This is a genomic window from Lysobacter yangpyeongensis, from assembly GCF_042655745.1.
GTDB lineage: Bacteria > Pseudomonadota > Gammaproteobacteria > Xanthomonadales > Xanthomonadaceae > Agrilutibacter > Agrilutibacter yangpyeongensis.
The window spans coordinates 1-56839 of sequence record NZ_JBHSNM010000004.1; the positions used below are offsets into that span (position 1 = coordinate 1).

A 56839-nucleotide genomic window follows, 5' to 3' on the forward strand; every position below is an offset into this window, starting at 1 on the left:
GGCTGAGCGAGAACACCGGCTGCGAGGTCTCGATGTCGGTGCGCTTGATGCGCGAACCGGTGACCTCGATGCGCTCGAGGGTCGTGGCTTCCTTTTCCTGCGGCGCGGGTGCGGCGTCCTGCGCGAATGCGGGCATCGCCGCAGCGGCCAGCGTCGAGGTCAGTGCGAGCCTGAGGGCGTGCGCGAGCGGATGTTGTTGCGGTTGGTGTGTCATTCCAAACTCCAGATCGGGAACCCGCCGGACGGCCGGGTGAGTCAACTTACAAATCGTTAACACCGCTCCCGTAGCGCATCGGACGTTTTCGGTGTGCGCGAACGTGGATTTCGCGCGCGATGGCCTTGCATCCGCGCACGCAAATGGACCGCTCCTGCACCCGCGCGTCCGCTAGGCTCCCCGCGTTCCCCTCGAGGCGATCCATGCGCCGTCTGCCTGTCGTCCTTCTCTGCTGTCTCGCGCTGCCCGCGTGGGCCGCGTCGCCCGCGTGCGCCGTGCACAGCGGCGTGGCGCGCGTGCCGCTGGTCGAGCTCTACACCGCCGAAGGCTGCAGCTCGTGCCCGCCGGCCGATCGCTGGCTGGGCACGCTCGTGGAAGCGCAGCCGGAGGTGGCGGCGCTCGCCTTCCACGTCGACTACTGGAACGACGAAGGCTGGGTCGATCCGTTCTCCGATGCCGCCTACACGCAGCGGCAGAGCTACCGCGTGCGCCTGGCGAAGAAGAAGACGCTGGTCACGCCGCAGGTGATGCTGGGCGCGCAGACGATGCTCGACTGGCGCACGCCGGCGGGCGTGAACCGCGCCCTGCGCAGCGCGCGCGAAGGCGCGGCGGAGGTCGAGCTGTCGCTGTCCGGCAACGTGACCGGCGATCGCGCGCAACTGCAGCTCTCGGCGCGGCCCGCCACCGGCACCACGCGAACGGCCGCCGCCGAAGCGGCGCCGATGCTGTGGCTGGCGCTGTACCAGGCCGGCGTCGACCGGGAGATCACCGCCGGCGAGAACCGCGGCGTGTCGCTGCACCACACCCATGTCGTGCGCAAGCTCGCCGGGCCGTGGAAACTCGACGCGGCCGGCACGCAGGGCGCGGTGCAGATCCCGCTGCAGGGCCTGGATCCGGCCGGGCTGGGGGTCGTGCTGTTCGCCGAAAGCGCGCAGGATGCACGCACGCTGCAGAGCCTGGTGCTGCCGCTGCGCGACTGCCGCTGAGGCCGGTGCCGGCAGTGGCCCGGCCTTCCGCGCCGGAAGTGGACTGCCAATGGCCTCTTCCGCAGGCTCCAATGGCCGCCGGAGGAAGGAAATGGACCTGGTTCTCGACGACAACGGCCCGCTGTATCTGCAATTGGCCCGTGCCCTGAAGGAGGCGATGGCCGCCGGCCGCCTGGCCAACGGCACCCGCCTGCCCTCGAGCCGCGAGCTCGCCTACGACCTCAACCTGTCGCGCACCACGGTGGTCGCGGCCTACGAGCACCTGCGCGCGGAAGGCTTCATCGCCGGCCGCGTCGGCTCGGGCAGCTATGTCACCTCGCCGTGGACGACGCCGGTGCGGTCGCCGCCGGTGCGGCGCGCGGTCGTCGCGCAGTCCGACTACAGCCGGCGCCTGCGCGAGTTCAGCGACATCGGCAACATTCCCGGACGCCGTCCGCCGGGCATGCGTTACGCGTTCCAGTTCGGCGTGCCGATGGTCAACACCGCGCTCACCGCGCAGTGGGTGCGCGAACTCGCCCGCGCCGCGCCGTACGTGCAACCGAACTACCCGCGCATCCAGGGCCTGCCCGCGCTGCGCGAAGCGGTGGCGCGCCACGTCGGACGCACCCGCGGCGTCGCCTGCAGCGCCGACGACGTGCTCATCGTCGGCGGCACGCAGCAGGCGCTGTCGCTGATCGCGCGCGTGCTGCTCGACGTCGGCGACGAGGTCGCGCTGGAGGAACCGCACTACTTCACCGCGCGCACGATCCTGCAGGTGCACGGCGCGCGCCTGGTCGGCGTGCCGGTCGACGCCGACGGCATGCAGGTGGACCGGCTGCCCGATCCCGCGGTGAAGCTCACCTACGTCACGCCCTCGCACCAGTTCCCCACCGGCGCGGTGCTGTCGCACGAACGGCGCCTGGCATTGCTCGAGTACGCGCGCCTGGGCTCGGGCTGGATCGTCGAGGACGATTACGACGGCGAATTCCGCCACGACCGGCAACCGGTGCGCGCCCTGCAGGAACTCGATCGCGACGGCCGCGTGCTCTACGTCGGCAGTTTTTCCAAGACGCTGTTCCCGTCGCTGCGGCTGGGTTACATCGTCATGCCGCCCGGGCTGAAGGACGACCTGATCGCGGCGAAATGGACCGATGATTTCGGCTCTCCGCCACTCGACCAGGCGGCGCTGGCCAACTTCATCACCTCCGGCGCGTACGACCGCCACCTGCGCCAGGTGACGCGCAAGCTCGCCGAGCGGCGCCAGCTGTTGCGATCGTCGCTGCAAGCGCAGTGCGGCGACCGCCTGGAAATCATGGAATCGCATTCGGGCATGCACCTGGTGGCGTGGATCCGCGACATGCCGGTCGAGGAAGGTGAGGCGCTGATCCGCGCGGCGGCCGAACGCAAGCTCGCGCTGTATTCGATCGCGCCGTGCTACCTGCAGCCGCCGCAACGCACCGGCCTGATCATGGGGTTCAGCGCGATGTCGCCGGGGGAGATCCGCGATGCGGTGGCGTTGTTCGCCAAGTGCCTCGCCTTGTTCCCGCGCCGCAAGGCCGGCGAACGCGGGCGGCCGGCGTTGTATCTGGCGCGGAGTTCGGGTTAGCCAAAGCAAAAGCGCCCCTCATCCGTTGGGCACCTTCTCCCCGCTGCGCGGGGAGAAGGAAACATCATCTCCCGCTATCGCGCCCCACCACTTCCCACCGCCCGCAGATACGCATCGAGATTGCGCGCCGGATCCTCCGCGAAGACCTCGCCGGTCGGCGCATGGGCCACGATGCGGTCCGGGCGGAAGCTGCGGAAGTCGCCACGCAGCCGGCACCACGCGCCCAGCGTCCATACGCCGCCCCAGAAGGCGAGCGCGAGCGGCTCGATCTCGCGCGCGCTGATCGCGCCGTTGCCGTCGCGGTACTCCAGGCGCAGCACCTGCATGCATTCGATCGCCGCGTGCAAGGCGTCGATCAGGCCGCTGCTCTCGATGCGGTTGTCGCGCGGCGGCGCGAAGATGCGCGTGCGGCGACTGCGCTCGCGCAGGGCCTCGGGCAACACCGCTTCGATCTTCAGCAAGGCCGCGGTGGCGCCGCGACCCAGGCGTTCGCCACCGAAGGCGCGCACGAAGCGCGTGCCCACCACCAGCGCCTCGAGTTCGTCCTCGCTGAACATCAGCGGCGGGATGTCGGCGCCCTTGCGCAGCAGGTAGCCGACACCGGCTTCGCCCTCGATCGGCACGCCCGAGCGCTGCAGGTCGGCGACATCACGGTAGACCGTGCGCAGCGAGACCTGCAGCGTCTGCGCGAGTTGCTGCGCGGTGATCGCGGAGCGGCGACCGCGCAGGGCGTGGATCAGCAGGAACAGGCGGTCGGCGCGGCGCATGCGGCATGATGGCCCGTCTCCGCGCCGGCGCAAACCGTCAACGCAATTCCGAGCGCGCGGTCGGCAGCAACCGGCGCAGTTCCGGCGCTTGCGCGAGCGTGGCGCGCGACGCGTCGAGCGCCTGCTGCCACGCCGGATCGGCGCGCAAGGCGGCCAGGTGCGCATCGAGCGCGGCGACATCGTCGAAGCGCGCCAGCCACACCAGCACGCGTTCGCCTTCGCGCACCGGCAGGCGCGGAAAGGTGTTCTCGCTCGCGTCGGTGCAGTAGCGCGCGATCAGCTGCGCGCCGTGCGCACGCAGGCGCGGGGCGAAGTCGCGATCGAACTGCGCGGTGAAGCCCGCTTCCGCCGCCGTGCGCAGCGCGCAGATGCCCAGGCAGAACGCGCCCGCGCGTGCCGTCGCGCCGAGCGCCGGCCGCGGCAATGCCGCACGCGTGCCCGCGTCGCCACCGACCGGCCGCAGCAGCAGCACGTTGTCGCTGTCGATCATGGTGGCGTTGGCGGCTTCGCGATGCTGCTGCCAGACCGGACCGAAGTAGAACGCCTGCAGCGCCTCGCGGCGCGCCGCCATCGACGGAAATGCGCGCAACCAGACGAAGCGGTCGGGCGCATCGAGATCGCGGAACGTGCCGATCACGTGCATGCCCACCGCTTCCTGCGGCTCGATGAACTCGCGTTCGAACAGCTCGACCAGCACGTCGCGCTGTCCCGGGTGCAGCGTGTACTGGCGCAACTCGAGCACGTTGTCTTCGTGCAGCAGGCGATCGGCGGCGTCGAGGCGGCGGAACCACATGTGCCAGTTGGTTTCCCAGCTCGCGCCGTCGTCGGCGGAGAACGCCTGCTGCCAGTGCACACCGTTCGCGCTGAGCGGTTCCCAGAGGAAGCGCACGCGCACCGGCCGGCCTTCGTGCGTGTCGTCGCCATGGAACGTACCGACGCCGTCGGCGAAGCGCCCGCTCACCGGCGGCTCGAGCGCGCCGCTGCGGTTGCTGGCCCAGTGGATGCGCCACTGCTGCGCGGCGATGTCGTACAGGCGCAGCGCCAGGCCTTCGTAGCCGCCGTCCCAGCCGGTGTGGAATTCCTCCAGGTTGCCGACGCCGCCCAGCAGTGGCCGGCATTCGTCGCGGGCGGCGAAGATCTCCCAGTCGTTGCTGCCGACCAGGCGCTGGCGCAGGCGCTCGTTGTGCACCTGCCAGCGGCCGTGGATGAAATCGAAATCGTGGCGGCCGTCGCGTGCGGGTTCGGTCATGGCTCAGCGCCTCCGGGTGATGTGCATGATCCAGTTGGTTTCCCAGCTGGCGCCGTCGTCGAGCGAAGCCGCCTGTTCCCATACGAAGCGATCGGTGCCGATGTCGTACCAGCGCGCACGCGACAGGATGCGCCGCCCTGCGTCGCTGTCCTCGCCGATGAAGGTCCCCACGCCGTCGACGAAACGGCCGTGCGCGGGCAGGCCGAGCTGGCCGTCGCGGGCGCTGGCCCAGCGGTCGCTCCACTGTCGCTGCACCGGGTCGAACAGGCGCAGGGTGAGCCCGTTGACCTCGGCGCTGCGGTACTCGTCGATGTTGCCCAGGCCGCCGAGCAGCGGCCGGCAATCGAGCGTCGCCGGAAATTCCACCCACGCGTTCGCGCCAACGTGCCGCTGTTGCAGGCGCCGGTTGTGCACGTCCCAGACCCCGTGGAAGAAGTCGAAGTCGTGGCGGCCGTCGTCGCCGGCGGCGGCCGGGTCCGTCGCGGCCGCGAACGACGGCGCGGGCAGGATCAGCGCCAGGGCGGCGGCGCCGCCGGCGAGGAAGTCGCGGCGGCTGGTCATCGCGCGACCTCCGCGCGGGACGAGGAAAGCGGACAGGCGCGGGCGCGGAGACGGCGGACAGGCGGCATGACGAGGTTCCTGATGTAGGGACGCCCAGCCTGCCCGGGCCCTGCTGCCAACCTGCTGTCAGCAGGGCCCGCTGCGCGGCTGAACCGGCGGCATCCGCCGCAACCCGCCTTCACCGCCCCGCCACCGCCGGCCACGCACGCTGTCCTTCGCCGGCCCCCGACCCCGTACTGACGGGTGGGCCGCATCTCAGCCGTTGCGACGGCCTGCTTCGAGACTGATCCGCATGAACACGACCTCACACGCCGCCGCTTCCGCCGACGAACTGCTGCAGGCGCTCGCCCGCCTGGACGCCGCCATGGCGCTGGTGGTGCGGCGCGCCGGACGCGGCTGCGGACCGGATTGCGAGCGTCACCTCGACAGCGCCTCGCGCGGCCTGCGCGCCCTGCTCGGCCCCGACACCGGGCAGATGGTCAACGACGTGCTGGACGCTGCGCGCCGCGTGCTGACCGCGGCCGATCCGGCGGCGCCGCTGCTGATGCTGACGATGGCGCGGCAGAGCCTGGCGACGGTCGTGCACCGGCACGCCGCGCGCGCGACCCGCAAGGTCGCCTGATTCCTTCCGCCCGCGGGCTCCGTCTCGGCGGCCGGTCCGCCGCGACGCCACGCGCATCGGCGACAATGGCGCCCCTCGCCGCCACCGCCGTCCGCCATGTCCAGTCCCCCGTCCGTTTCCCTGACCCGTTTCCTGATCGAGGAAGAACGGGCCGGCCACATCAACGCCGACCTGCGCCTGTTGATCGAAGTGGTGGCGCGCGCCTGCAAGACCATCTCGATCGCGGTCGGCAAGGGCGCGCTCGGTGGCGTGCTCGGCGATGCCGGCACGCCCGGCGCGGCCAGCATCAATGTCCAGGGCGAGGCGCAGAAAAAGCTCGACGTGCTCAGCAACGAGATCCTGCTCGAGGCCAATGCCTGGGGCGGGCACCTCGCCGGCCTCGCCTCGGAAGAGATGGACCATTCGCAGCCGATCCCCGACGTCTACCCGCGCGGCAACTACCTGCTGCTGTTCGATCCCCTCGACGGCTCGTCCAACATCGACGTCAACATCTCCGTCGGCACGATCTTCTCGGTGCTGCGCTGCCCCGATGGCGTGACGCATCCCACCGACGAACACTTCCTGCAGCCGGGCACCGCGCAGGTCGCCGCCGGTTACTGCACCTACGGCCCGAGCACGATGCTGGTGCTCACCGTCGGCCACGGCACGCATGCGTTCACGCTCGATCGCGAAGTCGGCTCGTTCGTGCTGACCACGCGCGGCATGCGTATTCCGGAAGAGACGAAGGAATTCGCGGTCAACGTGTCCAATCAGCGCTTCTGGGAAGCGCCGATGCAGCAGTACGTCGGCGACATGCTCGCCGGCAAGGAAGGCCCGCGCGGCAAGGACTTCAACATGCGCTGGGTCGCCTCGATGGTCGCCGACGTGCACCGCATCCTCACCCGCGGCGGCATCTTCAGCTATCCGCTCGACAGCAAGTGCCGCGACAAGGGCGGCAAGCTGCGGCTGATGTACGAAGCCAACCCGATGAGCTTCCTGGTCGAACAGGCCGGCGGCGCGGCCACCACCGGTCGCGTGCGCCTGCTCGACGTGGAGCCGACCGGCCTGCACATGCGCGTGCCGGTGTTCCTGGGTTCGAAGCAGGAAGTCGAAACCGCCACGCGCTACCACCGCGAGCACGATGCCGCGCACGGGCAGGTGGCGGCGGCCTGAGGGGCGCTGGCGAGGCCTGAAGCCGCGCGGCGCGCGACGACAGGCTGATCCCGCGTTGGGGTTGCACACCAATGCGGTGTGGAAGCTGTGCGCGGCGCGCTTGCGTGACGGCCCCGGGTGCGGCCTGCGGCCTTACCCGGGCTACGCGCGAATCTGTTTTACTGCGGCATCGTTCCGTCCGCGGTTCCGGATGACTCCCATCGCCGATTTCATCGAGGTCTACGACGACGCGCTGTCGCGCGAGGCGTGCGCGGCGCTGGTCGCGCGTTTCCTCGCCAGCAACGCCGCAGCGCCGGGCCGCGTGGGCGGCGGCGTGCTGCCGGAGCTGAAGGACAGTCTCGACATCTCGATCAGCGGCCAGCCGGAATGGCGCGATGCCGAAGCGCAGCTCAACCAGGCGGTGTTCCGCGGCCTGCTGGCCTACCTGCGTCGCTACCCGCACACGCTGATCGCGCCGCTGATGCTGGAAGTGCCGGGCGAAGGCGGCGCGCGCCACCGCCTCACCGCCGAGCGCCTGCAGGCGATGGACGATGCGGCGCTCGCGCCGGTGGTGCAGACGGTGCTGCGTCCCGGCGCGATCAATCTGCAGCGCTACGCCGGCGGACGCGGCGGCTACCCGTACTGGCATTGCGAGCTGTATCCGCGCGATCCGCGCAACGAGACCCTGCACCGCCACCTGCTGTGGACGATCTACCTCAACGACGGCTTCGGCGAGGGCGAGACCGAATTCCTCTACCAGCAGCGCCGGATCGCGCCGCGCACCGGTTCGTTGCTGATCGCGCCGGCCGCGTTCACCCACACCCATCGCGGCAATCGGCCGCTGGGCGGCGACAAGTTCATCGCGACGAGCTGGATCCTGTTCCAGCGCGCGGAAGCGTTGTTCGGTCCGCCCGCGTAGGGCGGGTCTCGACCCGCCATCGCCCTGAGTGTGTTGCCGGTGGCAGCAAGCGGCGCATGCCCCTTTCTGCCGGCGCGCGGCGGCGCGGTAAGCGGCGTCGTGGCCGGAGATCTGCGCGGCGCCCTACGCCACGCGCGGATGGTTCAGCACCAGCCAGTACAGCCCGACCTGGCGCACCGCGGCCACGAACTGTTCGAAGTCCACCGGTTTCTGGATGTAGCTGTTCACGCCCAGCGCGTAGCTGGCCTCGACATCGAACGGTTCGGCGCTGGTGGTCAGCACCACCACCGGCAGGTCGCGCGTCACCGGCTCGGCGCGGATCGCCTGCAGCACCTCGCGTCCGTCGAGCTTGGGCAGGTTGAGGTCGAGCAGCACGATCGACGGCAGCTCGTGGCGGTCGCGGCCCGCGTACGCGCCGCGCGCGAACAGGTAGTCGAGCGCCTCCGCGCCATCGCGCACGACGGTCATGCGGTTGGCGACGTTGGCTTCCTCGAAGGCGAGCCGGGTCAGCTCGACGTCGTCGGGATTGTCTTCGACCAGCAGGATGTCCTTGTGCGCCATGCGCGTCCCTCACACGTCCGGCAGGGTCACAGTGAAGCGGGCCCCGTCACCGGGTTGTGAAGTCGCGGTGATGTCGCCGCCATGGCGCCGCGCGATGCAGCGCGCGATCGCCAGTCCGAGGCCGTGACCGGCGCCCTGCGCCGCGTCGTGCAGGCGCTGCAGCGGCTCGAACAGCTTGTCCTGGTAGCGCGGATCGAAGCCGATCCCGGCATCGCGCACGCTCAGGCGCAGGCGGCCGTCGGCGCGCGCGCCGCTGACCTCGATGCGGGTTGCGGCGGCGGCCGCGGAAAACTTCCAGGCGTTGTGCAGCAGGTGCGCCAGCAACTGGCGCAACTGGCGCTCGTCACCGCGCACCGACAGTCCCGGCTGCACCTGCAACGTCGCCACGCGGCCGGGATCGGCGGCCTGCAGGTCGGCCAGGACCCATTCGGCCAGCAGGCTCAGGTCGACCTCGCCGACCTGCAGCGGCGCGTGGGTGGCGCGCGACAGTTCGCCCAGGGCATCGAGCAGTGCGCCCATGCGCGTGGCGGCGTCGCGCACGCGTTGCAGGTGCTCGCGTTCGCGCGGCGTCAGGCGTTCGTGCGCGCTGGCGGCGACGTGGCCGGCGAAGCTGTCGATGCTGCGCAACGGCGCGCGCAGGTCGTGCGCGATCGTGTCGGTCAGCAGCTGCAGCTGCCGGCGCGCGGCGTCGAGTTGCGCCTGGGAGTCGGCTTCGGTCATGGGCGACGGGCGCACGTTCCGGCAGTGTCGGAGCGGCGATTATCGCCCGCGACGTGGCGGCGCCGCGCGATGCCGCTGGCGGATATCGCGAAAAAGGCGTGGGTGGCGCAGCTGCGCCGCCATTCAGAACAGTTCGCCCTGCGGCGATGCCGCGCGCGGGGGCGTGAAGCGGCTCGCATCCAGCGGCGGCAGGCGGCCGAAGCCGAGGCGTGCGTGCGCCTTGGCGAAGCGTTGCTGCAGCAGCTGCGCGAACGGCCCCTCGCCGCGCATGCGCCGGCCGAACGCGCTGTCGTAGTCGCGGCCGCCGCGCATCTGCCGGATCAGGCTCATCACGTGCGCGGCGCGGTCGGGATAGTGCAGCTCCAGCCACTCGCGCCAGACCTGCTTGAGTTCGTGCGGCAGGCGCAGCAGCACGTAGCCGGCGGCGCGCGCGCCGTGTGCGTGCGCGGCTTCGAGGATGTGTTCGAGCTCGCGGTCGTTGATCATCGGGATCATCGGCGCGGCCAGCACGCCCACCGGCACGCCGGCGTCGGCCAGCGCGCGCATCGCGCGCAGCCGTGCGTGCGGTGCGGCGGCGCGGGGCTCCATCCGTGCGGCGAGGCGGTTGTCGAGCGTGGTCACCGAGAAATACACGTTCACCAACCTTTCGCGCGCCATCGCCGCGAGCAGGTCGAGGTCGCGCTCGATCAGCGCGCTCTTGGTGACGAAGCTCAGCGGATGGCGGGTTTCGGCCAGCACTTCCAGGCATTGCCGGGTGATGCGGTAGCGGCGCTCGATCGGCTGGTAGGCGTCGGTGTTGATGCCCAGCGCGATCGGCGTGCAGCGGTAGGACGGGCGCGACAGTTCCGCGCGCAGGCGTTCGGCGGCGTTGGTCTTGGCGAACAGGCGCGTCTCGAAGTCGAGTCCCGGCGACAGGTCGAGGTAGGCGTGCGAGGGGCGCGCGAAGCAGTACACGCAGCCCGCGGTAATACGCACCGGAGAATTGTTCATGAGCCAAATGGCCGCTTTTTCCGCGCTTTTTCTTGAGTTGCGGTATTGCTTGTTCATGAACGACGTCGGAATCCGCCCGCCGTGACTCAACAGGTGCCAGGGATCTCCTCCAGCTGTCCGCAGTCCACGACCGCGAAGGGGCAATTGCGGAGCCGGCCGGCTACAGCCGGGCGTCCGCCATGAGATCAGCCACGCTCGTCAGCAAGCCCTGAGCTACACGGTAAACGGTGTGCAGGGTGACATTTCGCTCGCCCCGCTCGATCGCAGAGTAGTAGGCGCGATGCATGCGAATTCGGTCGGCGAAGGAATCCTGGCTGAAGCCTAGGGCAATACGTCGGGCCCGAATGGCCGTCCCAAGTTTCATTTGCAGGGTAGCCGGTTCCATTGGGCCACCCTAAGAAACAGCTACTTTTACAGCTACTCCTTTATATGTAGTCTACATATATGTATCAGCGCCAGACACGTGAATGACGCGCAGCGAACTCCGGAACATGGTGCCAATTCGCCGGCTAGGGGATCGTGCTGTCGAGGTCGTAGCCTTCGGCGACATTCCCGACCCATGGAGAGTGCAGTTCTTCATTGCAATGGCTGGGCGAAAGTTGGCTGAAAAGGACGCCGTGCTCGGCCCATGCGCGCATGCAGACGACTGGCTCCGGTGGGTTAGTGGCCGGCCGCCTAATGAGCCTACTGGTCTTGATGACTAAACGAAGCGCATTGGCACGCCTTTAGGTAAAGAGATATGACCGTGATCGTTGGCTCGGACTCGGATGGATGGAATCGAAAGGGGTATGTCGCCGTGCTCGCTGGCCCAATTGTCGAACGCCGCCCTACGCTCGCTGAATTGGTCGCGGCCTTGAAGCAGGCTGGCGTGCGCTCCTCAGAGGTGCAGCTGGCAGAAGAAACCGGTCACACGCATGCGATGAGCGAAGTCGAACGGATCGAATTCTGGGCCCATTGGAACCAAGAATCGTAGTTCGGATACGCATTGCACCCCCAACTTCAGCCGTTTAGTTCTGGAGAATGGAGACAGACTCAAATTCGGCAGACCGCCAATCGTTACGACTTCGCGGACGCCTATGACTAGGCTGTTTCTCGATTGTGAGTGGGCTGACGAGATCGGCCGCGAGCTGGTGAGCTTGGCACTCGTAAGCCAAGACGGCGAGATCTTTTATGCCGAGCGGAATCCGCTGCCTAGCGCTCCTTCCAGCTTTGTGTGCGCGGTCGTTTATCCGCTGCTAGACAGGGGTCCCGCAGCATTGCCGGACGCGGTTTTTGCCGACAATCTGCGCAATTTTCTGAGTAGCTTTTGCGAGCCGTTGGTTTTGGCTGACGACGCCCTTGACTTCAAGATGCTTACTCACGCCTTGAGCGGATTTGGGCGAATGCGCCTGTCGCCAACACCGCCCTATAGGCAGATGCTAGTGACCTTCGGTGACGTGCTGACGCGCATCGAGGACTATTTCGAGACTCGTCCCGAGGCCAGAATGAAGCGCCACCACGCGCGCGTCGACGCCGAAGCGCTGCGCTGGGCTTTCGAGCAAGCTATGCGCCGAGGATCAAGAGGCTTTTCCGGAGGCATGACGTTCATTTGACGCGTATCGTCAGGCACTGGGGATGGGGCTCCGCACAAAAGCCCCTCGTTCGGGGAGCGCCAGCGCGTTGGACACAGCCGGCAGTGTCCGCCACAGTGGAACCGCCCTGCTCTCACCGCGACCGCAATGCGTTCCGAACCCGATAGTCCAGAGCACCATCAACAGCGCTCAGAGTTCATCAGGAACCTTGTCCAAAAGCCAAGGGCACCGCAGAACACTGACAGCGAAGCGCCAAGCATTCCTACCACTATCGTGCAGTTCTGGCACGACCCGGCGCAGCTCCCTGAAGATGTTCGGGAGTGCATTTTCTCTTGGTCTAGGTGGGAAACCTGCGGCTTTTCCCACCACGTATTCGACACGGCCGCTGCCGGAGAATTTATCAGCCGCTCATTAGACCTAGACCACGCGCGAGCGTTCGCTCGCTGCTACCACCCCGCGATGCAGGCCGATTATTTCCGGCTGTGCTACCTGTTGGTCGAAGGTGGGCTGTATGTGGACGCGGATGATGTATGCATCGCGACCCATATCGCCGACCTGTTTGTTGGGGACCGACTTAAGGTCCAGCCTCTCTGTTACGACATCGGGTCCGACTCGATGGTAAGCCCAACAGAATTTCTGCAGCCGGGCGCGAATGGCAAAGGCTGGATCTTCTACTTCAATAACAATCCGCTGATTGCGAGTCCCGCGCATCCGATCATTAGGCGCGCACTTGAGCGGGCGACCCAGCTTCTTAACAGCGCTGCGGATGGGGAGTTCCCGGAAATCCAATCAACCGCGGGGCCTGGCAACCTCTCAAGGACAATATTCGAGTTGGGAATGGCGTCCGCGATCGAGGATCAAATGCTGGTATTGCGCGACTGGAACTCGATCGCCATCTCGCGATGGCCGCTGAGTTATCGCCACGACGCGAGGAACTGGCGCCTGTCAAACGGGAAGCGTTTCCATGCTGCAGTTCAGGATGTGCAATGAATTTATTCGAACCGTTAGGGGTCGCGCGGCGACTGCTGCATTCGCTTTTTTTACGCGCACGGTCACTTCTACCGGTACAGCAATCGATGGCGTTTGGCCACGCGGTCGTAGGCGGGCGCGACCACATCGCTGACATTCACGTGATCAATCTGGACCGGCAACCTGAGCGCTTGTCGGCGGTGCGTCGTGAGTTGGATCGGATCGTCGATGCCGCGAGCCAACCGCTGTCCTTGCGGCTTATTCGGCATCCAGCCTGTGACGCCCGGGCCTTCCCCCTGGGAACACTGGAAAGCCCGGACATCGCCCCCTACTACACGCTCGCTGATCAATTGTTCGTCGAACCGCAGCCTCATGCGCTTCCGGCAAATTTTGACTTGGGCCGTCCAATCCGGATGAGCGACGCAGAGGTGGCTGTCGCCCAGTCGCATATCGACGTTTGGAGAAAAATCGCTACCTCCGCCGCTCCGTATGCATTAGTTCTTGAAGACGACGTCTGGTTCGAACGGGGGTTTGGGCGGCTCGTCGACACGGCTTGGCGCGAAATGAGTGCGGCCGATCAAGCCGAGCCCTTCTTTGACGTGCTGTACCTGTCGTACAAGGAAGTCAGGCATGGCGCCCCAAAAACCTCCGTCTCGCAGAGCGTCTTTCGTCCCGAGCGTGGGCTCTGGTACCTGTCCGGATACGTGCTGTCCCAACGGGGGGCGGAGCGGCTCCTCGCGCTTTTACCGTGCCGCGGGCCGGTTGATCTATGGATAAACCAGAAATTTCACGAGATGGACGTGCGCGCCGTGCGCCGTTCCGTCATCGCCCAGCGGCTGGACCTGCAGTCGACAAACTCCTACTCAATCTTGCCTGCGCTGAGTCAGATTGGCGTGCTCAATGACGGGACACCCGGCAAGTTTCGTCAGCGCCCCACTGAAACCCCCGTATTCGCGTTCGGAGCGTCGGACTCCCGCCTGTCGTCGCTCGCAATGGCATTGTCGATGCTCGGCTATCGCTGCTGCTGTGATCTGGACGCCCTGCCGCACTCGGAGCTGGACCGGCTGCTCGACGGGCGGCACGGGCGCATATTCGACGCCTACGTCAACGTCGCCTCGCTTGCTCAGCACATTACAAAGCTCAGGCAACGTTACCCGAGTGCAAGGTTCATCGTGTGCGGTTCCGGTCCTCTCTCCGCCGAGATCGCAGCACTTCTAACTGGGGTCGGACAAGGCGTGCTGCACTTGGACGAAGACCGCGCCGGGGACTGGCGAGCCCTCTGTGAGCACCTCCGCCTTGCGCCCCCGAGCGCTGGCTATCCGTCCGTGCCCGGCCGCGGAAACCGCACGCTAAGAAGCCCTTCAAGTGGCAGGCCTGCCTTGGCGACTGGGAAGAGCCTCCGACACGATGTTTCACCGTGGGTGGTACCGGCGCGTCGCGGCTGGGAAGGAATCGAAGTGAACCCTGTTGAGCCACCAGCGCCCTCGGTTAGGTGGACGCGTTTCGAGGACGATCTGCTCGCGATCCAACCTTCGCGCTGGATGCTTCGCGAGGACACGTTCCCCGGAAACCTGGCGCTATTTCGGCCTGCGAACGTCAGCGCGGGCCCGCTCGGTGTTGAGCTGCAGGTTGCGCAGGCGTCGCTCGGCGTCCGGAACATGAGCGCGGCGGCGATCTCCAGTCGGGAGCGCTTCCTGTACGGTCGCTTCGAGGCAACCCTGCAAGCCACGGACGTCCCCGGCTTGGTCACCGGCTTCTTCCTCCACCGAGACTCACCTCGTCAGGAAATTGACGTCGAGATCACCGGCGACCGCCCAGACCGGATTCTGGCGAACGTGTTTTACAACCCGGGTTCTGACGGCGCGAGGTTTGACTACGGTTATCGCGGCACACCCGCTAGTATCGATCTCGGCTTCGACGCCTCAAAGGCGTTCCATACGTATGCGATCGAATGGGAGCCCGATGAAATCCGCTGGCTAGTCGACGGCCGGCTCGTCCATCGACGCGTTCTCTGGGACCCGACGCCGATTCCCCACTTGCCGATGACATTGCACGTGAATACGTGGCCAACCCGTTCCCGCGAGCTGGCAGGCCGGCTAGTGGTCCATGCACTCCCAGCAGCGGCGCGCATCCGGAGAATCGCCGTTGACGCGATCAATGCACACGGGCCCTGCGAGCCAAGCTCGAGCGCGCCTCAGTCCGACTATGACCATTCTGTGGTAACGGCCTGAAGTGCATAGTTCCGCGAGCAACGGCGCGACCGTTCGCCCGCCGTGGCAATTGGAGCTCGGCTTAGACGCCCAGGAAGTGTCGAGCCGCCCCGAAGTTCTGGGCATACTCCATGCCTAAGGCAGTGAACTCTGAAACTAGCTCCGGTCGGAGTCGCCCACCCTCATCGGTGTAGTCCTTTACGTTGGAGGAAAGTAGGACGATGCGGCTTGTCAGGCCCGCCGCCCGCAGACGTGACACAGCTTCCAGATAAGTCTCCAAAACAACGCAATCCTTCATTGACTCTTTGCCTTTTCTCGCAGGGGCAAGAGCTTGGTTGACACGCGACAGCGCACGGTTGGCAACATCTGCCGACTGGGGGGCTGTCTCGCAGGCAGCGACCCATCTGTTTGTGACTGACCTTGCTCGCGAAGAATGGTCAGCCAGATGGCCAGTCAAGGCAGCCCCCGTCGCGCCAAACTCAGCCGCGATTGCATCCACGCGCGCAATACGGGCGCTTAGCTTCTCTAACGCAGCTTTCGTTTCCTTTTCGACTGCATCGATATTTGCTGCCAATTCGAATCGCACCTGGTCGCTAATCAGCGTGACGAGGCTGCTGTGCGTAGTCATGCACTCATACAAATGCAGTGCGGCCTGCGACTCGCGAGGCAGCATAGTGTCGCGAGTTGGATCTCGCATGATGTCGAGGACCGAGCAAGTGTCGATGCACAGAATGGGTCGCCCTTGCGAAGTCAGGCGGGCGATCTCGCCACGCGACAATCCCATTCTTAGCGGGTCCGGTCGTATCGGGCCAACAGATGCATAGCGAACTCGTACTGCCCAACCAAGTCGTGGGCGACATCTTCGGGCCAATGCTCTGCTTCAATCAGCCACCGAGCCAGGTAGGCACCAGCATCATGTTCGTCCTGGTAAGCGTCCAAGATGAAGGCAAGCCAACGCTCTTCGTCGTATGGATGGCTTGCGCCAGTTGATTTGTTGGCACATGACGAAAATATCGACAGACTCTGTGCTGTCTTTTGAGACATCCAGTCAGTCGGAGACACTCGGGGTTTCGTGGTCTCAACCTTTAGATCTAAAGTCTTCGCTACGGGTTCGACCACCAGCTTGAAGAAGCTCTCCAACGCTGCGTTGTACTGCGCATAAGTCAACTGCCCATGTTCACGCGGAACAATGTTTGATACACGGAAGCAGCCCTCGCTGCGCCACAAGATCAGCCCAACCGAAGGAAAGCTCTCCCGCGCGGAGCATTCGAAGGCCGCGAACTCATTCGACCCCACGCCAGCCTCTCGCTCGGGCGCGTGCCGCCATGGCGTCTTTGTCTGTCCGATGAGCGCAGCCCGAATATTCTCGAGCCTCTGCTGCCCCGGCCAAATGGTGAGGTCCTGAAAAACTTCGATTGAGGCGAGGTCAGACATTAGATTCACTTGTTAGATGTCACACCCAATCATGCCATGTCGACGAGTTCGATCATGAGGCTCCCCACCCTCGCGGCACCCAGCCGATCGCATCGTAGCTGGACCCACGGAATGGACGCCCGGCAGGTGCTCCATTTGCACAAAAGGGCTGAACTGATCGCCCGCTCAACTTTTTATGATCAACACGCCTAACCGCTCTATCGAATCATGCGGTCTCTACGATAGGAATCCTGCAAGCTAAGCCAGACCAAGTGATATCTCCTCCGGCTTGAACCAGCCATTTGCTACTAGCTGGCTTCGTACGCGCTCAGGGTTCTCAGCATACGCAACCAAAGCAAGGGATCTCTGGGCGCGGCTGCAAGTAACGTAAAGCAGGCGACGCGTTGAAGCCGTCTGACTGTCGTCTACGCCCCCGCCAAAGAGCTTTTCGTACTTGAACATGAATCCGCGCGCTTCTTGATCATCCATGATGACCATCACTCGTGGGAATTCGAGGCCCTTTACACCCTGATGCGTATCGAAGCGAGCCTTTCCGGCCACGTACTTTGTATAAGCCCGAACCTGTTGGAAGGGTGCAGTCAGGAACGCCGCAATCGCCTTGTCGCGTTCTGACTTCTCTTCTTGTTCATCCTCATCAGTCTCCTCAATGCCGGCTCCAGCCAGCGCGACCTTGAGAAGATCCGGGACTGTGAAGAGTCCGGTTTCAGCTACATTTTCAACTACCTCACGGAACGTGACATCTGGATTCCCATCAAGTAGTCGGATGAGCGCATCAACCGCATCCTGTGCCTTGCCGAGCTGCTCTAATTGGTCTTCTGCTTGCTTCAAGGCGCTCGCCGAGGCGAGTGGCGACGCTGCACGTACGATGCGTGCAATGGCAAACGGTTCGCCTTTCGCCTCCCAGAGTGGAAGGATCAGACTCGAAAAGAAACTAACCAACGGCAGTGAACCGTCGAGAAGTGCGGTCCGAAACTGCGTGATCGGATAGAGCGCAGCGAGAAGATCATCAAAACCCATCCTCAGCGCAGCCATTCGATGCTCTAGGATGAGAATCTTGACTGCTTCCTCATTTAGCCAGTCGTGATCCGCGGTGAGATCTGCCATATGTGCACAGATCGCCTGCTCCGCTGCAGCCTTATCGACTCCCTCAGAGGGAAACACAAACATTCTGATGTGGCCTTCATGAGCCGCACTACGAGGAATCTGAACCTGCTTGTCGGTGACGTCGCGGATCTTGTTGATGAGTTCGATTACGCGCCGCGGGCATCGGAAATTCATTTTTTTTGTTGGCGTAGCCCAGTCCATCGGCAGGCTTTCGCCTAGGCTTGGATGACCGTCGCCATAGATGCGTTGCATCATGTCTCCAAAGAGACCGACGACCACCTCGCCCTTGTATGAAGCCTGGAAAGCAAACAAGGCTTCAACGATATGCCGATTAGTGTCTTGGCTCTCATCAACAAGGATGTACGGATAGCCATCGCGCAGGATCTGCCTCAGCGCTGGCTTTGTCTTCACGAGGTCGCCAGCGAGCTTGAGGACCTCTGCGTGATTTAGCGAATCTCTTCCACGATTGTCGCTGTCAGGGCTATAGACGAATTTCTTAGTGCTATCGAGGCGGGCGAGACGTCGCTGCTTGGAAGCGATATCCGCTTGACGCTCCGCGGATGCTTTTGTGCCTGCGCGCCCCTTTGCCTCTTTGGCCTTTAGATCCGCAATCGCAGCGTTGAGCTCGACACGAAGCCATTCTCGGATGTCGTGATTGAAACCTTCGATCAGAGTCCAAGCGAAGCTGTGGATCGTCGAAACTGCTATTACGGGATCGAACTGAGTCCGACGGACAATCTCGTCGCGCGCCGCCTTCGTGTAGGTAATGACCGCTACCTTTTGGCCGCGCATTCTCAAGCTTTTCCCCATTGCCTGGCGCAGGTGGTCGAGCGCGGCTACAAGCGAGCGAGTCTTGCCCGAGCCGGCTCCAGCAAACAAGAAGAAGCTCTGTGGCGATTGGGGGTCGAGGCACTTCTTTATTTCCTCGTCCACATGTAGATCGATGTCATCGCTCGCGACTGCGGCCGTCACCGTCATGCTGCGCCTGCCTTCGGGGCAAGGTCCGCCTCTTTGCGCTCAAGCTGTTCCTTCAGCCAAAGTAGTCCGTGTTCAATGTAGGCAGGGACACCGAGCTTTTCGATGTCGTCGCTGAACAATAGTTCCAACGCGAATTCAGCCTTATCGCCATCAGCTATAGCCTTCTCCACCCTTGCTGCAAGCTCGTCGTGATCCTTGGATTCATCGGCAATCTTTTGAAACTTGCCAGCAAGACCGTTAGCCTCACGTCCCCTAAAAAACCCCAAGTTCCTATAAAACAGTGCGTCCTCGAAGGTATTTGCGTGAACGTCCGCGTCGACCGCGCCGATCGTTAGCTTTGTTCCGGTCTGGTAAGCCGCACGAACGGCGTATCCGTCAGGGTGAACTAGAGCTTTGTCCTTCTCCTCTAGCTTCATGAGCACGTCGACTGCGGTCTGTCTTGGGGCCCAAGCCCGCAAAGTCTCATTGCGAGCCTCAAGTCCTTTTCCCAGTGCTGGCTTCTCAGCCTTGTTTGTTGTTGGGTCTTTGGCATCTAGATCAGTGACGATCAGTGTCGTCAGACCAAGGGCCTCGACCAAGCCTTTGAATCGATGCGCGTGGCTACCGCCGACCTCAAGCCACGTGATGTAGCAACTCCGCAAGTACTCAAATGCATCCATCTGCTCGACGAAGTGCGGAACCAGGATTCGCTCAGCGCTGCCTTCAATGAAGACAGCTGCGTCAGCGAAGAACAGATCGCAATGCGTGGCCTTGAGGTAGCGCGCAACAAACTTGGCCGTCTGATCTGGGTGCCCGAATACCGATGAGAGATTGACCACACACGCGGTGGGCGTTTCGCATTCTCCTGTGGCAGGAAGGCGACGGAAATAGCGTAGCGCTGAAAAATCGCAAGCATGGGCCACGTGGCTGGAGTGGGTACTCACGACAAGTTGTGTGCGGAAGTTCGTCGACTTCCCGAGCATTGGGTCGGCTCGTAAGACGTCGTAGGCGTGCTTGATGAAAACCTGTTGTACCTGCGCGTGCAGATAGGCCTCGGGCTCTTCGACCAGCATTAGATGCAACGGGGGCGGAGGTTTAGTGTCGTCGCCTGCTGCTGACGCTTTTCCGACGCGCATCCACGCATCGCGATAGCTCATAAGACTAAAGACCATCGAGACCAGGTTCTGGTAACCAAGTCCGTTGGAGTCTTCGGGCAATCGATGTGCATACCCCCCTGTTACGCCGGCGATTTCATACTGAACCGCGGAATCGTGGCTCAGACCATCCTGCAATTTGAGCTTGGTCGCGATCTTGAGCTTTGGATCTGAGATGCCTGGATAGCCGAGCTTCCGAAGCTCAGTCAGTGCTTTGTCGAATGCTTCAGACAGCTTTTCGTCGAAAGCCTTGCGAGCCTTTTCGAGTGCTTCCATAGCCTTTAGATCGGAAGGCTCCGGAGTGTCCTGCCAGTCGAGGTGGTTGTCGTAATAGGAGCGGAGTTGCGTTGAGAGGCGGCGGCTGCGGCTGCCATCTGCACGTGCTTCGTCGCGCTGTGCGCGCGACTGCGTAGACGAGCCGAAGCCTCGCTGTGCACTGATCTCGTCGATTCGGATCAAGCCGTCGAGGGGATTCCCCTCTACAGGTTCTAATTCCTCCGGAAGCACCTGCATCACAGCTAAACCATCCTTAGGATCTGTTAGCTTTGCAGGGTCCAAGAGGTACGCTTTCACCTTGAAAAACGAACGCAACCGCCGATCAAGGAAGTCGATCAGGTTTTGCGGCCAGAGTTCTAGCTGAGGTAGATCGCCTTGTCCCTCTGCTGCCTTGGCCGCAGCAGCCATAGTTTCCGCCGCCTTTGTCCTCGCAGCTATGTACTCCTGCTGAAATTTGATCGGCTCATCTGGCTCGTACCGCAGCCGCACCCCGAGGGGGCCAGACTTCCAATCTAGAGTGGGAAGGAGCTTTTGCACGTAGTGCATTTCCCCCTTTCCCACCTCTAGCCACACGTCAAGCTGCGGCAGTAAGTCGAGGAGATTTGGTGCTGGAACAGTCTCGTTGGCCGCGATAGCTGCTTCCCACGCTGCCCCGTCAGCGTTTAGTCCTTGCCAGTGTGCAAGGGAGAAGTCATTGACGTTGAAGCTGCGCGCATCGACGAGAAAGCGATGAAGTGCGGTCATCGCGGACGTCTTGCCGCTATTGTTTGCGCCTACGAATACAGTCTTCTCTGGCGCAAAAGCAATTCTGGCAGCTACGAGCTTACGGAAGTTTCCGATTTCAACTAATGCGATATGCATGTTTTCCCCTGAGAGCGCATCCTAGTTTTGGCTCTTAGCGCAATCAATTGCCGCGACTACGGATTGAGCCTGCCCCCCCTTAGCGATTTCTGAGCCCCCGAGCGCAAAATACACGTCGCTTCATCAAAGCCCTTCAAGGGAACGGTAGATAAGCGAGAGGCTAGGGGCCTTTCTCGAGTTGAGGCGTTGGTTAGATCTGGTCCGACAGGAACCAGTGGCGAGCTGTCTCCTACCGGTGGTGAGGTCTCTTATGAGGCGAACGTGAGCGTAAACCGTGCGCTGTATCTAGTCGTTGGATCGGGACGTCAGTTGAAGCCACATGAGCTAACGCCACGTTCGATTTTGGGACTAGCGCAAAGGGCTTTCATTCATGTTTTTTCTTACTGAGATCTATTGGCTGTGACAATCCATCCGCGTTGGAAAGGATGGGGAAATGGCTTCCTGCTCCAGAAGCCCGGGTGCTCTAGCGATACTGTCAGCAAGCGCGTCCCATCCCACGTCTCGGCAACATCTCGTCATCTCGGCGGCCTGGTTTGTAGTTGCGGTTCGCAGTGTGAATCCCATCATTCGTAGCGCATCGGGATCCATCAACCAAGGGTTCAACACAAGGCCAAATTCGCGAGCAGACTGGGCAATCACTTTGCTGATCCGAAATCCTCCGACGTCGACATCCCCAAAATGGAAGAGAGATACGCCGGATTTGGGCAGGGCCCTGAGCAATAGTCCGAACATCCTGCGCCATGCAGGCGACGGCATGCCCCCCGTATAGATGAGGATCAGACCTCTCTGCTCAGTCCCAGCCGCAGAGAACTCGTGGAAGGTCTGCAGGTTCTCAATGGTCAGGACGCACGAGGGCTCCAACGGGAACTCGAAGGACAAGACAGATCCCGACGGAAGGCCCATGTAGGGCCTCAGCAGTGGCGCCTTCCCAACTTCTCCCACGGCCAGTACGTCGCCTGCAATGAGAAAGGGCATAGGCGATTTGAGCAAACCCAGCGAGGAAAAGATTTCGTGCGAGTCCAACCCTGATGGCGACAGATCATTGCTCATCAGGACGTCGAGCCACTTTGGTAGCGCCTCGATCCGCTTGCTGTCGTTAAAGAGGGCAATGGAGGCCCTCCGAAGCAAGAGTTCATCGGTAGCGCCCTGGCGAACGTTCATGACGCGGATCGCGTCGAGCAGGTCGTCGACGCTTCCAAGGCTGGCTTCCTCGCCCCGGACCTTTTTGCCCTCCCGCCAGCGCTCGACAATCAGCCTCAAGACCGGGTAGGAATCCAAGTGGGGATTCAGCTGGGCCAACGCGTGGCTGGCCAATGCACTACGCAGGGGGACATTCAGATACTCAGCGAGCGCGCTGAGATTGGCGACGATGACCGCTCGAACATCCCGCGGCCGCTCGTCACGTGGGGAGGTCTCAACTGTGATCGCTCCCTTCCGTTCCGCAAGGTCAAGCTCCGCTCGAAATGCCTTCGCTTCCTCGATGTCACGCATCTCGAAGTACGCAGGGCACTTCGCCGGCGTAAGCGGCAAACGAACGCTGGGTGCATTACCGCGGCTGACCGCATTCTGCGCGGCTCGGAACAAGCTCGAGAGAAACTCGCGGGCAACCATTGATCAGGCGACCTCTTCCGCTCCCGACCGTTCCTGTTCGACAAGGCGAATTTCGTCCTCAAGCAAATGGGGGTGTTTTCGCCAGTTGTCGGAGTCCAGCAAGATCTGGCCATCTTCGCCGATGCGCACATGTTTGACGGTCAGCAGATCGTCATCGCGGTACATCTCGACGTAGCCCTCGACAGACTCGTTGATCTTGCCAAGGGCGTCGTCTGGCGCAGCCACGATAGGCTGCAAACCCAAGGACTTCAGGTACTCAAAAACCGCACGGGTGTTAGTCGAATCGATCTTGTCGCCGAGCTCATCAAAGATGATGAGCGACATGCCAGTGGTGTCACCCTTCAGTTTTCCGAGGGCGTTGGCCATCGCTGCGCCGGCAACGATAAATAGTGGTGCGCGATGTTCGCCCCCCGAGCCCTTGTCCATTCGTTTGGCAAAGTCCGTGACCCGGACGCCAGCGTTGCGAACTTCTACCTCGAAATTGAAAAAGTGCCTGTAGTCCTCGAGCAGATAGGCCGACGCCACATCCTTGCCCTCAAGCATCAGCCGGAATTCTTCCGGAGTGTTCACCGGGTCTTTGAACATGTCGTCATCCGCACCGACATCGGCCGCCTTGATGATGAAGTCGTATAGGGCCCGACTAGATGGATTGATCTCCCGGCGGAAGTGGTATTTCTCATTGTTAGAGAACGGAGGCAGGCGATCCATCGCCCTGTTGAGCTCGTAAAGCGTGGCGTCCATAGTGTTGAAGCTATCTCTCAGACTAGCGGCAATACGGGATCGGAACGTCCGCACCGACCCTTCGTAGGCGTCCTTGGCCAGCTGTTGATACCGAGCCAGTTCGGAGTCTTTCAGTCTGTGCTGCTCTTCTGTGACCATTTCGACCAAAGCATCCAGGTCGGAAATGTCGGCCGTGATCTCGAACGGGTATTGGCCGGCGTACTGGTTAACTTGGGCGCGAAGTTCCGAGCTGTGGGATTCAACCCGGCCCGTGGCGGCCTCTTGGTTCTCGCGACACTTGCTAATCATCCACTGAAGGGACCGTTCTTGCTTTTCGTATTCCTCGCGCTTGGCCTGCATCCAAGCCGCATCCACATGCAGCAAGCGCATGGAGTCGGCAGCCTTGCGCGCAATGGCGTCGGTAGCAGCGCTGAGCCTGTCGAACTCCTGTTGCGCCGTTTCCACAGCGTGGGCGTACTGTCCCTCAAGCTTGCTGAGCTTTACCTTGAGTTCGTCCGCCTTGATCCACTCTTTTTTCGCATCGAAGATGAGCTGCTGAGTGGCGATCAAGTCGGGGCTGTTAGCGAGCGATGACAGCGCCGCCTGACTGGCCAGCGATCGCTGCTTGTCTTCGTGATCCAGGAGCCATCCCTCAACGTCCTCCACCCGTGAGCCAAGGGACTGAAGGTCCTCAATCACAGCGAGGACGCCCTTCAGCTTCTGGGCGCTGCGATCAGCTTCCTCCAACTGCTCGGTGAGCAGTTGTCGTTCCCGGGTCAGGCGCTCCTTCCGTGCGCGCTGGTCCTGGCGGCCAAGCACGAGCTCCGAGAGCGCCGCCGGTCGACGCCGGCCGAAGTCCGCGGCATTTGAGCTAACGCCTTCACGGGTGAACCCTTCTGGACTGTCTTGGGTAACACGATCTAGCTGCACGCGCCGGCCCAATTTCCCCCGAAGATAAGACACCGCTATCTCGTTGGATCCTTCAATGAGGTGGGCTATTGCACGCTGCGGCAGAGTGGAAAGATCGACCGGGCTCTTGGGTGGCTTGACTATTAGAACTTCGTGGGGATTGTGGCCCGCTGGAATCCGGGAATAGATCGCCAGCGCATCATTCAATCGGCCCGGCTCGATGAGCAGCGCCGTCGTGGACTTGCCGAGAAACGACTCGATCGCTGGCGCCCAGTCTGGATCTTTGACCGAAACCAAGTCGCACACCGGAGTGCTGTCGATTCCTTCATCGGCGAGCAGTTGGTACACCCTGCCAAGCGGACCCTCCATGATTGCTTTTCCTTCATCTGCCCGCTTCAGCTGCTCAGTCATGGATCGGAACTGCAGCTGGAGTTCCTGCAAGCGACGTCGCGCCTCCGCTTCATCCTGCTTGGCCTTCTCCAGGAGCGGCTGGGTCTGGGTCGCTGACTGTCGCAGGGCCTTGATCATTCCCTCGCGGTCGACGGTCAGATCCTCAGCACCGTTCGCACCGCTGATCGCCGAGAGTAGTTCTTGCCACGGCTGGCACAGGAAGCTCCATCCGCCGATTCCTGGATCCTTATTGGCCGCATTGGCATAGGAAGCAACGATGCGGCGCAACGTGGTAGCCAAGTTGCGCTTAATAGGCACCAGTAAGTTTTCGCGTTCTTGCAGATGATTGCGGGCCGCTTGCAATGCTGGATCGTTGGCCGACTGCTTCTCGACCTCCACGTACGCCTGGTTTAACCGCTCGCTTGCGAGCTTGGCCTTCTCGGCATCCCTCTTAGCCTGGGCGAGGTTCTCCTGAGCCTTTTCCAGCTGCTCGACGACCTCGTCGTAACGCTCCATATGGAGATCCCGCTCGAGCTCGGCGACCATCGCCTTGTATGTGGCGTGCTGCATCCGGGCATGTTTAGCCTTCTTGCCGACCTCAAGCATCCCGTCGCATTTGCCAATGCGCTCGATTACCTCTTCCACCCGCCCCTGTAGGGTGCGAAAGGTCTCTAGCTGATCGCGAAAATCCTTCAGATCGATCGGACGGGCATCGATGATGTAGTCCCGGACAAAGGCGCTGGCATCCTTGACGGTTTTCAAGTTCAGGGCGTTCTTGATTGCGCGAACGAAGGCCTTTGGGGATGTGGAACTGGCACCGGTCGGACGAAGCCGAAACAGCATCGACTCCACATGGTCAGCCGCTGTCTTGGGCAGGCTCAGACGTCCCTTTGCCGCCTTGACCTTGTCCTCCAGCGCGGCAAGGAAGGAAGGCCAGCTGAGTGGCAACACGTCGCCATTGGCGGCGTTCTCAAGGTGATCCTCGATTGTCAGTGCGACATCGGCGATGTAACGCCCGTAAATCCGGTGCTTTGGCTCCTTTTCCGAAGCGCCCATCGCAATGCCAACAGATACGGGCGGCATCTTTCCGGTGCTGTCGCGAAACACCATCGTGAGGTAGGTGTTCGCGTTCTTCCTGACGTGCTCGTCACCCCGGTAGTACCCGAGGCAATACTCGCGAATGGATCGGCCGCGATCGCCCGATGCACCGCCCGACTGAGCGTTAAGATCGATCTGGTGCTGGTCGCCGCCATGAAGAACGATCTGCATGCCATCCAGCAGTGCCGATTTGCCGGACCCATTAGGCGCAACGATGCCGGAGGACGCGTGGAAGTGGATGGTCTGGGCCGTGAAAAGAAAAAATTGGACCAGGTGGAATTCTTCAAGCAGATACATCGTCAACCTCCACCATCACGTCCGAGTCATCTTCATCGTTGCCTTGGGCTTCCCTTCGGAATGCGTCGAGCTGATTCAACCACTCCTTGCTTACGATCGCGCTAATGGCCGGATGGATCACTATTCGGAACGGTTGCCCATCCTCCAACGGGTTCTTCTGCTCAGAGGCGATCCCCCAGCGTTCGAGTTCGGCCATAAGTGCACGCAACTCGCCGGGCTTGAGCATTGGCCGGCCCGTCAGTCCCTGATAGTGCTCCTGCAGGTCCGGCAGCTCGACGTAGGCTTCGCCAAACTCACCTTCCTGTCCCTCGAAACGAACCTTGTGGTGGATGCTTGCCAGCACAAGCACAAGCAGGGTTACCTGCTTGTTTGCGCGATGAGGATTGAGTACGTGCTTGGGCTTGGCCACTACGTACTGGTAATGGGGATCGTGGATTATCTCCACACCCAAAGGCGCCATCACCTGGGCGAAGTCGGACATATTCATATGCACCAGGAAATAGTCCTTGCGCGTGGATGCGTCCATCGCAGACAACACCTGATGCGAGATCAATCGGTAAGCCGCGCGCTCAAAGTCCTCTTGGACATACTTTCCGTCGCGTGCCAGCGCCCTGTCCCAATTGCCTGCCATGTCATTTCGTCCTGCTGATGATGAAGTCGGGGACGTCCAGGTGCGTGCCGTCTAACCGATCCGCTCCTGCAGAGGAAAACCGATAGTCCGGCAGCTTTTGGCTTTCGCCAGCTCCGTGATTTTTCGTTTGCCTCGTAATTGCTTCTTGTGCGTAGGTCGAGAGCGTTTGAACGATTCGGAATTGCTTGATCGAGGTAATCGGTAGCTGCGAAGCCCTGATCTGCCGCTGACTGCCCATGGCAGCTCGGAGGTACACCCGAACCTCGCTTGGCATCGCGGTACGCGCGTCTCTGGCTCGTTGATAGAGCCGCATTTTGGCTTCCTGATGCGGCGCCAGTTCGCGCCTCTCATCCGCGCAACGGGGGATGGGCGGCCGCTTTACCCGCGGCACGTACAGACCTTCTGCGGTAAGGAGCTGACCCGGTCCGGCAGGGACTGCCACATCGAAGTTTTCAGCATCCAGAACACCGGCGATCGCACGCTTGATGCGGACTTCCAAGTGGCTGGGCGCACGCAGGCGATAGTCGATCAAGGCGAGCATGCGCCGATGCATGTTCCGGATATCCAGCTCCAGACGATCGAGGTAGTCCTGCAGGCGTCGAAGATCAAACAGGCGCTGGATCGCCCGCTCAAAGTGAGCCGTCGCCTTTTCCTCTACGCCCCCATAGGTGCGCTCCGCGTACCACGTGATAAGCCGGTCACGTGGCTCCGTGTACGCAATCTCCTGGGCAAGCGTGAGCACGTCGGATTTGCGTGCAAGGGGATGATCCGCTCCGGCGAGCAGGGTGTAGTCGGACAAATACAGTCGTTGGATGTACTCCTCGAAGATCTTCTGGATAGCGGCAGCGGTCGTTTCCTGACGGGAAAGCTCGCGCATCAGGTTGCGCACCCGCAGGCTCATGGAAGACATGGACGTCACCAAGTCCCTCGCCTGCTTCGCCGCCAGATCCAGGTCGTCACCAGGGCTTTTGCTGGCCGGATCCATCACGCGTTTGAGCGCATCCTCGATGGATCGCATCTTCGCGCCTACGGCGCCGGGCGTTTCTTCCGCGAAATTGATCAAAGTCGCCATGAACCGGGAGACCGCCGGTGGCATGGAGATCGTTCGGGAGAGGCCTACCAGTTCCTCCTGAAACCACCCGTATTTCGCGAGCCGTTGTAGATACATATTGGCTCGTACGTTGAGTGGGCTGTCCTGTGGCTCCTCGTCTTCTTCTACCCAAGGGTCGTCGTTCTCGAGGTAGGTCTCGATCGACTGGACGATGAGTCGGCGCTCCCACCCATTCGCCGGGGGCAGGTCTGCGTCCGGGCCGAAGAACTGGGCATACACTGAGGTGAGCAGCCGCCAATAGTGCTCACGGTTGGCCGACGCCAGGGGCCTGAAGAGCTCCTTAGGCAGCACGTCAAACAAAGGTGGCATTTGAGCCGCTAGCACCATCCCCTCTTTTGGGCCATATCGCTTTTTGCTTCTATAGCATAAATGCTATGATAGCGCTTATGCTATATCGTACAAATGGCCCGTACCCCCCCAAACCCTGACAAGAGTCCCGAGTCCCTCCGGGCCATCGAAACCCTCCTCCTGTGGGAGGGAATGGTGACCAATGAACGGGTCCGGCAGGTTTTCGACCTCCATTTCACTACTGTCAGCCGGCTTCTGAACAAATATTCCGAGCTCAACGGACAGGGCGTCTCTTACTCCAACTCAGTCCGGGGGTACCTCGCCGGACCAGACTTCAAGCCGCTCCTCACCGAAGGGGTGGTCGAAGAATATTTGGCTTTGATCACCGGCGACGGTGCCGATGGAATAGTCCATAGCACCCATCTGAGATTGGGGGAGCTGGATCGAGCGGTGTTCGCCAAGCTCCATCGCGCCGCCAGGGAAGGGGTTGGCGTGAAGGCAACTCATGCATCCATGGTCCATCCGGAACCGACCACCAAGCGGTTCTATCCCCACGCCCTGGTTGAGGCTGGACGCCGATGGCATGCACGCGTGTATTTGCTGCCTGCTGGCGCTGACAACGCTCAAGGCGAGTTCCGTGATCTAGCCATTTCTCGACTTCGATCGGTTGTGGTGCAGCAGGAGAAGCGGCCTCCGGAAGCAGATCCTAGTAACGATTCCGCCTGGCAAACGAAGGTGGATGTTCGCGTTGTCCCGCACCCCAAATTGTCAGCCGCCCAAAAGCAGGTGATCCGTGGTGAATATTTCAAGGGAACCGCGGCTCAGCGCATAAGAGTGCGAGCTGCACTTCTTCATTACACCTTGCACGACCTTCGCTGCGCCACGAACCCAGCCAAGCAATTTCCGCCAGAGTATCAGCTCTGCGTTGATGAGCCGGAGGCGCTGATGCCTTGGCTGATGCCGGATGACGATCGTCAGCAATCAAACTAGGGAGAGCCGAAGTGGGGAATATGGGGGAAACGTCTTTATCGATGAGCGCGCACTTCGATGCGCTTGGGTTTCCACTGAATAATGTGCGTAATAGCTGGGGAGCATTGAGCCCGCGCGGCATCCTGTTACGTATATGGGCTGACGAGATAGTCTCAGAGCGCGTGATGGTGCTAGGCCCTCCCGCAGTGCGGGAACTGCAGTCCAAGCGAGCAAATGGCTTCTGGGAGCGCGTTGATCACCTGCGACTTCTGTGGAGCGGCGGCATTGCAGGTTACGCGCTGGTCCTGACCGCCACGGATGTCAACGCTGTCCCGCGCCAGGTGAAAGACTTCAATCGGGAATACGTTCGCGAAATTGTTGCCCTTGATGAGGCCGCGGATGGCTCCATCTGGGCCGAGTTGGGCGAGCCGGTCTCTGTTTCCAAACTGGAGAAGCACGCGGTCAATCATCGGTTACTTCCCGCTTCCGGCGCTTTCCCAACCATTGCGAAGGCGAAGTCTATGGAGGGGCCGGGGAAGAAGCTTGGGCCGACGGCCAGCAAGCTTCCTGCGCTTCGGAACCTCCTGATTGATTTGGCGAAGACGCGACGCACGTACACCAACGAGGAAGCCCGCACCCCATTGGGTTTGGGCACCCTTGGCATGACCAACGCGCTACGGGCCCTTGGTCGCGAATGCGTCGAAGCCGGCGAGCCCGTACTCACCTCCCTAATCGTGAGACCGGAAACTGGACGTTGCGCTGACGGGTTCTACAAGGAATTCAGACGCGATGATGCCCAGGAACGCGAAGCCTGCTATGCGTTCTGGGGTGCGCCGGAGGAAGGCGATCAGCTCTCCTCTGCTCCTGACGATAGCCTGCGTCAACGCGCACAGCGGTTTGCTCTTGTAGCGACCCGGCCCGAGCAGCAGGCTTTCCGAAATCGACTCTTCATTGCGTCCGGTGGTCGATGCATCGTTACTGGGTGCGACATAGATGCCGCGCTCGACGCCGCTCATCGCCATGGCCGTGATTGGCGCCAAGGGCATAACCGCGCGGGAGATGGATGGCTTTTGCGCCGCGATGTCCATCGACTTTACGACGCTGGCCTCCTGCGGATTTCCGACGACGGAATCAGGGTCGAGGTCGACGAGGAGATCGCTTCCCATTATGGGCAGTTTGCAAGGTAATTATGTCTCAGGTCTTGAACTTCGCACGTCGAACAGGTGGAACGTTCGTTAGCACACTGATACTCAGCCAGGGGCATTGGCGTAGCTCGAAGTCAACTAGCCCATCAGGCATCACCACGTCACAATCAGGCCATGAACCAACCGACCGATAACGCCGAATTTCTCGTTTCGCACGCCCGTGTCTGCGACCTGATCGATCGCTTTGAGAGATATGCCAGGGAGAAGTACCTGCTTCCGAACTATCAGGAAGCCGAAGCCCGCAAGGACTTTATCGACCCCTTGTTTAAGGCACTCGGCTGGGACGTCGACCACGAACGCGAGCACAACCCTTACGAACAGGAAGTCAAGGTCGAGCGCGGCCTCAGCGTGCATGATGCACGCAGCCAGAAGCGCGCTGACTACGCCTTCCACCTCGCGCCGAATTTCCGTGACGTGCGTTTCTATGTCGAAGCCAAGAAGCCCAGCGTCGACCTAAATAGAAGTGCCGACGCGCACTTTCAAACCCTGCGCTATGGGTACAGCGCCAAAGCGCCTTTGGCGGTGCTGACAGATTTCGAGCAGATCCGTGTTCTTGACTGCCGGCGTCGCCCGCATCCCGACACCGCTCTCGATCAGACTTACAAAAGTTGGCACTACACCGAGTTCCGTGATTCCGCGAAGTTCGCCGAGTTCTACTGGCTGTTCTCGCGCCAGGCGCACCTAGACGGCTCCTATCAGCGCCGCATCGATGAGTTGCCCAAGCCCAGGGGTGGCGCCAAACAGAGGGGACTATTCAAGGGCGGGTACCAGCCGGTCGACGACAGCTTCCTGGAGGAATTGAGCGATCACCGCGAAGCGCTAGCCAAGGCCTTCAAGAAGGCGGACCAGTCGCTTGATTCGGCCACACTCACCGAGATCGTGCAGCGCACCTTGGACCGGCTGGTATTCCTACGCTTCCTTGAAGACAAGCAAATTGAGACCGACATCCGCCTATCAGACTTCGGCAAGGGCAAGGGCGCGTGGGATGACTTCCGTGCCGCCAGCCGCCGCCTGGACAACATCTACAACGGCATCGTGTTCAAGCCCCTTGATGTCCTTGATGATCCAGGCTTTAACGTCGATAACGGCGTGATTGCCGACATCTGCGAACGACTTTCCGCGGAGAACAGTCCCTACAACTTCGACGCCATCCCCATCCACATCTTGGGCAGCATCTACGAGCGATTCCTCGGCAGCGTCATCCGCGCTACCGAGAAGCGAGCGGTGGTTGAGGAGAAGCCGGAGGTCCGCAAAGCCGGCGGCGTCTACTACACGCCGGAATACATCGTGCGGTACATCGTGGCAAACACGGTCGGCAAGCAAATCACCGGGAAGACGCCGGCAGAAATCGCCAAATTGCGTTTCGCCGACATCGCGTGCGGATCCGGCAGCTTCCTGCTGGGCATATACGACGAACTGCTGCGGTATCACGCCGACTGGTACAACCGACCGGAGAACGACAAGCAGGCGAAAAAGGACGGCTGCGTCAAAACCGAGGACGAGCACTGGCGCCTATCGTTGGCGCAACGGCGAGCCATCCTGTTAAACAATGTATACGGCGTGGATCTGGATCGGCAGGCAGTGGAGGTGGCTCAGCTGTCGCTGTTCCTGAAACTACTGGAGGACGAACGCGCCACCAGTGCGCGGCAGTATCAACTGGACTATGGACGCGATACGAATCTGAAGAGGCTGCTCCCTGACCTAAGCGGCAACATCAAATGCGGCAACAGTCTGATCGGTTGGGACGTGGCGGGGCCGGCCGGGCTGAGCAATGAGGACGAGCAGCGCCTCAATCCGATGAACTACGAGGACGAATTCCCTGCAGTGATGAGGGCTGGCGGATTCGACTCCATTGTTGGCAATCCTCCATACGAAGTCGTCGAAAAAGAGCGAAGTGAAGCCTCTTGGCCGCACCAGGCCTTCATCGATGCCATCAAAACGACTGACTTTTACGATTCTGCACTTGGCGGAAAGCGGAACATGTACCGTTTCTTCGTCGTGCGTACTATCAAGCTCCTTAAAGATGGCGGTCGAACTGGCCTGATCGTCCCATTGTCTCTACTTGCAGACATTAGTTGTGCGGCGACGAGGGCGTACATGATTAATCAGCTGCGCCCTGTGGATATCGACTGTTTCCCTCAGAAGGACAACGCGTCTAAGCGCGTTTTCCGAGACGCAAAGCTGTCCACCATGGTCTACACCGGTCAAGTCTCATCGGCCAACGTAACACTTGACGGTGATGTCAATATTCGTGTTTACCCCTGGAATTCTTTCGACGACGTCCCTCGTAGCTCGACGCTTCTAATGGAAGACATCAAGCTTCTTGATCCTGAAAACTGTCCTATTCCGCTAGTCAGCGGAGAGCAATGGAGTCTCTGTCGAAAGATTCATAACAACCCCAGTGTGGTCCGGTTCGGCGATGCGACTGGCGTTAAAGTTACTCGCGGTGAGATCAACCAGACAAACTACAGAAGGTTCATAACCAGCAGTCCCAAGCACGCGCGCCTTCTTAAGGGCGTCGAGGTTGCTCAATATCGAATTCGTACCGATCGTTCGCAAGGCCAGCAAGAATGGTTTGACGAAGCCGCTTATTTGAAAGAGGCGAAGGCAAAGCCGATTGTCAGACAACAACGAATCGCCACCCAGCGAATCACGGGCGTTGACGAGAGACTGCGGTTGGTAGCAGCCGTCGCGCCCGTGCCGGCCTACTTTGCGGACTCGACAAACTCGATCGTCGTTGACGAAACGTCACCGATTAAACCCAAGTACATCCTTGCTATCTTGAACTCTCGCCTGATGCAATGGCGATTCAAACTGACTAGTACTAACAACAATGTCGGTACGAACGAAATCGAGTCGCTCCCGTTGCTGATTCCAGGCAACGAAGGTGAAAAGAGGCGCCATGACCTCATCGTCGAGAGAGTCGAAGCGCTAATAGTTGCCAAGCAGCAGGAAGCTGATGCCACCGGCAGCGCGAAAGCAGTCGCCGAGCGCAAGTGCAAGGCACTGGAGAACGAGATCAACCGACTCGTCTACCAGCTCTACGATCTGACCGACGAGGAAGTCACCCTGATAGAGGGCTGAAACACGCAGGATGCGTCTTCGGCAACTCGCGCTTGGTATCCGTCTGGCCTCTCCGCTACGCCAAATAGCTGCTAGCCCGGAGGCCTTTCAGCGTCGCTCACTCGACGGGACCTTGGCTAATACCCGCCGGGTGGCCGCTGCCCGCCCGGGTAGCGACTAACAAGGGAATGAATAGGCGCTCCAAGCAGGCGACGCGGCGCGGCGCTTGTCTGGCCACAGGTAGGCTATTAGTATTATTGCTAATGAGCCATGCATGCCATGAATTGCCTAGACGCCGCCCGACGTTTTAATCAGTGCTGCCCGAAAGGATCGACCGTGGAAGTCCTACTCAGGTCTCAGGAGCGACTTCGCATGAAGACCGCTGGGCCTGCATTCGTCTGGGCTGGGCTTGCATTGGTGGAGCTGGAGGGAGGGAAGGGGCCCTACCAAGTCGAGCACGTGCGACTGGCCGATGCTCTCGGCAAAGTTACGTCCGGCGAGAGCTCCGGCGACGTGCAAGAAGCTGCTGGATAGACGCATGGACGCTCACAAGCCGAAAGCACCCATAAAGGGCCGTGGCGCTGCTTCCTATGTTCATGGTCGTTATTCAGTAACGACCACCCATGGGGTCGATGACGGCTGGGGCTCCGTGTATGAAGATCAAGGACCCGAATCGTTGCGGCCGCGCACGGTCGTAACCGAGGAGACTGCCAAGAGCATCATTAGCCGGAACGACTCGCCTGATGTTGGCTTCGCACAGTCTGTTAACCCGTTTAGAGGATGTGAGCACGGATGCGTCTATTGTTTTGCTCGGCCATCTCACGCTTATCTCGATTTGTCGCCTGGTCTCGATTTCGAGACAAAGCTTTTTGCTAAGACTAACGCCGCCGAGCGGCTGCGCGTCGAGCTATCGCGCCCGTCGTACCGCTGCACACCGATAGCGCTCGGCATTAACACCGACGCATACCAGCCGATTGAACGCCGTTATCGCATCACACGGCAATGCCTTGAAGTCTTGGCTGAGACGCGGCATCCATTGAGCTTTATTACCAAGAGCGCTCTCATAGAACGCGACATCGATTTGCTGGCTGCGATGGCGCGCGACCGCTTGGTCAATGTGTATTTTTCCGTTACTACGCTGGAGAATCGGCTCGCCGCGAAGATGGAGCCGAGAGCTTCTGCTCCGCATGCGAAGCTGCGCGCTATGAAGGCGCTGCATCAAGCTGGCGTCCCCGTTGGCGTCATGGCCGCGCCGATGATCCCGATGATCAATGATTGCGAACTTGAGCACATCCTCGAGGCCGCGTACGAGCATGGCGCCCGTGCTGCTGGCTACGTACTGCTACGTCTTCCACACGAGCTAAAGCAAGTTTGGCGCGAATGGCTGGAATTGCATTATCCGGATCGGGCCGCACACGTGATGAGCCTGATTCAACAGATGCGCGGCGGGAAGGATTACGACAGTACCTTTGGCAAGCGCATGCGTGGCGAGGGCCCATTTGCGCAATTGATTCAGCAACGGTTTGCAAAAGCTCATGCTCGACTCGGCTTTGGTCGCTTACCACCCCTTGATACGAGTCGATTCATTCCGCCGCGAGCTCTGTCGGCTCAGGGGGAACTATTCTGAGGTTCGACTCGGGTCTGTTTTTTTGCAGATACGTAGGAGGAATCGCATTCGGCGGAGGCCGAAACGAGACGTTGATCAGCTCCGGCTCTTCACCATCGGGCTGAACGTCTAGGCGTTTCGGAGAACCGCAATTCCTTTGACATCATCCTTCAGTCTTTTGAAAGCTTGACGCCATTTGTTCGCTTCTCTTTCGGCCCTTTCTCTGGCAAGTAAACTCTCGACCTGCACGTCCAGTGCTGCGGCGAGCTGCTCTTTAAGGTGCGCAACTTCCAAGCGCAACTTGGCGATCTTGTCTTGAGTGGTATTCCCGTCTGCACGGGAGGCGCTCTCCATTAGCGCGACTATGCGTGACCTTACTTCCTGATATGCACAGTTCTTGTGTGCGATAAGAGATCGGGATCTCTCTGCTTCTAGTGCCACGTTTGCGAACGTGATCGAGAGTCGTCCTGAGTCAGCCAGATCACGAAGCTTCCTGTTGCGTGGTTTTCCAGCGAGCAGTCGATCGATCGCTGCATTGAAGTCCTGTTCGAGCACGGATCGAGGCGCACGACCCAGCCTCTTAGATGGCGTTGCCACGGACTAATTCCTCTTTGATTTTTTGCTCAGCGCTTGAGAGATCAAAATCTATGCTTCGAAGGAGCGCAGCTGCTTGTCTAGCTCGCTCTCGTATTCTCCGAAATGACGCCGTGTCGCCCCGGCTCTCGGCAAGTCGGAATGCAGTCTCATTCTCCACATACCGTTGCTCCCATTTTGGCACGTGCCTGGCATCCATCCAGAAGCACCTGCATCCAGAGCAAACCCCCTGATCTCTCGTGAGGTAATTCGGATTCTGATGCCCGAGGGGCTTGGCGCCGGTTCTTTTCCAGCATTCCATCTCGCTTGTGGCGAGTGGCAAACATCCGCCGTAGAACGAAAAGCCGCTATGGATGTCGTTATCTCGCACCCATCTGACTGCCTTGCGCCACCCCTGTTCCAGGCTGAGGCCTTCGACAAGCTTCTTGAGCTGACTAGCACCTACTTCAAGACGTTCCGATGCTTGGCCTGCGATCTTCTTTCGGCCGGTCGCCAGCTCGTACATGATCAACGCCGTTTGTTGTGCTGAGACCGAATGAACGGGTTCGACCTGGTTAGGATTTCCTCCCCAGTACCCGGATTCGGTCATAGCCAGAGATACGTGCTGGAACTGCCTTTTTATCGCTGGCAACAAACGTGGATCCACAGAGAGGACATACAACGCAAAGGTCTTTCTAAGTTGATGCGTTGTTAAAATTCGACCCTTGGATTCTCGCCAATCCTTGAGGTCTAGGCTCTGAGTGGGATGCGCTGATTCCTCCGGAAGCTCCGATAAATCGACCCATTCCTCAACAAAGTCTTTGTACATTGCGAGTACGCGATCACGGGTGATTTTCTCAACACCGCTCGGAGTCTTTGGCAATCCTCTCGATGCTCGTAGCGAAACCAGCAGTTGCTTGGAGTTAATGAGCCGTCTGTATGGAGCAAGCAACTCGTCAAGGATGATAATGGCTCGCACTGGAATTGGGAGCTCTTCGGATCCAACCGGCCTTAGGCCGATCTGCCAGCACGTATCCCTCGGCGTTTCCTCTGTCTTGCTTAACTCGGTTTTCAGAACAAAGATTTCATGCAGGCCACTCGCGCTAAGCTTGCACTCGACGCAATGGGGTAACCCGGTGTGAGGATCAACTCCTGCGGGCAGACCACAAAGCTCGCTTACTCGTAAACCGGTAAAGCCCTGGATAGTCAGCATCGCCGCGGATTGCAACGACTTGATCAGGCGAAGTGCTCTTTGCGTGGGTGCCGTGGCACAGGCAGCTAAAGGCGGGTGCCATGAGCGCTCGTCTCCTTCGAACACACTGAACCGCCATTCTTTACAGATCTTGCTCTGACGGTGCTCTCGGGCAGACTCACTTGTTCCATTACCATTTGGATGGCGTCCGGGAAGGCGATAATACGCTGCCTCCATTTCGGCCTGGAGTTCTAAGAGGTCACTCGCCGGCGTGTGTAGAAACCAAGTGGCACGATTTAGAAGCGGCACTGCTACTTCGTCAGGCAGCGGTTGAATCCACCCAAGCTCCTCCGTTGCAATCTGAGTCGCAATGGAATGGGCGCCCTTGTACTCGCCCCATGGCTTTTCGGGCATGGGGCGTATTCCTGCTTCTTCGAGTACCTTCCTCTGGCGCCAAATTGCGTACACGACATTAACCGCCACATATGCCGTGCTTACAGATACTCGTGGCCCTTCTTCGCCCCTCCGACTACTCCTGATAGCAAGGATTGCCGGCAAGTCTTCGAGGTATGCGCTCAGGACATCACGCGTTAGTTCGTGTGGCAAGAAGACGCGATGGTCGACCATCCATGGGACCAGAATCGCTAGGCCCGCCGAGTAGCTGCTAATGGTGGCGGGCTTGACCGCGGCGGCCCGCCTCCCAGGGGCGGCATGCATTGTCCAGACGAAGCGACGTAGCCAGTCGAGCATTTGCTCGTAGCGGGCTTCCATCAGGCTGTCGCCATCTTCTAGCTCAATGTCCCATTTAGCGACTCTTCGATTTGTCGAACCATGCGTCGGGTCATCGAGGTACCAACGGCTATCCCTCCACTGACTCCTACTGGAGATCCAGACGTCTAGTAAATTTTTCGCTGGCCACCTGTGCAGCGGATTAGCCGCGTTTCCTTTAATTATTTCCGCGGTTTGCATTTATACCTACCCGACAGCAGGGAGAATCACCCTAAAACGCTGTGATTCTCGCAATACCGGTTGCGAGATGTGGTCAATTTGTCCGTTCAGATCTATCAATATGGGTTGCCACTTCGTCACCCATGCTTGCGCTGACATGTTTTCTTTTCCCCTCACGATGGCGTCACCCAACGCGACGTAGTAGGCGACGCTAACCGGGTCTTTGTGATCAGTTGAAGCGAGATGACAAGACGGACATTCTCCATAAGCTCTGCAAAGACGATCCTTTCGTTGGCCAGGACGTGGACTATCGTATGGGTCGGCACAGTGATAACCCGGCGTGGCCGAACCCTTGTCCATGTGGTCAGTTCTAGTTGACCGGCGAGTATCAATCACACCAGCCGTGTCCACCCACCGCTTCATCTGATCCACGACCAGGCTCAGCTGTTCGGCTTCCCTCGATCGTGTTCCGGAAGACAGATAGCTCGCTTCAGTTGTGTTGAAGCTGGCATGGTTCATGGCTTGGGAAGCAACCAGCGACCCATGTGCTTGGCCCACTTCATCCGCTTCAGTTGGGCGAATCTGGCTTAGCGTAAATGGCTCAAGGTTGTAATCTCTTATGAAGCTTCTAAGAGCTTGTGCCCAAGCATTTGGGCCTTCTCGTCTAAGCTCTCCCGTAAATGTTTTCGCGGATCTTCTTTCTCCCCATCTTTGGGCATAAACGAATAGTCTTTCTCTTTCTGCAACGGGGAGCTCGGCTCGCAAACGTTGCGTTAACAGTTCCAAGGTCTCGAACCAGGGAAGTACCCATTCTGGATCAAGGTATTTAACTGGGTCGTCCTTGGCCCTCCTCTTTCTTGGACTTACGCGAACAGCCGGAACTCCCATTCTGTCAACTACAGCAACGTCGCTAATTTCTATATTGAGCAGTGATTCCGCGTTGAATCCTCCCTCGATTGCGATGAGGAGGACAAAGGGCACGAGATCCCTGGGCGACGCGTAGAGAAGGCTCCCCAGATACACGAGTCCAAATCCGTTGTTGCCTTTGTTGCTCCTATAGGCCCACTCATAGAGGTCAGGTGCTTCGACCTTCAGTTGCTTATAGTTCGGCAGCGTGTTCGGGTAACGCGTGGTGATCTCTGCCAAATGCACAGCTAGATTGCTGAAGTCTAGATTGCCGTCCTTTATCGCTTTGCGGCCCTCCTCTATGAGACTGACCCCTTTATCAATGCGGGCACGTATTTCCATTGCGTCTCGTTGCGCCGCGACGTCGATCGATTCAAGGTGTTCGCGCCTTAAGCGCTGCCGCGGTACGGATTTTCGGCCGGACATCCGGTATTGGCGCTCAGGGAATAGTTCCAGCACCCTCTCAACTTCATGTCCCCACCTCGGATGCCCCACGAGAGACGATAGGAGCTTTCTTAGCGAGCTCAACGTGTGGCGTCGCGTTGAGGGGTGGCGAACAGCGCCAGTGGCGTTCCTGGAATCAAGCCATTTGATGAATGAGAAGAGCAGTGCCTCATCAAAATCTGCTAAAGCAGCATTCGGATAGTATTGCTCCAGGAATCTAAAGAATCCCCTGCGTAGCTGTCTTGCAGTTTCCATTCTGGTGCCGGGCTCTAGTTCCCTGCCCCATATCAAAAATGCCTGTGCGATTGGCTCGGCTAGTGATTCGAATTGCCTTACGAATCCCAGGTCGATCGCGTGTGATCCAACAGACTTGAGCGGGAATATCACCTTTAGGCATGGAGCACTAACAGTTCCTCGATCTATTCGATGCAGGGTGCCGTGCTCAAGAAGCTGATTGCGTGGCAACTTCGAGTCGCTGCACATACTGCCAACGGACAAACTCTCTGCCTTAGCGGCTTTAACGCGCTTACCGAGGCTTGTGCCGACCGATTTACGCTTCACCTGCGTGACAGTCCGACAAGGTCACGAATGGAGGCGTTGCGAAAGTCGTTATGCGCGTTGACGTATTCGAGATAGATGTCCGTGGTTGTCTTTAGCGACGAGTGCCCGAGTTGGGCTTGGATCTTCTTCCACGGCTCACTGTTTCCCTGCGTTACCTCAGCGTGATATGTCAGAACAGCGTAGGTGTGCCTCAGATCATGGACACAGTGAGCTGGAACCTGTCGGAGGCACATCAGCCCCGTTTCAGGGTCTAGCCGACGTACATTCACGAAGAGTCCTGCCCGCAAGCATGCTGCCCCAAAGATTGCTTCCACACGACGCGGTGTAATGCCCTGTCCTGGAGACTTGCTATCTGCAGTCGAGACGAAGAGCCGCTCTTCGCTTGTTCTTCCTAACGCAACACAGCGCTGACGCTCTCCGCGTACGTAAATCTGCGTGTGTTCTATCAGCCAGCTTGGAACGGAAACCCGTCTTAGTTTGTTGCCCTTGCCGAGAACTTCTATTGAAAAGTGCACCCAAGGGACTGATGGGTCACCGACCAAGTCTGAGAATTGGTCTGCTCGCAGTGAAAGTATCTCGCTAATTCGCAGCCCAACTGCCCATCCCCAATCGGCTATAAGTCGATTCCGGACCGAAGAACCTGCAGGCGCATCGTTCGCATCTGGTCCCATCTCGGACAAAAGTCTTTGCAGCGAGCCGATCGACAGCGGCTTAATCATCGTTCCCGACCGATTGCGTTTTTGCGCAATAGGTGAACGCTTCCTTGTTGGCAGCGCCCCGCTTTTTGTGTGGGCTAATTTGTCATGGTCTGCACGAATTGCTCGCTGAGGCGCTTCACTCTTTCGGATGTCTCCGGCGTACCAGCACCTCCCGGCTGCAAAGTCATAGAACTCAACGACCGCCCCAACGTATTGATACGAGGTACCAGCAGACCGGCGCGCACCGGTCTTCTGGCTTACAGTTGTCTCCAGCGCGGTCTTGTAGTCGTACAAGTCGTCGATTGACGAGTGCTGCCAATCGATGTCCGCAGCTCGGCAAAAGTTGAACCAATACGACAGCGCATACGCGCTGTTTCGACTCGTCGCTATTGATGGCGAGCGCCTACCGAGATGAGCCAAGTACGACGACGGCTGCTCCATCAGTGTCATCTCAGGCCAACGGAACAGGGCGAATTTGCTCGTCCGACAAAGCGGGCTATTGCTACCGATCCGATGGACGACCACTTCAGTGTCCATGCCAACTCATCTGTTCACGAGGTGACAGACGTTAAGCAGAGCATGTGCCCGGTGTCTAGGCCTCTTCTAGGAGGACAGCCTCTTTGGTAAACAGATTCCCTCAGGTACGTATTACGTGCTCGCAGCCGCGGTAGGGATTCACCGACGCGGCGAAGCCGACGTCGGGCGAATCATTGCGGCTGACGACGCTGCGCGCCTGTTCCTCGGTGACGGTGGTGGCCGGACGCGGCGCCTCGGCCTGGTCGGCATAGACCGAACCCCAGCCGTCGTCGGTGCCGTGCGTGGTGGTCACGGCGTAGCGGCCGTGCACGTACGAGGCCGCGCCGCGGCCTTTGATCGGGGCTTGGGGTTTGCGGGCGTCTTCCATGGTTGCGGGGATCCGGCACGCGTGGTTCGCGGCGAAGCGTATTAGCAATACTGCTAACAGGCAAACCGCCGCGTCTGAACGGGGCACGGAGCCGCTCGCGGGCATGGGATACGCTCGCCGCGTCGCGAACGCGCGACGCCGAGGACCCCACGCCGCATGCCCGACGCCCTGCGCGAGTTCTGGACCACGCTGCTCGCCGTGCCGCACCTGCGCCTGTATCTGTCGCTCGCCTGGGCGGTGTACCTGCTGTGGCTGGGCGGCTGGATCGTGCTGCAGAAGCGCGAGCCGGTGGCGACGCTGAGCTGGCTGGTCAGCCTGGCCGCCCTGCCCTACGTCGGCTTCCTGATCTACTACCTGCTCGGTCCGCAGCGCATCCATCGCCAGCGCCTGCGCCGCGTACGCGCACGGGCGAAATTTCCGGCGCTGCCCGAGGGCTGGCACCCCGGTCCCGATGCGCTCGAACTCGCGCGCCTGGGCCAGGCGACCACCGGGCTCCCGCCGACCACCGCGACCGCTGCGCGCCTGCTGATCGACGGCGGCGCGAAGTACGCGGCGCTGCTGCACGACGTCGCCGCCGCGCAGGAACACATCCACCTCGAGTACTACATCTTCGATCCCGACCGCACCGGCGCCGCGCTGCGCGATGCACTGGTCGAGCGCGCGCGCGCCGGCGTGAAGGTGCGGCTGCTGCTGGACGCGGTCGGCTCGGGTCAGACGCCGGCGCGCTTCTTCCGCGACCTGGTGGCGGCGGGCGGCGAACTGGCGTGGTTCCATCCGGCGCGGTTCGGTCAGGTGTGGAAGCGGCCGTGGCTCAACCTGCGCAGTCACCGCAAGATCGTGGTCATCGACGGCCGCATCGCCTACACCGGCGGCATCAACATCACCGACGCCGAAGACGAGCGCCTGCGCGCCGACGCCTACCGCGACCTGCATCTGCGCGTGGAAGGCAACGTGGTGGGTTCGCTGCAGCTCGTCTTCATCGAGGACTGGGCCTACGCCACCGGGCAGGCGCCACTCGCCCTGCCCTCGCCGCAGCCGCACCGCGGGCAGGTGCCGGTGCAGGTGATCGTGTCCGGGCCGGATTCGTCGTGGGAAGCCATCCATCGCCTGCACGTCGCCGCGATCCACGCGGCGCAGCGGCGGGTGTGGCTCGCCACGCCCTACTTCGTTCCCGGCGAGGCCGCGCGCATGGCGTTGACCTCGGCGGCGCTGGGCGGCCTGGACGTGCGCCTGCTGGTGCCGCGGCGCAGCGACAGCCGCCTGGTCACCCTCGCCGCGCGCTCGTATTTCGACGAACTGCTGGCGGCGGGGGTCAAGGTCTACGAATACGGGCCGCGCATGCTGCATACCAAGGCGCTGCTGTGCGACGACGATCGCGCGATCATCGGCAGCGCCAACTTCGACCACCGCAGTTTCCGCCTGAATTTCGAGGTGTCGCTGATGTTCGGCGGCGCGCCGTTGTGCGCCGAGCTGGCCGCGCTGATGGAGCGCGAGTGCGCGGCCTCGGTGCCGGTGCAGATCGGGCGCGCGCGCCCGCTGTTCGCAACCCGTCTGCCCGAGGCGCTGGCCCGCCTGGTGTCGCCCCTGCTCTGACCGGCACATCCGGCGGACGCAAGGCGGGGCGGACGCGACCGGCGGCCGGACGGGGCGGCCCGGCGCAGCGGCCGGCGCCGGTGCCGCGCGCTACACTTGCGCGCAGCACTCTGTGGAGTTGGCCAATGGCCTGGTTGTTACTGCTGCTCGCCTTCGGTGCCTTGTGGGCCGCGCTCACGGCCACCTCGCCCGTCGTCACCATCCTCGCCCTGCTGGCCGGGCTGGTGCTGTTCCTCGGCTTCGTCCTGAAGCTGGCATCGGATCGCATCGGCAGCCGTTCGCGCGACGAAGCCCTGATGCTCGATCCGGAAGAACTGCGCAGGCTGCGCGAACAGGCCGAAGCGCGCCGGCTCGCCGCCGCGCAGAACGATACGGCGCGTTGAACACAGCACTGTGCGCCCGGCGGGTTCGAGTGACCTGCGTGCACTTGCCTGTACCGCGGCGATGACCGTCCTCAGCGTCAACGTCAACAAGATCGCGGTGCTGCGCAATTCGCGCGGCGGTCGCGAGCCCGACGTGGTGCGCGCCGCACGCGCGTGCCTGGACGCCGGTGCGCATGGCATCACCGTGCATCCGCGCCCGGACGCGCGCCATGTCCGCGCCGACGACGTGTACGCGCTGGCCGAGCTGACCCGCGAATACGGCGTCGAATTCAACCTGGAAGGCAATCCGTTCGCGCCGCCGCGCGCGGGGTATCCGGGCTTCCTCGCACTGTGCGAACAGGTGCGGCCGGCGCAGGCGACCCTGGTGCCCGACGGCGATGCGCAGCTGACCTCCGACCACGGCTTCGATTTCGCGCGCGATGCGACGGCATTGCGGCCGCTGGTGGCGCAACTGAAGGCGATGCACTGCCGGGTCAGCCTGTTTGCCGACGCCGACGGTGAGGATCCCGACGACATGCGGCGGGCCGCGGCCATCGGCGCCGACCGGATCGAGCTGTACACCGGCCCGTATGCGGAAGCGCATGCGGCGGGCGATGCGGCGCCGATGCTGGCGCGTTTCGCCGCCGCCGCCCGACGCGCGCAAACCGCCGGGATGGCTGTGAACGCGGGCCACGACCTCAGCCAGGACAACCTCGGCGACTTCCTCGCCGCGGTGCCCAACGTCCAGGAAGTTTCGATCGGGCACGCCCTGATCGGCGAGGCCCTGTACGCGGGCCTGGAGGCGACGGTGCGCCGGTATCTGGCGATCCTGGCCACGGTCTGATCGCCCAACGGGTCTGCGACCGCCGGCGCGCGAGTTCGGGTGTTGCGAGGTTTCCGATCCGGGAACGTCCCCGGCAGATGGCCGGTGTCGTTTCGGGCAGGCTGCGCGCACGGGCCGACACTGCGTCGGCCCGTGCGATTGCGCCCTATTTCTGCTGCAGGGCGATGTTGCCCAGGCCGCTGTGCCGCGCCGCGGCCACGGCGGTGGTGAAGGCTTGGTAATCGGCGTCGGCATTCACCCGGACGTCGAGCACCGTGTTGGGCGCGCGACGCGCTAACTCCTGCAATGCCGCGGCCAGCGCCGGCTCGCCCAGCACGACGCCATCGAGGGCGACGCTGCCGTCGGCCTGCACGGTCAGGCTCGCATGCGGCGGCTTGGCCGAAACCAGCTCCGTTGGCACCTGCGGAAGCCCCAGGTCGATCGAGCGCGTCACCATCGGTGCCGCCACCATGAAGATGATCAGCAGAACCAGCATGACGTCGACCAGCGGCGTGATGTTCATTTCCGCCATCGCCCGATGCGTCGTTCCACGGGTATCGCTCACGAACAAGGATGTCGCCATGGTCCCCCTCCTCTGCCTGCGTTGATGGGCCGCTGTCCGCGTGATCGCGGCAGCGGTGCGCTGGTGAGCGCCAAAGGCCTGATTCACGCTACGCCCGGGGCTGCAACGCGCGCAAGTGATGGTTGGGGTTGAAACCGAAAGCGAGCCGGCGCAAATCGTCGCGACAGGGCGACGACCGGCGCCCGCCGGTGGGCCGCATCGCAGGCGTTCGCGTGCAAAAAAAAACGCCGCCCGAAGGCGGCGCTTTCACGACTTGTTGCGGTAAGTGGATAAGGCAGTTGCCAGGCTTACTGCGGCTGGACGAAGCCGATCTTCTGCATGTCGGCGTTCTTCGCCCGGGCCAGCACCTTGGCGAGGATGCCGTAATCGGCATCCGGATTCACATCGATTTCGAGCAACGGCTGGTTGGTCGGATCCTTCGCCACTTCGTTCTTCATCTGCTGCTCGAGCACGCGGATGTCGACCGGCGAATCGTTCCAGTAGATCGTGCCGCTGGCGTCGATGCGCAGGCTGATCGGCGGCGGCGGCGTCTTGGTCTGCGGCGGCTGGTTGAGCGAACGCTGCGGCAGGTTGACTTCGATCGGGTAGGACAGGATCGGCGCGGTGACCATGAAGATGATCAGCAGCACCAGCATCACGTCGACGAGCGGCGTGACGTTGATGTCGGCCATCGGACCGCCGCCGGAACCACTTGCAAATGCCATGACTGTTTCTCCGGTTTAGCGGTTACTGACCCGAGCGATCCTTGATCGCGACGAAGCCGACCTTGCGCATGCCCTGCTGCTGGGCGATCTGCACCACTTCCTGCACCAGCTTGTACTTGGCGGTCTTGTCGCCACGCACGTTGACCTGGGGCTGCGGGGTCTTCTGCGCCTCGACCGAGAAGCGGCTCTCGATCACGCCCTTGGTCACCGGCTCGTCGTTCCAGTACAACGCGCCGGTGTCTTCCACCGCGATGGTGATCGGAGTGGCCTGGAGCGGGGTTTCGTCGCGCTTGTACAGGTTCGCTTCCGGAAGGTCGACCTTGACCTTATGCGTCATCAGCGGCGCGGTGATCATGAAGATGATGAGCAGCACCAGCATCACGTCGACGAGCGGCGTGACGTTGATTTCCGCCATCGGCTTGCCACCACCACTATCTGAACTGAAAGCCATGTTCGAACTCCGGAGCGACTACTGGGCAGACCTGTGGGCGGTGGATCAGCGCTTGGCGACTTCGCCGACGCGCGAACCGGTCGCGAAGAAGTCGTGCAGGTCGTGGGCGAAGGTGTCGAACTTGTTGTTCGTCACGCGGTTCAGGCGGGTGAAGAAGTTGTACGCCAGCACCGCCGGGATCGCGACGAACAGGCCGATCGCGGTCATGATCAGCGCTTCGCCCACCGGACCGGCGACGGCGTCGATCGAGGCGTTGCCCGAGGCGCCGATGCGGATCAGCGCGCCGTAGATGCCCCACACGGTGCCGAGCAGGCCGACGAACGGCGCGGTCGAACCGACGGTGGCGAGCACGGTCAGGCCGGCTTCCAGGCGCGAGGATTCGCGGGTTACGCCCTGGCGCAGGGCGCGGTCAACGAACTCGGAGCGGTTCAGCGATTCGACCAGACGCGAACCCTCGTGGCGCTGGTGGTGCGCGGCGGCCTGGGCGGCGTCCAGGGCGATCTTCGAGAACGGCTCGAAACGCGGCTGGTCTTCCATGAAACGGATGGCGTCCTGCGCGTTCGGGGTTTCCCAGAACGTGGTGATGACGCGGTCGGACGTGCTCTTCAGGCGCACGTTCTTGATGAAGTTGGTGACGATCCAGTAGATCGACAGGACCGACATCAGGGTCAGGGTCATCAGCACCGCCCAGGAAACGGCGTAATGGCCCGGGTTGCTGATCATTTCCTGCAGCAGATTGCCGAAGCCCATCTGCGACAGAGCGGCGGCGTTCGAGCCGCCGGTTTGGGCCGTCGTGGCGGCGGTGGTTTCCTGCAACATGACGCTTACCTTTTAGTCGTGGAAGGTGGAATTGCTAATTACAACAGTGCTCCCCGGCCGCGCGGGCCGGGGCGATGAAACTTAGAGGTTGAAGACGACCGGGACGCGCACGGTGCTGGGCACCGGCTGGCCGTTTTCCTTGGCCGGGTTGAAGCGCCACTTCTTCTTCTTCGGCGCTTCCTGGGCGGCGCGGTCGAGGTCGCGGTTGCGGCTGGACTTCTCGACGCGGACGCTCAGGACATTACCTTGGGCGTCGATGTCGACCAGGATCACGACGGTGCCGGTGATGCCCGCACGCACGGCCGCAGGCGGGTAGTCCGGCGGGTTCATGCGCTGCGAGGAGGGGTCGATCGAACCGGCGATCGTCTCCGACGGGCGCGGCGGAGCCGGCGGCGACGGCGGCACCGGCGGCAGGTCGACCGGGCTCGGGTCTTCGACCTCGATCGGCGGCTGCTCCGGCGGCGGCGGCAGCGGGGTCGGCTGCGGCGGCGACAGCTGGCGGACCGGCTGCGGCTTGGGCTCTTCCGGCGGCGGCGGCGGCGGCGGCGGGGGCGGCGGCGGCGGACGCACGATGTTCACGATCGTGGTCTCTTCTTTCGCCTTCTCGCTCGGAGGCGCGGCCAGCGGAGCGAGCAGCAGCAGCAGCGCGCCGACGTGAACGGCCAGCGCCATGCTGATGCCGGTGATACGAGCCCAGTTAAGGCCTTCGGACTCGTCGTCGTGGATATGGGATTCGAGGACTTGCGTCATGCGCCGTAGCTCGGGAAGTGTTCCGGACGCCAGGGCGCCGCGGGCGATGTTCGATTCCGGCGCTCGCGGGCGAGATCGCAGGAACCTCCTAGCATATACCAATTCACGCCGGGGCTTCCAAGCGCGAATCGGGATTTTTGTGCGGTAAGGCGCTTATTTTGCCGGCAGCGCCAGGATCTTCTTGGCGTCATCCGGCTTCTTCAAGCCTTTCGCAATGGCCTGCTTGGCGGCTTCCTTTGCCTCGGGGATGCGGTCTTCCTGCCACAGCAGACGGGCGAGGTTGAGATAGGTCTCGCCATCGTCGTCCAGCGGCGCGGCCTTCTTGTACGCGTCGATCGCCGGGATCGGCTGGTCGGAGAAGTAGTACGACTGGGCCAGCGCCAGGTAGGCCTGGTGATCGGGTTTCAGGATGCCCTTGTCGAGGCCTTCCTTGATCACGACCGCCGCCTGCTTCTCCTTGCCTTCCGAATTGAGGTAGGTGGCGTAGAGCTGGCGGTAGTCCTTGTCCTCGGTGAACTGGCCGGCGGCGCGCAGCTTCTCCAGCGTCGCGGCGGCCTGGTCGTACTTGTCCGACTGCAGGTAGACGGCGACCAGGTTCATCTGCGCGCGCTTGTCGTTCGGGCTCTTCGCGGCGACCTTCTCGGCCATCGCGATGGCCTGGTCGGCCTGCCCGCTTTCGGCATACGCCGCCATGAGCAGCTGCTGCCAGTCGGCGCGCGGTTCCGGCGTGGCGTCGATGGCCTGCTTCAGCACCGCCGCGGCTTCGGGGTACTTCTCCATGCGGTACAGCGCGTTGCCCTTGATCACCAGATGCTCGGGGTTCTGGCTCTTGGTTTCGCTCAGGAACTGGTCGATCGTCGCCAGGCCCTCGGGATACTTGTCTTCCTGCAACTGCAGCTGGGCCTTCATCAACATCGCGTTGTAATGGCCGTTGTTGTCCAGGCCATTGAGCGACAGGGCCTTGTCGAGGTAGGCGATGGCCGCGTTGGAGTCGTCCGACTCGTAGGCGATCTGCGCGGCGATCTGCGCGGCGAAGGAACGATCGTAGGCGTTGAAGGATTCGTTGCCGAGGATCTCGTCGGCCATGGCGCGCGCTTCGGCCGCCTTGTCGGCGTCGTACAGCTTCATCATCTTCTGCAGCTTCGGCGTGGCCTTGGCGGACGCCTTCGTGCTGGGCTCCTTGCGGGTCGCGTTCGGGAACGCGTCTTCCTTCTTCTTTTCTCCCTTGTCGGCCTTGGCGGCCTCGCGTTCGGCGCGGCGCTGCTGGGCCCGCTCGGCGGCGCTCTGCGCGCTCGCCTGCGAGATGGCGCCAAAGGCGAGCACGGCAGCCACAGCGGCAGCCAGAACGGTGCGACGGGTAGAAGTGGGGGTCATTGCGATCACCTTTGTTGCTGCCCGCATCGGAAAGCGGCGGGCCAGGGGGCCGCCAAGCTAGCAGAACGGCCGGCCGGGCGATATGGGGTTTTGTGTGCCGCACATGGCTCGTCACCCACACCTGGGCGTATGGCCGCTGCTTCGGGCCTGCTGGTAAACGGGCACCAGGCTGGCCGCGCGGTTGCCCAGTTCCTGGATGCGGGCTTCGGGATTCGGGTGCGTGGAGAGGAATTCCGGCGGCCGGCTGCGGCTGGCGGCAATCATGTTTTCCCACAGGTCCACCGCCTGTCGGGGATCGAAGCCAGCCCGCGCCATCAGCTGCTGGCCGACTACGTCGGCTTCCGATTCCTGGGTCCGGCTGTTGGGCAACAGGAACAGGGTCTGGGCGGCGATTCCGCCCAGCTGACTGGTGGCATTGGCCGCGCCTTCGCCGTAGCGGCCGCCGAGAATCGCCGCCGCGACATTCAAGCCGAACTGCGCCTGCAACTGGCGCGTGATGCGCTCGTCGTGATGGTGCGAATAGACATGGCCCACCTCGTGCGCGACGACGGCGGCGAGCTGGTCCTGATTCTTTGCCACGGTGAAGATCCCGGTGTTGACGCCGACCTTGCCGCCGGGAAGCGCGAACGCGTTGGGCGAGCTATCGACGAACACCGCGGTTTCCCAGCTGAGCCGCTGCCAGTCCGGCGGCAACTGCGCGACCACTTGTTGCACCACGCAGCGCACGTAGGCGCTCTGGTGTGCGTCTTTCGTCTGTGGCGTCTTGGCCTTGGTTTCCGCGAAGGCCTGCGCGCCCAATTGCGCGAGCTGCGATTCGGAAACGCCGCCCACGATCTGGCGGCGCCCAGTCGGGGATGTCGTGGTAGCGCAGCCCGCCAGCGAAGCAGCGATGGCGGCAACGAGCAACAGACGTTTCATCGCGATCTTCCTGAATGGGTGATCGGCGTTGTAGTCCCGGAGGGATTAACGCTTCGTCAACGTTTAGGAACGAATCCAGTCGAATGCCAACCGCGCGCAAGCGACGCACGTTGCGTGCGCCGCCTGCGGTCGCGCGCGGCTCACACGTCGAGGTTGGCGACCTTCAACGCGTTCTCTTCGATGAAGTCGCGGCGCGGTTCGACCACGTCGCCCATCAGCGTGGAGAAGATCTGGTCGGCGGCCACCGCGTCCTCGATGCGCACCTGCAACAGCCGGCGCGTTTCCGGATTGACCGTGGTGTCCCACAGCTGCTCGGGATTCATTTCGCCCAGGCCCTTGAAGCGCTGGATCTGCCGGCCCTTCTTGGCCTCGTCCATCAGCCAGGCCTGCGCTTCGGCGAAGCTCTGCACCGGTTGTTCGCGATTGCCGCGCAGGATCTTCGCGCCGTCGCGGATCAGTCCGTGCAGCATCGCCGCCGCTTCGCGCACGGCGCGCAGTTCCCCGCTCTCGAACGCCGCCATCGGCAGCACCTGGGTGTGTTCGACGCCCATGTGCGTGCGATGCACGAGCAGCGCCGCCTGACGCGCGTCCGTGGCCGGATGCACTTCGAGGCGGTAGCGCGGCTTGCCCAGCCCGGTGCGGTTGAGGCGCGACTGCAGCGCGTCGAGTTCCGCGCGTTCGTCGGTGTTGCTGGCGAGCGTGGCGGCATCGAGCGGGGTGAAGTCGATCAGCGACTCGAGCACGATCGGATCGTAGCGATGCGCGTTGCGGGCGATCGCCTCGCGCGCGCCGGCGTAGGCGAGCAGCAGCTTTTCCAGGCCTTCGCCGGTGATGGCCGGTTCGCCATCGGCGGGAATCAGCGACGCGCCTTCGACCGCGTTGCCGGCGAGATACGCATCCAGCGCGGCATCGTCCTTCAGGTACAGCTCGGTCTTGCCCTGCTTGACCTTGTACAGCGGCGGCAGGCCGATGTAGATGTGGCCGCGTTCGAGCAGTTCCGGCATCTGCCGGTAGAAGAACGTCAGCAGCAGCGTGCGGATGTGCGAGCCGTCGACGTCGGCGTCGGTCATCAGGATGATGCGGTGGTAGCGCAGCTTGTCCGGGTTGTATTCGTCCTTGCCGATGCCGGTGCCCAGCGCGGTGATCAGCGTGCCGACTTCCGCGGAGGAGAGCATGCGGTCGAAGCGCGCGCGTTCGACGTTGAGGATCTTGCCCTTGAGCGGAAGGATCGCCTGGGTCTTGCGGTTGCGGCCCTGCTTGGCCGAGCCGCCCGCCGAGTCGCCCTCGACGATGAACAGTTCCGACAGCGCCGGATCCTTCTCCTGGCAGTCGGCGAGCTTGCCGGGCAGGCCGGCGATGTCCAGCGCGCCCTTGCGGCGGGTCAGATCGCGGGCCTTGCGCGCGGCCTCGCGGGCGCGGGCGGCGTCGACGATCTTGCCGGCGATGGCGCGGGCCTCGTTGGGGTGTTCCTGCAGGAACTCCTCCAAACGTGCACCGAACGTGCTTTCAACTACAGGCTTCACGTCGGAACTGACCAGCTTTTCCTTGGTCTGCGACGAGAATGAGGGGTCCGGGACCTTCACCGACAGCACCGCGATCAGGCCTTCGCGCATGTCGTCGCCGGTGAAGGCGATCTTGGCCTGCTTGGCGATGCCGTTCTGCTCGATGTAGTTGGACAGGGTGCGGGTGAGGGCGGCGCGGAAGCCGGCGAGGTGGGTGCCGCCGTCCTTCTGCGGGATGTTGTTGGTGAAGCAGAACATCGTTTCCTGGTAGGCGTCGGTCCACTGCAGGGCGACGTCCACGGTGATGCCGTTCTGCTCGCCGCTGACCGCGATGACGTTCGGGTGCAGCGGGGTCTTGAGCTGGGCCAGGTGCTCGACGAAGGAGCGGATGCCGCCTTCGTACTGGAACACGTCCTTCTTGCCTTCACCGCGTTCGTCGATAAGGGTGATCTTCACGCCCGAATTCAGGAACGACAGTTCGCGCAGGCGCTTGGCCAGGATGTCGTAATGGAATTCGACGTCGGTGAAGATCTCCGCCGACGGCTTGAAGCGCAGCTGGGTGCCGCGCTTGCCGGAATCTTCCAGGCGCTTGAGCGGATAGACGGGCTCGCCCAGCGCGTATTCCTGGCGGTGGTGGCCGCCGTCGCGCCAGACATCGAGCCACAGGTGTTCGGACAGCGCGTTCACCACCGACACGCCGACACCGTGCAGGCCGCCGGACACCTTGTAGCTGTTGTCGTCGAACTTGCCGCCCGCGTGCAGCACGGTGAGGATCACTTCGGCCGCGGAGACGCCTTCTTCCTTGTGGATGTCGACCGGCATGCCGCGGCCGTTGTCCAGCACCGAGACCGAACCGTCTTCGTGGATCGTGACCACGATGTCGTCGGCGTGGCCGGCGAGGGCCTCGTCCACCGAGTTGTCGACGACCTCGAACACCATGTGGTGCAGGCCGGTGCCGTCGTGCACGTCGCCGATGTACATGCCCGGACGCTTGCGCACGGCTTCCAGACCACGCAGGACGGTGATCTTGCTGGAGTCGTAGGTCTGGGAGGGTTCGACCGGGGTCGCGTCTTGCGCGGGATCGTTCTGGATCGTCATGAGGTGAAACAGGCTCCGCCAGTGCACCGCACGGGCCAGCCGGGGGCGCACCGAGATTCTTTAGCTATATGTGCACGAAGTATAACGGGTCGGTGAAGGTCCGCGGCTGGCGCGGGGTGGACACGGCGCCGCTTGTTGGCGGCGAGCCAGCTCAGGGATCTGCGGCGGCGATTTGTCCGTGTTCCACGTGGAACACGCTCACCGGCGCCTGCAGGGCGGCGAGGCCCGGCGGGCATTCGGTGCCGGTGATCAGCACCTGCGCCCGGCAGCCGGTCAGTCGCTCCAGCACCCGCTGCTGGTGCCGGCGGTCGAGTTCCGAGGCCAGATCGTCCAGGGCCACGACCGGCCATTCCCCGCGCTGGGCCGCGTAATGCTCCGCCTGGGCGAGCAGGGCGGCCAGGGCCGTAAGCTTGGCCTGGCCGCGGGACAGGGCCTCGCGACCGGGCAGGCCGGCGAAGGACAGCGCCCAGTCGGCCCGGTGCGGCCCGACGGAGGTATGGCCACTGGCCAGGTCCCGGTCGCGATTGAGGAGCAGGGCATCGGCCAGCGACATCTCCTCGCGACGCCATCCCGGCACGTAATGCAGGGCGCCGGCGCCGACCGCGGGCGCCAGATCGTGCAGCAGCGCGGCGTAATGCGGCAGCAGGGCATCCAGGTACGCCTGTCGGAAGCGGGTGAGGGGTTCACCGGCGTCGGCCAGTTCGGCGTCCCAGGCATCCAGCAGTGCGCCGCCGGCTCGCGACTTGAGCAGCGCGTTGCGCTGGCGCAGGGCGCGCGAATAGCGCCGCCACAGGGGCAGGAAGTCTGGTTCCACGTGGAACAAGCCCCAATCGAGGTAACGGCGGCGTGGCTCGCCACCGCCGCTGACCAGCACATGGCTGCCGGGGTCGAAACTGACGACCGCCAGGGCCGCACACAGATCGCCCAAATGGGCCACGGCGCCGCCGTCGAGGCGCCCACTCCAGTCCTGCCCGCTATGGCGCAGACCGGCCTTGCGCGGCCGGCCGGCATAGCCGGGCACCGCCTCGCCGATAGCGGACACGGCAGGGGCGGCGATCGCGGGCCGTTCCATCCACTCCACGAAGACTTCCAGCGCGGCGCTCCCCGCGCGCACCAGGCCGTCGCGTACCCGGCCACGGAAACTGCGTCCGTACGCCATCAGGTGCAGCGCCTCGAGGACGCTGGTCTTGCCGGCGCCGTTTTCGCCCGTGATCAGGTTCAGTCCGGGGGTGGGACGCAGGCTGACGTCCTCGAAGCGGCGCAGGTTGCGGAGATCCAGGCGGGTGACGTGCATGCAGGGACTGTATCGCGGCGGGAAGGGCGGCCGGAGCGGCTGCGAGGAAACCCAAAAAGAAACGCCCGGCAAGCCGGGCGTTCCACGTGAAACATTGTCGCTGGATCAGAGCCGCAGGGGCATGACCACGTGCCGGCAACGTTCGTTGGAGGCTTCGCGGACCAGGGCGGAGGAGTTGGCATCGCGCAGGGCCACGACCACCGTCTCGTCGCGCAGGGCGGTCAGCGCGTCGAGCAGGTAGTTCACGTTGAAGCCGACCGCGAGGTCGGACACGCGGGTGTCGGCTTCGACTTCTTCCTGTGCCTCTTCCTGCTCCGGGTTGTGCGCGCTGATCTTGAGCTGGCCCGGGGAAACCTCGATGCGGACGCCGCGGTACTTCTCGTTCGACAGGATTGCGGCGCGCTGCAGCGACGCGCGCAGGACCTCGCGGTCGATGCGCACCTCCTTGTCGGCACCGATCGGGATGACGGCCTCGTAGTCCGGGAAACGCCCGTCGATCAGCTTGCTGGTGAAGGTGACGTCGTCGCGCTTCACGCGCAGGTGGCTGCGGCCCATCTCCAGTTCCAGCTCGCGCTCGCCGCCTTCCAGCAGGCGCTGCAGTTCGGTCACGCCCTTGCGCGGCACGATGATCTGGCGCTTGGTGCTGGCGCCGGCGTCTAGCGCCGCTTCGCACAGCGCCAGGCGGTGGCCGTCGGTGGCCACGCAGCGCAGGCTGCTTTCGCGCAGGTCGAAGAGCAGGCCGTTGAGGTAGTACCGCACGTCCTGCTGGGCCATGGCGAACGCGGTGCGTTCGATCAGTTCCTTCAGGCCGGCCTCGGGCACGCGCACGCGTTCGGTCGCTTCGACTTCATCGATCGAGGGGAAGTCGTTCGCCGGCAGCGACGAGAGGGTGAAGCGGGAGCGTCCGGCCTGCACCGTGATCTTCTCGGCGGACTGCGACACGGTGACCTTGGAACCGTCGGGCAGGGCACGGACGATCTCGAACAGCTTGCGGGCCGGGATCGTGGTCTCGCCATCCTGGGCATCGTCGACGCCGATGCGCGAGACCATCTCGACTTCCAGATCGGTACCGGTCAGCGACAGCTGCCCGCCCTTGACCTGGACCAGCAGGTTGGCGAGGACCGGCAGGGTCTGCCGACGCTCGACGACATTGACGACCTGCGCCAATGGCTTAAGGAACACTTCGCGCTGCAGGCTGAAACGCATTCGATGCCGCTCCCCGATACCAAAACAAAGGTGGTGAATAAATCAAAAGCATGGTGATGATGGAGCCGCGAAAAACTGCGGAAACATCACTTAACTTATTGATTTACATTAGAAAAAACGGAAACAAAAGGCTTGTGAAAACCCGCCGGCAGGCGGAGCACAAGCTGTGGACAACTTTCGGTGCGCGGCGCGGCCCGCGAGTTGTCCACAACTTGCGCGCAGCTCGTCGGCAGGCCGCTGTGGGAAACCGCCGCTATCCAGCGCTTGTCCACAGCCACCCACGTTCCGGAAAGCTCCGCCGACCGTGGCCCGCAGGGCGTTGCCCACAGCCGCGGTCGCGCAGATGCGAACGATACCGCGCTACGGGCACGCCGCGCAGCGGGTCAGTGGAAAATATTGCGGCCACGGGGCAGCCGGGCCACAAGCGCTGCCGCTTGGCGGCGCGCGTGCGGCCCTTACTCGCTGAGCTTGCGGATCAGCTTGTCCCAGTCTTCGCGCAGCTTGCCGTCGGTCTCGAGCAGGCCGCGGATCTGCCGGCAGGCGTGCAGGACGGTGGTGTGGTCGCGGCCGGCGAAGGCATCGCCGATTTCCGGCAGCGAGTGCTCGGTCAGTTCCTTGGCCAGCGCCATCGCGACCTGGCGCGGCCGCGCCAGTGAGCGCGTGCGACGCTTGCCGAGCAGGTCCTTGATCTGCAGCCCGTAGTAGTCCGCGACGACCTTCTGGATGTTGGGAATGCCGATCGCCTGCTGCTGCGCGCGCAGCAGGTCGCGCAGCGTTTCCTGCGCGAATTCGGTGGTGATCGTGCGGCCGGTGAAGTTGGCACGCGCGGCGAGCGTGTTGAGCGCGCCTTCGAGGTCGCGCACGTTGCTGCGCATTTTCTTCGCCAGCAGGAACGCGACGTCCTCGGGAATATGCGCGCCGCGCTCGCGCGCCTTGCTCAGCACGATCTGCGCGCGCGTCTCGAAATCCGGCGGATCGATCGCCACCGACAGGCCCCAGCCCAGGCGCGACTTCAGCCGCGGCTCCAGGCCGTCGACTTCGCGCGGGAAGCGGTCGCAGGTGAGGATGATCTGCTGCTTGCCGTCGATCAGCGCGTTGAAGGTGTGGAAGAACTCTTCCTGCGTGCGGTCCTTGCCGGCGAAGAACTGGATGTCGTCGATCAGCAGCGCGTCGACCTGCTGGAACTGGCGCTTGAACGCCGCCATGCCGTTGGTCTTGTCCTGCAGCGCCTTCATCAGCGAGGCGAGGAACTGCTCGCTGCGCAGGTACAGCACGCGCATGTTCGGGTTGGCCGCGCGCATCGCGTTGCCGGCGGCGAACATCAGGTGGGTCTTGCCCAGGCCGGTGCCGCCGTAGAGCAGCAGCGGGTTGTGGGCGCGGTCGCCCGGGCGCGCGGCGGCCTGCAGCGCGGCGGCGCGGCCGAGCTGGTTGCTGCGGCCTTCGACGAAGTTGTCGAAGGTGTAGTGGGCGTCGAGATTGCCTTCGAACGGTTCGCTGCGAACGGGTTCGGCGCCACCGCGCACCGGGATCGGTTCGGCCGCGGCGGCCGGCGCGGCGGCGCGGGGCAGGGCGCCGATCTCCAGCTGCACCTCGGCGCTGCCGGCGAAGTGGCTGAGCAGTTCGCGGATGCGCGCCAGATAGCGCTCGCGCACGTGCTCGACCACGAAGGCGTTGGGCGCATACAGGACGGTGACGTCGTCGCGGCGGGTCGCCTGCAGCGGCTTGAGCCAGGTGTGGACGTCCTCCACCGGGTATTCGGCTTCGAGACGTTCGAGACAACGGGGCCAGGCTTCCATCGGGCGGGACTTACTCGTTCTGCGACGTCCGCGGCCGGAGTCGCGGCGAAAAAGGGGCTCATCGCGATGCGGCGATCGCGCCGGGCAAGGAGTGGGAGGCGGCCAGCCTATCACCGCACCGGGGCGCGGAACAGGACTTGTCCACAGGCTTCCCACCGGTTCCACCTGGTCCCGGGCGCCCGTCCCATACCGGAGTGTGGCGGATGTCCACACCCGCGGGTCGGTGCCGGCCGCGGCGGCATCGTGACCCGCGGCGGACCGGCGGCTTGCTTCGTGCCGTGGCGGCCGCTAGAATCCGCGGTCTTTTCCGTCGTTTACGCCGAGCCGACCATGGCCACCAAGCGCACCTACCAGCCCAGCAACCTCAAGCGCAAGCGCGACCACGGCTTCCGTGCCCGCATGGCGACCGCCGATGGCCGCAAGGTCCTCGCCCGCCGCCGCGCCAAGGGCCGCAAGCGTCTTTGCGCCTAAGCGCATTGCGCTGCGCCTGCTCCGAGTAGGCACGTCCCAGGCCGCCCTCGCCATGCGGGCGGCCGCATGACTCCGATGACTTCCCGCTTCCCGCGCAGCGCGCGGGTACGCGCGCGTTCGGATTTCGACC

General features: G+C 62.5%; 49 protein-coding genes and 1 pseudogene (1 of these 50 cut by a window edge). 18 read left to right on the top strand and 32 right to left on the bottom strand.

Going from position 1 to position 56839, the window contains the following annotated elements; all coding sequences use genetic code 11:
• A partial coding sequence (locus ACFPN1_RS12025; protein ID WP_386755265.1) for a hypothetical protein occupies positions 1-214 on the bottom strand: 214 nt, incomplete at its 3' end.
• Between the two features lie 203 nt (positions 215-417).
• Between ACFPN1_RS12025 and ACFPN1_RS12030 the strand changes: the two genes are divergently transcribed.
• Both ACFPN1_RS12030 and pdxR read left to right on the top strand, forming a co-directional pair.
• Positions 418-1200, top strand: coding sequence for a DUF1223 domain-containing protein (locus ACFPN1_RS12030; protein WP_386755266.1), 783 nt, complete (start codon positions 418-420; stop codon positions 1198-1200).
• 91 nt (positions 1201-1291) lie between these two features.
• Positions 1292-2785, top strand: a complete 1494-nt coding sequence (pdxR, locus tag ACFPN1_RS12035) for a MocR-like pyridoxine biosynthesis transcription factor PdxR (RefSeq protein WP_386755267.1) — start codon at positions 1292-1294, stop codon at positions 2783-2785.
• Positions 2786-2859: 74 nt separating this feature from the next.
• On the opposite strand, the gene ACFPN1_RS12040 is transcribed toward pdxR, so the two are convergent.
• The 3 genes from ACFPN1_RS12040 to ACFPN1_RS12050 are packed head-to-tail and all read right to left on the bottom strand — an operon-like array spanning position 2860 to position 5362.
• The gene (locus ACFPN1_RS12040) at positions 2860-3552 is read right to left on the bottom strand and encodes a helix-turn-helix transcriptional regulator (RefSeq protein WP_386755268.1); all 693 of its coding nucleotides are present in this window, start codon (positions 3550-3552) and stop codon (positions 2860-2862) included.
• A gap of 37 nt (positions 3553-3589) precedes the next feature.
• Positions 3590-4801 carry an NIPSNAP family protein gene (locus ACFPN1_RS12045; protein ID WP_386755269.1) on the bottom strand — a complete coding sequence of 404 codons (1212 nt, stop codon included), beginning with the start codon at positions 4799-4801 and terminating at the stop codon, positions 3590-3592.
• A gap of 3 nt (positions 4802-4804) precedes the next feature.
• Positions 4805-5362 (bottom strand): hypothetical protein, encoded by a 558-nt coding sequence (locus ACFPN1_RS12050; RefSeq protein ID WP_386755270.1) that lies wholly within the window; start codon positions 5360-5362, stop codon positions 4805-4807.
• 292 nt (positions 5363-5654) lie between these two features.
• On the opposite strand from ACFPN1_RS12050, the gene ACFPN1_RS12055 reads away from it, so the two are divergent.
• From ACFPN1_RS12055 to ACFPN1_RS12065, 3 genes are all read left to right on the top strand, one after another.
• Positions 5655-5984 carry a hypothetical protein gene (locus ACFPN1_RS12055; protein WP_386755271.1) on the top strand — a complete coding sequence of 110 codons (330 nt, stop codon included), beginning with the start codon at positions 5655-5657 and terminating at the stop codon, positions 5982-5984.
• A gap of 96 nt (positions 5985-6080) precedes the next feature.
• Positions 6081-7136, top strand: coding sequence for a class 1 fructose-bisphosphatase (locus tag ACFPN1_RS12060; RefSeq protein ID WP_386755272.1), 1056 nt, complete (start codon positions 6081-6083; stop codon positions 7134-7136).
• Between the two features lie 190 nt (positions 7137-7326).
• On the top strand, positions 7327-8034 hold the full coding sequence (locus tag ACFPN1_RS12065) for a 2OG-Fe(II) oxygenase (RefSeq protein WP_386755273.1): 708 nt from the start codon (positions 7327-7329) through the stop codon (positions 8032-8034).
• 123 nt (positions 8035-8157) lie between these two features.
• Here the strand turns inward: ACFPN1_RS12065 and ACFPN1_RS12070 are convergent, their stop codons facing one another.
• The 4 genes and pseudogenes from ACFPN1_RS12070 to ACFPN1_RS12085 all read right to left on the bottom strand — a co-directional run bounded on the left by ACFPN1_RS12070 (position 8158) and on the right by ACFPN1_RS12085 (position 10690).
• Positions 8158-8595, bottom strand: a complete 438-nt coding sequence (locus tag ACFPN1_RS12070; RefSeq protein WP_386755274.1) for a response regulator — start codon at positions 8593-8595, stop codon at positions 8158-8160.
• Between the two features lie 9 nt (positions 8596-8604).
• Positions 8605-9315, bottom strand: a complete 711-nt coding sequence (locus ACFPN1_RS12075; RefSeq protein WP_386755275.1) for a sensor histidine kinase — start codon at positions 9313-9315, stop codon at positions 8605-8607.
• Positions 9316-9438: 123 nt separating this feature from the next.
• Positions 9439-10275 (bottom strand): annotated as a pseudogene (locus tag ACFPN1_RS12080) (PA0069 family radical SAM protein); the annotation flags it as partial.
• A 190-nt stretch (positions 10276-10465) separates the two neighbouring features.
• Positions 10466-10690: a helix-turn-helix domain-containing protein gene (locus ACFPN1_RS12085; protein ID WP_386755276.1), complete on the bottom strand. Its 225-nt coding sequence runs from the start codon at positions 10688-10690 to the stop codon at positions 10466-10468.
• A 354-nt stretch (positions 10691-11044) separates the two neighbouring features.
• On the opposite strand from ACFPN1_RS12085, the gene ACFPN1_RS12090 reads away from it, so the two are divergent.
• The 4 genes from ACFPN1_RS12090 to ACFPN1_RS12105 all read left to right on the top strand — a co-directional run bounded on the left by ACFPN1_RS12090 (position 11045) and on the right by ACFPN1_RS12105 (position 15076).
• On the top strand, positions 11045-11278 hold the full coding sequence (locus ACFPN1_RS12090; RefSeq protein ID WP_386755278.1) for a hypothetical protein: 234 nt from the start codon (positions 11045-11047) through the stop codon (positions 11276-11278).
• A 103-nt stretch (positions 11279-11381) separates the two neighbouring features.
• Positions 11382-11897, top strand: a complete 516-nt coding sequence (locus tag ACFPN1_RS12095) for a hypothetical protein (RefSeq protein ID WP_386755279.1) — start codon at positions 11382-11384, stop codon at positions 11895-11897.
• Positions 11898-12023: 126 nt separating this feature from the next.
• Positions 12024-12866 carry a glycosyltransferase family 32 protein gene (locus ACFPN1_RS12100; protein WP_386755280.1) on the top strand — a complete coding sequence of 281 codons (843 nt, stop codon included), beginning with the start codon at positions 12024-12026 and terminating at the stop codon, positions 12864-12866.
• Positions 12863-15076, top strand: a complete 2214-nt coding sequence (locus ACFPN1_RS12105; protein ID WP_386755282.1) for a family 16 glycosylhydrolase — start codon at positions 12863-12865, stop codon at positions 15074-15076. The genes ACFPN1_RS12100 and ACFPN1_RS12105 overlap by 4 nt, the downstream gene beginning before the upstream one ends.
• Before the next feature lie 61 nt (positions 15077-15137).
• Here ACFPN1_RS12105 and ACFPN1_RS12110 read toward each other — a convergent pair whose 3' ends face one another.
• The 8 genes from ACFPN1_RS12110 to ACFPN1_RS12145 all read right to left on the bottom strand — a co-directional run bounded on the left by ACFPN1_RS12110 (position 15138) and on the right by ACFPN1_RS12145 (position 27899).
• Positions 15138-15839 carry a PIN domain-containing protein gene (locus tag ACFPN1_RS12110; protein WP_386755283.1) on the bottom strand — a complete coding sequence of 234 codons (702 nt, stop codon included), beginning with the start codon at positions 15837-15839 and terminating at the stop codon, positions 15138-15140.
• Positions 15840-15841: 2 nt separating this feature from the next.
• Positions 15842-16489, bottom strand: coding sequence for a hypothetical protein (locus ACFPN1_RS12115; RefSeq protein WP_386755284.1), 648 nt, complete (start codon positions 16487-16489; stop codon positions 15842-15844).
• A 237-nt stretch (positions 16490-16726) separates the two neighbouring features.
• Positions 16727-18571 carry a UvrD-helicase domain-containing protein gene (locus ACFPN1_RS12120; protein ID WP_386755286.1) on the bottom strand — a complete coding sequence of 615 codons (1845 nt, stop codon included), beginning with the start codon at positions 18569-18571 and terminating at the stop codon, positions 16727-16729.
• Positions 18568-20841: an AAA family ATPase gene (locus ACFPN1_RS12125; RefSeq protein WP_386755287.1), complete on the bottom strand. Its 2274-nt coding sequence runs from the start codon at positions 20839-20841 to the stop codon at positions 18568-18570. Before ACFPN1_RS12125 ends, ACFPN1_RS12120 begins: the two co-directional genes overlap by 4 nt.
• 390 nt (positions 20842-21231) lie before the next feature.
• Complete coding sequence (locus ACFPN1_RS12130; RefSeq protein ID WP_386755288.1) at positions 21232-22332, bottom strand: Wadjet anti-phage system protein JetD domain-containing protein; 1101 nt, start codon at positions 22330-22332, stop codon at positions 21232-21234.
• A 123-nt stretch (positions 22333-22455) separates the two neighbouring features.
• A complete protein-coding gene (locus ACFPN1_RS12135; RefSeq protein WP_386755290.1) occupies positions 22456-25866 on the bottom strand; it encodes an SbcC/MukB-like Walker B domain-containing protein in 3411 nt (1136 codons plus the stop codon).
• Positions 25853-26497 (bottom strand): DUF4194 domain-containing protein, encoded by a 645-nt coding sequence (locus tag ACFPN1_RS12140; protein WP_386755291.1) that lies wholly within the window; start codon positions 26495-26497, stop codon positions 25853-25855. The genes ACFPN1_RS12135 and ACFPN1_RS12140 overlap by 14 nt, the downstream gene beginning before the upstream one ends.
• Before the next feature lies 1 nt (position 26498).
• The gene (locus ACFPN1_RS12145) at positions 26499-27899 is read right to left on the bottom strand and encodes a Wadjet anti-phage system protein JetA family protein (protein ID WP_386755511.1); all 1401 of its coding nucleotides are present in this window, start codon (positions 27897-27899) and stop codon (positions 26499-26501) included.
• A 111-nt stretch (positions 27900-28010) separates the two neighbouring features.
• Here ACFPN1_RS12145 and ACFPN1_RS12150 point away from each other — a divergent pair, with 111 nt between their 5' ends.
• The 4 genes from ACFPN1_RS12150 to ACFPN1_RS12165 all read left to right on the top strand — a co-directional run bounded on the left by ACFPN1_RS12150 (position 28011) and on the right by ACFPN1_RS12165 (position 34760).
• Positions 28011-28886 carry a WYL domain-containing transcriptional factor gene (locus ACFPN1_RS12150; RefSeq protein ID WP_465262153.1) on the top strand — a complete coding sequence of 292 codons (876 nt, stop codon included), beginning with the start codon at positions 28011-28013 and terminating at the stop codon, positions 28884-28886.
• A gap of 41 nt (positions 28887-28927) precedes the next feature.
• Complete coding sequence (locus ACFPN1_RS12155; RefSeq protein ID WP_386755294.1) at positions 28928-30052, top strand: HNH endonuclease; 1125 nt, start codon at positions 28928-28930, stop codon at positions 30050-30052.
• Between the two features lie 132 nt (positions 30053-30184).
• Positions 30185-33154, top strand: coding sequence for an Eco57I restriction-modification methylase domain-containing protein (locus ACFPN1_RS12160; protein WP_386755295.1), 2970 nt, complete (start codon positions 30185-30187; stop codon positions 33152-33154).
• A gap of 517 nt (positions 33155-33671) precedes the next feature.
• A complete protein-coding gene (locus tag ACFPN1_RS12165) occupies positions 33672-34760 on the top strand; it encodes a PA0069 family radical SAM protein (RefSeq protein WP_386755296.1) in 1089 nt (362 codons plus the stop codon).
• 108 nt (positions 34761-34868) lie between these two features.
• Here the strand turns inward: ACFPN1_RS12165 and ACFPN1_RS12170 are convergent, their stop codons facing one another.
• From ACFPN1_RS12170 to ACFPN1_RS12190, 5 genes are all read right to left on the bottom strand, one after another.
• Positions 34869-35294: a hypothetical protein gene (locus tag ACFPN1_RS12170; protein WP_386755298.1), complete on the bottom strand. Its 426-nt coding sequence runs from the start codon at positions 35292-35294 to the stop codon at positions 34869-34871.
• Positions 35295-35319: 25 nt separating this feature from the next.
• Positions 35320-36918: a hypothetical protein gene (locus ACFPN1_RS12175; protein ID WP_386755299.1), complete on the bottom strand. Its 1599-nt coding sequence runs from the start codon at positions 36916-36918 to the stop codon at positions 35320-35322.
• A 561-nt stretch (positions 36919-37479) separates the two neighbouring features.
• Positions 37480-38700 carry a hypothetical protein gene (locus ACFPN1_RS12180; protein WP_386755301.1) on the bottom strand — a complete coding sequence of 407 codons (1221 nt, stop codon included), beginning with the start codon at positions 38698-38700 and terminating at the stop codon, positions 37480-37482.
• 659 nt (positions 38701-39359) lie between these two features.
• The gene (locus tag ACFPN1_RS12185) at positions 39360-40598 is read right to left on the bottom strand and encodes a tyrosine-type recombinase/integrase (protein WP_386755302.1); all 1239 of its coding nucleotides are present in this window, start codon (positions 40596-40598) and stop codon (positions 39360-39362) included.
• A 100-nt stretch (positions 40599-40698) separates the two neighbouring features.
• A complete protein-coding gene (locus tag ACFPN1_RS12190) occupies positions 40699-40965 on the bottom strand; it encodes a hypothetical protein (RefSeq protein WP_386755303.1) in 267 nt (88 codons plus the stop codon).
• A 156-nt stretch (positions 40966-41121) separates the two neighbouring features.
• On the opposite strand from ACFPN1_RS12190, the gene cls reads away from it, so the two are divergent.
• From cls to ACFPN1_RS12205, 3 genes are all read left to right on the top strand, one after another.
• Positions 41122-42558 (top strand): cardiolipin synthase, encoded by a 1437-nt coding sequence (cls, locus tag ACFPN1_RS12195; RefSeq protein ID WP_386755304.1) that lies wholly within the window; start codon positions 41122-41124, stop codon positions 42556-42558.
• Between the two features lie 125 nt (positions 42559-42683).
• The gene (locus ACFPN1_RS12200; RefSeq protein WP_386755305.1) at positions 42684-42941 is read left to right on the top strand and encodes a hypothetical protein; all 258 of its coding nucleotides are present in this window, start codon (positions 42684-42686) and stop codon (positions 42939-42941) included.
• A 61-nt stretch (positions 42942-43002) separates the two neighbouring features.
• Entirely contained in the window at positions 43003-43764 is a 762-nt protein-coding gene (locus ACFPN1_RS12205; RefSeq protein WP_386755306.1) for a pyridoxine 5'-phosphate synthase, read from the top strand.
• Between the two features lie 145 nt (positions 43765-43909).
• On the opposite strand, the gene ACFPN1_RS12210 is transcribed toward ACFPN1_RS12205, so the two are convergent.
• From ACFPN1_RS12210 to dnaA, 11 genes are all read right to left on the bottom strand, one after another.
• Positions 43910-44326, bottom strand: coding sequence for an ExbD/TolR family protein (locus ACFPN1_RS12210; protein ID WP_386755308.1), 417 nt, complete (start codon positions 44324-44326; stop codon positions 43910-43912).
• A 287-nt stretch (positions 44327-44613) separates the two neighbouring features.
• On the bottom strand, positions 44614-45030 hold the full coding sequence (locus ACFPN1_RS12215) for an ExbD/TolR family protein (RefSeq protein WP_386755309.1): 417 nt from the start codon (positions 45028-45030) through the stop codon (positions 44614-44616).
• A gap of 22 nt (positions 45031-45052) precedes the next feature.
• Positions 45053-45481: an ExbD/TolR family protein gene (locus ACFPN1_RS12220; protein WP_386755311.1), complete on the bottom strand. Its 429-nt coding sequence runs from the start codon at positions 45479-45481 to the stop codon at positions 45053-45055.
• 45 nt (positions 45482-45526) lie between these two features.
• The gene (locus tag ACFPN1_RS12225; RefSeq protein WP_386755312.1) at positions 45527-46300 is read right to left on the bottom strand and encodes a MotA/TolQ/ExbB proton channel family protein; all 774 of its coding nucleotides are present in this window, start codon (positions 46298-46300) and stop codon (positions 45527-45529) included.
• Positions 46301-46381: 81 nt separating this feature from the next.
• Entirely contained in the window at positions 46382-47050 is a 669-nt protein-coding gene (locus ACFPN1_RS12230; RefSeq protein ID WP_386755313.1) for an energy transducer TonB, read from the bottom strand.
• Positions 47051-47203: 153 nt separating this feature from the next.
• On the bottom strand, positions 47204-48424 hold the full coding sequence (locus tag ACFPN1_RS12235) for a tetratricopeptide repeat protein (RefSeq protein ID WP_386755315.1): 1221 nt from the start codon (positions 48422-48424) through the stop codon (positions 47204-47206).
• A 111-nt stretch (positions 48425-48535) separates the two neighbouring features.
• Positions 48536-49342 (bottom strand): M48 family metallopeptidase, encoded by an 807-nt coding sequence (locus tag ACFPN1_RS12240; RefSeq protein WP_386755316.1) that lies wholly within the window; start codon positions 49340-49342, stop codon positions 48536-48538.
• A 140-nt stretch (positions 49343-49482) separates the two neighbouring features.
• Entirely contained in the window at positions 49483-51942 is a 2460-nt protein-coding gene (gyrB, locus tag ACFPN1_RS12245; RefSeq protein WP_386755318.1) for a DNA topoisomerase (ATP-hydrolyzing) subunit B, read from the bottom strand.
• Positions 51943-52093: 151 nt separating this feature from the next.
• On the bottom strand, positions 52094-53236 hold the full coding sequence (recF, locus tag ACFPN1_RS12250; protein WP_386755319.1) for a DNA replication/repair protein RecF: 1143 nt from the start codon (positions 53234-53236) through the stop codon (positions 52094-52096).
• 105 nt (positions 53237-53341) lie between these two features.
• Positions 53342-54442: a DNA polymerase III subunit beta gene (dnaN, locus tag ACFPN1_RS12255; protein WP_386755320.1), complete on the bottom strand. Its 1101-nt coding sequence runs from the start codon at positions 54440-54442 to the stop codon at positions 53342-53344.
• A 455-nt stretch (positions 54443-54897) separates the two neighbouring features.
• Positions 54898-56238: a chromosomal replication initiator protein DnaA gene (dnaA, locus tag ACFPN1_RS12260; protein WP_386755322.1), complete on the bottom strand. Its 1341-nt coding sequence runs from the start codon at positions 56236-56238 to the stop codon at positions 54898-54900.
• A gap of 330 nt (positions 56239-56568) precedes the next feature.
• On the opposite strand from dnaA, the gene rpmH reads away from it, so the two are divergent.
• Positions 56569-56709 carry a 50S ribosomal protein L34 gene (gene rpmH, locus ACFPN1_RS12265; protein WP_036139660.1) on the top strand — a complete coding sequence of 47 codons (141 nt, stop codon included), beginning with the start codon at positions 56569-56571 and terminating at the stop codon, positions 56707-56709.
• A 75-nt stretch (positions 56710-56784) separates the two neighbouring features.
• Positions 56785-56839, top strand: the start of a protein-coding gene (gene rnpA, locus ACFPN1_RS12270) for a ribonuclease P protein component (RefSeq protein ID WP_386755323.1). It continues 407 nt past the right edge of the window; the window shows 55 of its 462 coding nt (coding positions 1-55); it begins with the start codon at positions 56785-56787; its stop codon lies beyond the right edge, outside the window.

What these genes read in the sequence shown, in the direction of transcription:
- ACFPN1_RS12185 (WP_386755302.1), bottom strand. Translation starts at nt 40,598, where the DNA reads ATGGACACTGAAGTGGTCGTCCATCGGATCGGTAGCAATAGCCCGCTT.
- ACFPN1_RS12160 (WP_386755295.1), top strand. Translation starts at nt 30,185, where the DNA reads ATGAACCAACCGACCGATAACGCCGAATTTCTCGTTTCGCACGCCCGT.
- dnaA (WP_386755322.1), bottom strand. Translation starts at nt 56,238, where the DNA reads ATGGAAGCCTGGCCCCGTTGTCTCGAACGTCTCGAAGCCGAATACCCG.
- rpmH (WP_036139660.1), top strand. Translation starts at nt 56,569, where the DNA reads ATGGCCACCAAGCGCACCTACCAGCCCAGCAACCTCAAGCGCAAGCGC.
- ACFPN1_RS12095 (WP_386755279.1), top strand. Translation starts at nt 11,382, where the DNA reads ATGACTAGGCTGTTTCTCGATTGTGAGTGGGCTGACGAGATCGGCCGC.
- ACFPN1_RS12200 (WP_386755305.1), top strand. Translation starts at nt 42,684, where the DNA reads ATGGCCTGGTTGTTACTGCTGCTCGCCTTCGGTGCCTTGTGGGCCGCG.
- ACFPN1_RS12175 (WP_386755299.1), bottom strand. Translation starts at nt 36,918, where the DNA reads ATGCCCGAAAAGCCATGGGGCGAGTACAAGGGCGCCCATTCCATTGCG.
- ACFPN1_RS12055 (WP_386755271.1), top strand. Translation starts at nt 5,655, where the DNA reads ATGAACACGACCTCACACGCCGCCGCTTCCGCCGACGAACTGCTGCAG.
- ACFPN1_RS12120 (WP_386755286.1), bottom strand. Translation starts at nt 18,571, where the DNA reads ATGACGGTGACGGCCGCAGTCGCGAGCGATGACATCGATCTACATGTG.
- ACFPN1_RS12135 (WP_386755290.1), bottom strand. Translation starts at nt 25,866, where the DNA reads ATGTATCTGCTTGAAGAATTCCACCTGGTCCAATTTTTTCTTTTCACG.
- ACFPN1_RS12215 (WP_386755309.1), bottom strand. Translation starts at nt 45,030, where the DNA reads ATGGCATTTGCAAGTGGTTCCGGCGGCGGTCCGATGGCCGACATCAAC.
- ACFPN1_RS12105 (WP_386755282.1), top strand. Translation starts at nt 12,863, where the DNA reads ATGAATTTATTCGAACCGTTAGGGGTCGCGCGGCGACTGCTGCATTCG.
- recF (WP_386755319.1), bottom strand. Translation starts at nt 53,236, where the DNA reads ATGCACGTCACCCGCCTGGATCTCCGCAACCTGCGCCGCTTCGAGGAC.
- ACFPN1_RS12155 (WP_386755294.1), top strand. Translation starts at nt 28,928, where the DNA reads ATGAGCGCGCACTTCGATGCGCTTGGGTTTCCACTGAATAATGTGCGT.
- ACFPN1_RS12140 (WP_386755291.1), bottom strand. Translation starts at nt 26,497, where the DNA reads ATGGCAGGCAATTGGGACAGGGCGCTGGCACGCGACGGAAAGTATGTC.
- ACFPN1_RS12065 (WP_386755273.1), top strand. Translation starts at nt 7,327, where the DNA reads ATGACTCCCATCGCCGATTTCATCGAGGTCTACGACGACGCGCTGTCG.
- ACFPN1_RS12225 (WP_386755312.1), bottom strand. Translation starts at nt 46,300, where the DNA reads ATGTTGCAGGAAACCACCGCCGCCACGACGGCCCAAACCGGCGGCTCG.
- ACFPN1_RS12180 (WP_386755301.1), bottom strand. Translation starts at nt 38,700, where the DNA reads ATGGAAATACGTGCCCGCATTGATAAAGGGGTCAGTCTCATAGAGGAG.
- ACFPN1_RS12190 (WP_386755303.1), bottom strand. Translation starts at nt 40,965, where the DNA reads ATGGAAGACGCCCGCAAACCCCAAGCCCCGATCAAAGGCCGCGGCGCG.
- gyrB (WP_386755318.1), bottom strand. Translation starts at nt 51,942, where the DNA reads ATGACGATCCAGAACGATCCCGCGCAAGACGCGACCCCGGTCGAACCC.
- ACFPN1_RS12130 (WP_386755288.1), bottom strand. Translation starts at nt 22,332, where the DNA reads ATGCGTGACATCGAGGAAGCGAAGGCATTTCGAGCGGAGCTTGACCTT.
- ACFPN1_RS12110 (WP_386755283.1), bottom strand. Translation starts at nt 15,839, where the DNA reads ATGGGATTGTCGCGTGGCGAGATCGCCCGCCTGACTTCGCAAGGGCGA.
- ACFPN1_RS12075 (WP_386755275.1), bottom strand. Translation starts at nt 9,315, where the DNA reads ATGACCGAAGCCGACTCCCAGGCGCAACTCGACGCCGCGCGCCGGCAG.
- ACFPN1_RS12165 (WP_386755296.1), top strand. Translation starts at nt 33,672, where the DNA reads ATGGACGCTCACAAGCCGAAAGCACCCATAAAGGGCCGTGGCGCTGCT.
- ACFPN1_RS12040 (WP_386755268.1), bottom strand. Translation starts at nt 3,552, where the DNA reads ATGCGCCGCGCCGACCGCCTGTTCCTGCTGATCCACGCCCTGCGCGGT.
- ACFPN1_RS12235 (WP_386755315.1), bottom strand. Translation starts at nt 48,424, where the DNA reads ATGACCCCCACTTCTACCCGTCGCACCGTTCTGGCTGCCGCTGTGGCT.
- ACFPN1_RS12030 (WP_386755266.1), top strand. Translation starts at nt 418, where the DNA reads ATGCGCCGTCTGCCTGTCGTCCTTCTCTGCTGTCTCGCGCTGCCCGCG.
- ACFPN1_RS12050 (WP_386755270.1), bottom strand. Translation starts at nt 5,362, where the DNA reads ATGACCAGCCGCCGCGACTTCCTCGCCGGCGGCGCCGCCGCCCTGGCG.
- ACFPN1_RS12060 (WP_386755272.1), top strand. Translation starts at nt 6,081, where the DNA reads ATGTCCAGTCCCCCGTCCGTTTCCCTGACCCGTTTCCTGATCGAGGAA.
- ACFPN1_RS12115 (WP_386755284.1), bottom strand. Translation starts at nt 16,489, where the DNA reads ATGTCTGACCTCGCCTCAATCGAAGTTTTTCAGGACCTCACCATTTGG.
- ACFPN1_RS12205 (WP_386755306.1), top strand. Translation starts at nt 43,003, where the DNA reads ATGACCGTCCTCAGCGTCAACGTCAACAAGATCGCGGTGCTGCGCAAT.
- ACFPN1_RS12240 (WP_386755316.1), bottom strand. Translation starts at nt 49,342, where the DNA reads ATGAAACGTCTGTTGCTCGTTGCCGCCATCGCTGCTTCGCTGGCGGGC.
- dnaN (WP_386755320.1), bottom strand. Translation starts at nt 54,442, where the DNA reads ATGCGTTTCAGCCTGCAGCGCGAAGTGTTCCTTAAGCCATTGGCGCAG.
- ACFPN1_RS12070 (WP_386755274.1), bottom strand. Translation starts at nt 8,595, where the DNA reads ATGGCGCACAAGGACATCCTGCTGGTCGAAGACAATCCCGACGACGTC.
- ACFPN1_RS12230 (WP_386755313.1), bottom strand. Translation starts at nt 47,050, where the DNA reads ATGACGCAAGTCCTCGAATCCCATATCCACGACGACGAGTCCGAAGGC.
- ACFPN1_RS12100 (WP_386755280.1), top strand. Translation starts at nt 12,024, where the DNA reads ATGCGTTCCGAACCCGATAGTCCAGAGCACCATCAACAGCGCTCAGAG.
- pdxR (WP_386755267.1), top strand. Translation starts at nt 1,292, where the DNA reads ATGGACCTGGTTCTCGACGACAACGGCCCGCTGTATCTGCAATTGGCC.
- ACFPN1_RS12085 (WP_386755276.1), bottom strand. Translation starts at nt 10,690, where the DNA reads ATGGAACCGGCTACCCTGCAAATGAAACTTGGGACGGCCATTCGGGCC.
- cls (WP_386755304.1), top strand. Translation starts at nt 41,122, where the DNA reads ATGCCCGACGCCCTGCGCGAGTTCTGGACCACGCTGCTCGCCGTGCCG.
- ACFPN1_RS12090 (WP_386755278.1), top strand. Translation starts at nt 11,045, where the DNA reads ATGACCGTGATCGTTGGCTCGGACTCGGATGGATGGAATCGAAAGGGG.
- ACFPN1_RS12125 (WP_386755287.1), bottom strand. Translation starts at nt 20,841, where the DNA reads ATGCATATCGCATTAGTTGAAATCGGAAACTTCCGTAAGCTCGTAGCT.
- ACFPN1_RS12045 (WP_386755269.1), bottom strand. Translation starts at nt 4,801, where the DNA reads ATGACCGAACCCGCACGCGACGGCCGCCACGATTTCGATTTCATCCAC.
- ACFPN1_RS12210 (WP_386755308.1), bottom strand. Translation starts at nt 44,326, where the DNA reads ATGGCGACATCCTTGTTCGTGAGCGATACCCGTGGAACGACGCATCGG.
- ACFPN1_RS12220 (WP_386755311.1), bottom strand. Translation starts at nt 45,481, where the DNA reads ATGGCTTTCAGTTCAGATAGTGGTGGTGGCAAGCCGATGGCGGAAATC.
- ACFPN1_RS12150 (WP_465262153.1), top strand. Translation starts at nt 28,011, where the DNA reads ATGGCCCGTACCCCCCCAAACCCTGACAAGAGTCCCGAGTCCCTCCGG.